Below are 43074 nucleotides of genomic sequence, written 5' to 3' on the forward strand. Positions count from 1 at the left end.
TTCCTGATATGGCACCAGCTCGTTTCCTTCCAATGGATCTGCATCTTCCCAGTCCACAAGGTCCGAATGATCCGGGATAAAACTTGCCATGACAGGGGACAGCATTTCCACTTCTATTTTGTCTTTCACAGGCATCACCTCACTTCCCTGTTCTGCCGTTTCTCCGGTGTCCTGGCAGCCATCTTTGCCATGTCTGCCCAGTCTGCCCCTTCAATCTCCGGCAGATTCTTGATGATCTGATAGCTTCCCTCATAGGCTTTTCGGATATGTTCACACGCCCACCGTCCGGCAAAGTCATTGTCGGTACACACTTCGATCTCGGTGATCTCCGGGTGCTGGGTAAGGAAATGTTCCAGTGCCTGCGGCTTTTTTATGCTCCGCTGGCTCTTTCCTTCTTTTGGTGCGCTGATCCCGCCAAGCTCCAAACGGTACTTATCCATTCTTCCCTGTTCCAGTGTCATGTGGGCCAGCACATCCACACAGGCTTCATAAACGGCAACCCGTCTGCATCCGTGCTTCGCCGGAACACAAAAAGCGTATGCCTTTTCGCTTCCGGCCTGTTCCATCTTAAAGGACTTTCCGCTGGCATCGTAAATCCCACGCAGGAAAGCATATCTTGCCACCTGGTTTTCATCCCGGCCTACGAACACGGCATTGTGGTACGGCAGGCTCTCATATAAGATTCCCAAATGAACACACCGCTGTAAGACCTCGCCGCTGATGCCCCGCTCTTTCAGATAGCGGAACACCCTGCGGCAGTCCGGGCTGGCCGGAGGCAGGACAAATGGCTTCTTGGGCTTTGCTTCCACGGGAGGAGGGATATAGGTGGGATACTCATCTTTCAGCATTTGCACTGCCTCCAGAAAAGAACACCCGTCTACATGAATCAGGAAATTTAAGGCACTGGTGCCCCCGATATCTCTGGATTTCCAGTGCCACTGGCTGGTCTGCTCGTTGATCTTAAAGCTGTCGTGGTCTGTCAGCTCCCATTCATTTCTGGCTGAAGATTTTTTCAGACGGTTTGGCTGGTATTTCTTCAGGTATTCAATGGCGGTGATCTCCCTTGCACGTTTAATTTCTTCTTCCGGAATCCACGGCATTACATCACGGTATCCCGGAGCTGCTCTGCCTTATCCGTTTTCTCCCACGGGAATTCCTTTCTTCCAAAATGCCCGAACACCGCACTCTGTCGGTAGATCGGCCGCTTCAGGTGCAGAGTGTCACTAATCTGGCTTGGGGTAAGTCCGAACACCAGAGGGATCGCGGCGGCGAGGCAGTCATCCGCACAGATTTTTCCCGTTCCAAAGGTATCCACCTGCACCATGACTGGCTGGGCAACCCCGATGGCATAGGCAAGGGACACCTGGCATCGGCTGGCAAGTCCGGCAGCCACCATGTTTTTGGCAATGTAACGAGCCATGTATGCCCCGGATCGGTCAACTTTGGAACAGTCCTTCCCGGAAAATGCACCGCCGCCATGCGGTACCAGGCCGCCGTAGGTATCCACCATCAGCTTCCTTCCGGTCAGGCCGGTGTCTGCATCCAGACCTCCACACACAAATCTGCCCGATGGGTTAATCAAGATCTTGGTATCCTCATCCGGCGGCAGCATACGGAGTGCCGGGCGTAACACTTTCTCCCGGATCTCATGCTCCAGCTTCCGAAGGGATTTTTCCTTTTCATGCTGGCAGGACACAACGACCGTATCCAGACGGACAGGTCTGTCATCCTCATATTCCACGGTCACCTGTGCCTTTCCGTCCGGCAGGATTCCCGTGATATATCCGCTTCTGCGGCTTGCAGACAGTTCCCTTACGATGCGGTTCGCCAGAACCACTGGCATCGGCATAAGCTGCGGCGTCTCATCGCAGGCGTATCCCACCATGATTCCCTGATCCCCGGCACCATTAGCAAGTCCGCTCTGAACAGAAACAGTCCCTGTCCTGCGTTCTTTGGAGCGTTCCACTGCCCCGGCGATATCCGGACTCTGTTTGTGGATGAGGGCATCCATATGGATTCCGCTTGCGTCATAGCCTGCACTCTCCAGCACCTTTCTGACGATTTCAAACACCTGTGGCTCATATCGGCTGGTAATCTCTCCTGCCACGATGATGTTCCCTTGGGTCGCCAGCACCTCGCAGGCCACCCTGGAATTTTCGTCCTCTTTCAGACACGCATCCAGAATGCTGTCTGCAATCAGGTCGCAGAGCTTATCCGGATGTCCTTCCGTTACGGATTCTGCTGTATAAAAACGTTTCATAATTGTTACCATCCTTTCCAACGAGTCAAAGCTCGTTATCACATAAGTAAATAGATCCAGCAGAAAGCACTCCTTTTGGAACACTTCCTGCCGGATCTGGGTTATGAGCTGTCTCACATTCTGCACTTTTCTGGTACTTTCAGACACTTTTTTCTACCTGAATACTACCAATACACTCCCTTACATACTCCCCCTGTTTTGAACATTTCCCAGCCCGTGCGGTCATGATTTGTCTCATTTTCTGCACTTTTGGGGTACTTACGAACACTTTTGGCTCCACACTGCCCCGGAAACCGGCACCGCCAGGACGATGTTCCTGGCACCGTTCCATTCATACGAACACGTGACGAGCGTCAAAACCTTATCGTATATACACTTCAGGTAATCATCCCCGGTTTCGAACACTTCTCTCTGCTTGGCTGCTTTTAAGTACTCCTGCACTGCCGCCGCATCCAGAAGTTTCTGCTGGAATGGGAACAGATCCCGGTCTGCTTTCAGAACCGTGACGATCCTGTATTCCTGAATGCCGTCCTCTGTCTGAAGATAAGCAAAACGATGAGCGTTATAATAATCTTCCCCTGCATATAAGTCCAGGTTTCCGAACATCGCCCCGCTGTTCATGTTGTGGCCATAAATGATGAGATTCCTGCTTTCAGACACTTTGCAGTCTGCCTGTAAAAACAGACTTCCGTTGATGTCATATTCTTTTTTGTAATTCCGCTTCAGATAAAATTCGCCATTCTCCTGTTCGGACTGAAGCACCGGATAGTCAATCCCGGTGTCCGGTATAGTCAGCCATCCCTGTACATCCGGGTACTGTTTTCGGAGAGAAACAAGTTCTACCGCAGCCACCGGGCATTTTCTTCCAGCCGGGTGGTCTTTCTTTTCAGAGCCTGAGGCTCCCGGAGCTTCCGGCTCCGGGAAATTCCCTTTCAGCTCTGCCACCAGCTTTTTATTCTCCATTGGGAGATATACCATGTGGTAAATCAGGAACCCGGCACTTAAGAAAAGTGCTACAAAGCATACCGTTTGAAAAAATTTTTTCACGATTTTCATCGTTCCTGTCCGGTTTTCCTCTGTTGCTTTGGCTGGCTTTTCTGCGTCTGTCCCGGCACAGGCGGTTTCCTGGCTGCTTTCAGGATCGGTCCCGTTGGGATGTGGTTCTGCCTGCATCCCTTTAAGATCCCAGTCAGATAAGACCGTCCTGGCGGATTAAAGTTCTGCATATAGTCTTTCGTCATGATATAGACAATCGCTTTGATCTCTTTCCCAGCTTTATCCTTGACGGTGATCTCCTGCTTGTCGTAAAAATCTGGGTAGCCCTCATAAAGATCCAGACTCTTTTCGCAGTCCCCGGTCAGTGACCAGAGGACGCCGTCCACATGGCTTCCCTCTTCCGGGAAGATGGTGGCAAGTCCGCTCCCTGCGGCTGCAAAGGTCAGCCGATACCCCTCCAGGCGGACGGTTTCTACCACCTCCGCCTTTGGGCACCGATATGCCATCTGGTCCAGATCCATGTTGCTTCCATAGGCAAAATATAATTGTTCCAGCTTATCTGCCCCCTTTTTTCTTCTTTCTCTTGGATGCCAGGCTCATGCCGATCAGACCGCCTGCGGAAAGAATCAGGCACAAGGCCGGAATCCAAAGGTTGGTATCATCGCCTGTTTTCGGGTTGCTTACAGACGGGGTATCCTCCGGCAGCTTCTCATTGGTCACTTTCTGGATGACTTCGATCACTGGCGTTTTGTCATCTACATAGGTAAATGTCACTTCATGCTTTGTTTCGTCCAGCTGGTATCCTTCCGGTGCTTTGGTTTCAACCAGATAATAAGTGGCTGCCTTGTCAAATTTGCCGTCCTTATAAGTTCCGATTGCAAGCAGTCCGCTGGCTGCATGGCCGTTTTCATCGGTGGTCAGTGTTTCTACCACTTTGCCATCAGCATCCCTCAGTTCAAATTCCGCTCCTTTCAGTGCGGCTCCAGTATCCTTGTCCGTTTTCTCAACAATCAGACGTCCCTTTGCGGTATCGTCTTTCATGGCCACCTTCTGGATCTCTGCGGTGTCTGACACCTCGAAGGTGATCTCTTCCGCTGCAATATAACCGTTTGGAGCCTGCTCTTCTTTCAGGGTGTATTTACCAATCGGAAGTTTTTCGATATAGTGCGGCTCTTTTCCGGAAGTCCAGCTCTCTACAACCTTTCCATTCTCATCCGTGATAGTCAGTTTGGCTCCTTCAATCTCCTGATCTCCGGTAATATCCGTTTTGCTGATTTCCACTTTGGTCACGTCATCTTCCATCGCCTGTTTCTGGATCTCTGCGGTATTTTCCACGGTGAATGTGATGCTTTCCGCAGTAACATATCCATCGGCCGGCTTAGTCTCTGTCAGGGTATAAGATTTTCCTACAACCAGTTCCTTGATGATGTGCGGCTCCTCGGTGGAAGTCCATTCCTCAACCACAGCTCCGGTTTCATCCGTCAGCTGTAATCTGGCTCCCGGCAGTTCCTCTCCTGTAGTCAGATCAGTTTTGGAAAGCTCCACGGTGGTCGGCTCATCTTCAAATACAAACTCATAGGATGCTTCTGCTTCTTTATCCCCCTGGTACTCAAAAACAAATTCCTGCTCTTCTCCGGTGGTGACAAATCCATCCGGTGCATACAGCTCCTTCACATAATAGGTTCCGTCGATCGGCAGGTCCGCAATAAAGGAAATCTTTCCATCTGCATCTGTTGTTTTTAACCCGATCAGGGTGTCAGCTTCCATCAGCACATTTCCAGATGCGGACAGGATGTCGTTTCTGGTATAAAGTCCAAAGATGCCGCCTTTTAATACACGGTCGGTATTCTTTTCTTTCTTCAGGACGTTCACTTTCACTTTCTGGCGGTTGTTCTGCCAGTCCTCATCGTATACAACAACTGGGGTATCCTGGTCACGGTAGGAAAGATCTACATATCGTGGTTCTTCATCCAGCACATAACCATATGCTGTACCCACCTCTTTGACATAGTATTTTCCAACCGGAAGGTCAGATACTTTTGCAATGCCGTCTGCATCCGTTGTCACGGTTGCTACCAGCTCGTCCTTGGAATAGTAATCCGGGCTTACGCCATCGGCTGCTTTGATATCCTCGGCAGCACGGATTTCAAAGGTAACGTCTGTCAGGCTTCCGGTGATGTACTCAAAGAAATGTTCCACAACACCTTTGACGTTGTCCAACAGAGTGATCTTGTCAAGAAATTCACCTTTCTTGTTTACGATCAGCAGTGCTTTCGGCACATCGTCCTTCATTTCCACTTTCTGTACTTCTGCGGTATCCTGAACGGTGAATTCCACATCCGTGGTCTTTAAATAGCCAAGCGGTGCAAGGGATTCACGGAGGATATAGGTTTTTCCAACAGTCAGGTATTTGATCACATGCGGCTCATCCTTTACGGAAGTCCAGCTGTCGATCACATTTCCATCTTTATCCAAAACAGAAAGGGATGCCCCGTTCAGCTCCACACCTGTAGTCAGATCGGATTTGGTTACCTCAATCGTAGTAGGCTGGTTCTTCTTTACAGATTTCAGCTTGATGGTCGGAATGTCCTGTCCCTGATAGGTGGCATCGAATTCCAGTACCCCGTCAGAGGATACAAAACCGTCCGGTGCAGAAATCTCTTTTACATAATAAGTTCCAAGCGGCAGGTCCAGGGTAAAGTGTGCCTGCCCTTTTTCATCACTTGTGATCTCCTGTAATAAGGTATCTGCTTTCACAACGACTTTGTTGCCTGATTTGATTTCCTTCTTATTGTAAAGTCCAAATACGGCTCCTTTTACCACGCTTCCGGTTTCTGCATCCTGCTTTTCTACCGTGATACTTACTTTCTGGCGTTCATTAGTAAATGTCACTTCTTCGTCCACAATCGGGGTATCCTGTCCGGCATAAGTAAAGGTTACCTCTTCCCCTTTTGCATTCCAAGTGTACCCTTCCGGTGCTTTTTTCTCTTCTACACGGTATGTTCCGAACGGAAGATTCTCGATTACGGCACTTCCGGTTTCATCGGTTGTCACTGTTGCCACCAGTGTGTCTTTGGCATATTCCAGATAACGGTTTCCATTCTCATCTTTCTGATGGTCTGCGGTATAGATATCTTCTGCGGCGTAAACCTCAAATACGGCTCCTGCAAGGCTGGCTTCCTCGTAGGTGAAATCCTTGTCAAAACCTTTGACTACTTCACCTTCCTTGCGGATGGTCAGTCTGCCTTTTGCCGGGTGGTTTTCGAAATCTACCTCGATGATCAGGTCACCGCTGACCGGATCTTCCTGGTATGCGGTATCGCTGTCTACCTTGATTTCTACCGTTTTTGTGCTGTGAGTGTATCCATCCGGTGCAGTCACCTCTTCGATGCGGTAATTTCCACAAGCAAGATTCTGCGGCAGGATCAGGTATCCATTTTCATCGGTAAAATAAGATTTATGTACCGTAGTGGATGGGTAAGTGGTTACCTGTTCCACATACTTTTTATTGTCCAAATCGTATACCTTGAACTCGGTATTCGGAACCAGGACAGATTTCTTTGTCTCATCGTCTTTTTTGATGATCTTTAATTTTGCTTCAAACTCTTTATCCAGAAGCACACGCCATACCTGCGGCTGATCCGGATGGTTCTCTGAGATTACAACTTTAAAATCATCAACTGGCGTGAAGTTGTGCGGTGTGGTGGTCTCTCTTACAATGTAGGTACCGTATGGGAGCGGAATGGAGCATGCATATCCACGCTCATCTGTGAACATTTCGGTCTGTCCGTCTGCGGTCAGCACGACTGGAGATGCAGAGGCAAAATCATAGGAGCCGTCCTTGTTGTTCTTCAGACTGCTCTCCAGATAAGCACTAAATCCCACGCCTTTTAACAGATAGGCATCTGTCTTTCCGTTGTTGGCTGCTTTGATGACCTGGAACGGCTGTTTGATCACATCTTCCAGAGAAGTTACGGTACGTTCTACCGTCTGAACCAGATCTCCCTCGTCATTGCACTCCAGATCATGTTCGTCCGGGTCTGCCAGATATCCGACAGGCGGCGTCAATTCTTTAACATAATACTTTCCGAGATAGAGGTCTGCGACTTCTGCATTTCCATCTGCATCCGTAGTCAGGGCTGCCACCTGGGTTCCTGCCGGATAAAGGACACCCGTCTGTCCATCCGGATGGACGATATCCTCACGGGCATACAGGCCATAAACGGCACCCTCAAAGGTTGCATCTCCCTGTGCAGTCTTTCCGGTTTCAGAATCCTCTTTTACTAGTTTGATCTTCGCATTGACACGTTCATTCTGGAATGTATGGCTGAAGGAAACGGTTGCTTCTTTGTCTGTGGTATATTGGAACGTAAAGGAATAAATATCTTCGCTGTTTCTTACATATCCAGCTGGTGCAGCTACCTCTTTCATGTAGTAGCTATTGGCGATTGGCAGGTCTGCCTGGTACATAGCTTTTCCGTCTGTTCCGGTCACTGCCTTTTCAATGAGGGTATCTTTCTTAACCACAACGCTTCCGTCCGCTGCTTTGATGTCATTTCCGGCATACAGACCATAGGTACCTCCCGGAAGATATTTCTTAGTTTCTTTATCCTGTTTATATATACTCACGCTTGCTTTCTGGCGGGCATTTTTGAATGTTACGCTTCCCATTACCTTCTCTACATTGCTTCCGGCATAGGAAAGTGTGATCTCCTGGCTTTCGCCTGTGCATACCAGATTTTGTGGTGCTTTCATTTCTTTTACTACATATTTTCCCAGATATAGATTATCCAGTGTGGCACTTCCATCGTCCCCGGTGGTAAGTCCGGCTTTGACCAGTGCATCTTTTTTATAGATTACCGTTCCGTCTGCGGATACAATGTCAGCCGCAGCATAAACGTTATAAACAGCACCCTTCTGCTTCTGCTCGGTATAAACAAAGGAAACGCCATTGTCTGTTACGTTTGCCCCAGTCAGCACTTCTCCTAACTTGTAAACAGTCAGACTTGCCATCTGCTCTGCATCGGTAACGGTCTGTTTTACGGTATCCCCGATCACCAGTTTTATGTCGTAGGCTTTGGTGTCCAGCAGGTATCCGTTTGGTACAGAGATCTCTTTCAGGTATACGGTATCCTGTGTTTTGGTGATCGTAACGCTGGAAGCTCCGTTGGCATCTGTGGCCGGCATCTTTGTGATCAGGTTCTTTCCGTCCTTGTCACTGTAAACGCCATAGACTGCACCTGCGATGGCTTTGTTGCTCTTGCGGTCTTTCTTTACGATCTCCAGTGTTGCCTGTTTTACCCATGATACTTTAAAATCTACATATTTCTCATCGGTCACGCCCTCACCAAATACCAGGGCAAGGTCCTGTGTCTCGCTTCCAGTGGTGATCTTATAAGCGGAGTAGTCTTTGATGATGCTTCCTTTCATAGTGGAAGACCATTCCCCTTTGACATCCACCGCCTGTGTCAGCGGTGCGGATAAATAAAATTTGGTACCGCCGCAGATTTCTACAGATGCACCTGCACTGCTGGTTTTTCCGGTTGTCACGTTATGCAGTCTGACACCGGACGGCAGCTTCATGGTGATGGTCTGCAGTTCGGATGCCTTGAAAGTGATCTCTTCTGTTCTCTGGCTGTTACCGCTGATATAGGCGGTCACATCTGCATTGGAAAAGCTCATGTCCACTTCCGGGATCTCCGGCTGGCTCATACAGTAATCATAGAGTTCTTTTGCAAGGGCCTGCCCGGTAGCATTTGTACCAGAAAAAGCGTCACCGCTGTTATTGGCATAGGACGCAGCCAGATGGGTAATAATAAACTGTTTTCCTGCCGAAAAGTCAGGATGTTTCTCAGAAAAGAATCCATTTTCACCAGATGCTTTGGTTCCATAATAGCAAACCTTGGCCAGTGCTTTACTGTCAGACAGTTTTGTAATCTTATAGACACCATCTCCTGGCCCTGCTTTGGATGGCTGCACACAGTAGGCCGTTGCAGACACATTTCCAAATTTAACGGTATATTTATAGGTTACATAGGAACCAAGACCGTAGTCTGCATAATAATAAGCAGTTCCTCTTGTCACATCTACGTCCTGGGTTGCTCTTGTACTGGTATTGACTGCGGTGAATGAAACGGTTTCCCCATCTTCCATTGCCATCAGGTCAATATTCTGTTCCCCTGCCTGCTCCAGAACATCGCCGAGTGTCAGCCCGGATTCTTCATCGGTTGTATTTTCCGTTTCGGATTCCTCTAATGCGGCATCAAACTCAGATTCGGAAAGTCCATCCTGAAATTCGGATTCTGTTTCTTCCGGTTCTTTTGTCTCCACTTCCTCTGTTTCAGATTCAGCTGTCTCCGGTTCAACAATTTCTGTCTCTACAGGCTCTGTCTCAGTTTCTTCCTGCGAGGCAGCTTCCTCATCATCAGAACTGGTATCCTCTTCGGTGACTGCCTGTTCTATCTGCGGTTCACTCTGAGAAGACGCTGTCACAGGCTCTTTTACGATCAGGTTTCTTCCGATCTGATAAACCGGATGGTTCTGGTTAACTGGCTCCACATAATAAACGGCATGGTAAGTGTCCGCATGGCCGGTGCTGAAGCTCTCCCCGGCGTCATTCTCTGCTTTCTGGAATGTTACCTTGACTTTGCTTTCATCCTTGATTTCCAGCTTCGTGCGGTCACTGGAAACATCAAATGCCTGTCCGACTTCCAGCTCCAAATCGGTGGCTTTTACCACTTCATTTTCATCCAGCAGATTCTTTACAGATTCATACGCTGGCGGTTCTGCCGCTTTTGGCTCTTCCGAAGCATAAACGGTCAGCGGTGAAATGACCGTGGATAAGATGGTTACTGCCGCCATCACCCCGGAAAGGATTCGCCTGAATCGATATTTACTCTTCATGTTTTCTACCTCTTTCTTCTTTTTCTTTATTTTGCATAAGAACAGCCGGATGTTTCCACCCGGCCTGTCTGTTCCTATTATTCTGTTATCTCGCATCGTCTGTCCGTCTTGGATTCTGCTGACAGGCATAGGTACTTTTGTCATACCGCCATGCCTTATCTCCGTCCAGATTGGCAAGCAGATGCTTCCGCACATTTTTGTATTCGTCCCCGATTAGTCCGAGGCGGAGCAAAAAGGTGCGGAAGGTAAATGCAGGGTTATCCCCGATCTCTGTCTTTTTGGCATGGGTACAGGACTGGTTGATTGCCTGTGCGGATATGGCAAGTGCCAGTGTAATGTTTGACCGGACTTTCCCTGCATGGAGCGTGCTTTCAAAACAACGCCATTCCAGTGTTCCCTTAGAAAAAACGGCGTGCAGGTTTAATGCATAATACCTTGTCCAGTTATAATGCTCGGAGCTTCCGTCATTTCCTTCATACCATGCCCTTTTGAATTTTTCCATGGTGATGGTGCTGTTCGGCATCCGGCGGATTTTCTCCAGTACCATAGGACGGACTTTCTGGCAATACTCATCTTCTCTTCTGGTCTGCACTTTCAAGGCTTTGAATAAGATATCCTCTTTGCAGTACATAATTGTCAGTGCATTCTTCAGACTCCTTGGTGTATGGTTGGCTGCGTCCACATGGACATGCATGCCACAGGATGAATTTACAAAAGCGCCTGCGTTTTTGACACACCGCACCACTTCCTGGAGTTTTCCCATTTCCGAATATTCCAGTTTTGGGGACACCATCTCCGTGGCATATTCGCTGTCAGCATTCAGACACCTCCCGTGAGATTTGTACTGACAACAGATACTGGAATCATAGGAAAACTTCCAGACCTTTCCATCCGGGTCTTTCACACACCATGAATTGTAAGAATGGATGGAATATGGCTCTGTTCCGAACATTCTTCCAACAGCGACAGCCGCATTGTAACGGCTGATTCCTGTCATCTCAATCTCTGTACCGAAATACTGGTCTTTTAAGTCGATCTGTGTCACCCACCCTTCACTTCTGGAACAGGTGAGCTGCTTCGAATCTCTTCATCCACGGCTTTCAGGTTTCTGCCTATTGCTTCAATAACATTGACGGTGACACCGTTCCCAGCCTGCTTATAAAGCTGGTTGTCGGATGTCTCTTTTTCCATCTTGGAGATCTGGTCGTCCCGGTATCCCTGCAGTCGCAGACACTCCCTTGGTGCCAGCCTGCGGATTCTGCCGTGGTAGATCACGCCATGACGGTCGGTTGCCGTAATGGTGAACATTGGCTCGTCCGGTTCTTTCATCCTTCTTCCATTCTGGCGGACTTTTTCCTTGGCTGGTGTCAGCACTGCCCTTGGCGGTTCTTCCACCAGCACCCCGGAGCTTTCACCCCTGTGGTTATGGATGCTGGAATCCTGTCTGGTATTCAGACATCTTGCAACCTCTGTCACCAGCGGCGGAGGGGAGATATCTACAAAATGCAGTGTCCCCTGCTGGTTTCCGGTCGTCAGAGTATGGGCAATCTCATGCCCAACTCTTCCCCTGCGGCTGTTGATGCCCGGATATCCTAGATCAATGCTGTCACCCTCATAAGCCATCTTGTACCCTTTTCGGGTATTTTCCTTGATCGGGATACCGACTTCGTATAATCCGGTCTTGCCGCCCATACCGCCAGCCCCGCTGGTCAGCGTGCAGCTCAGTCCTTCTTCTGCGTAGACTCTTTCTCCCTGTTTGCCAGCATGGACTTGTATAAGAGCTGTTCCATTTGCTTTTGGGAAAGGTAATATTTTTCCGGCACATCTTCCATCAAGATATCCGACAATATACACCCGTTTCCTTGACTGGGGGACTCCGAAATCCTTGCTGTTAAGCACCTTCCATTCGACATGATACCCCAGTTCAGATAGCGTACTGAGGATGGTGTGAAACGTCCGGCCTTTGTCATGCGAAAGCAGACCGGGTACGTTTTCAAGGAGAAAATACGCAGGTCGTTTGTCTGCAACCAGCCTGGCAACTTCGAAGAAAAGGGTTCCTCTTGCATCGGCAAATCCTTCCCTTCGTCCAGCGATGGAGAATGCCTGGCAAGGAAATCCCGCGCATAAAAGATCAAAGTCCGGCATTCGTTCTGTTTCAATATTTCTTGCGTCATTGCAGAACCACTCTCCTTCCGTATCAAACAGCACCCGGTAGTTGTGGTCTGCATACGCATCCGCTTCACAGTGTCCGACACAGGTGAAGCCTCCTGCCCTTTGCAGCCCTTCTCGGAATCCTCCGATTCCACTGAAAAGGTCAAAAAATCGAATTGTTCCGGCTATCAGCCTCCCTTCGCTGCGAAAAAAACAGTGCAGATTTCTCTGCACCGTCTTAGTCTCTTGGTTTCTGTTATTGATGTCTATTCTTCTGCATCCTCTGGCTCTGTTGCTTCTGGTTCCGTCTCTTCGGTTTCCAGTTCCTCTTCGTCTACTTCTGCTGACTCTGTTTCCTCTGGCTCCTCAGTTTCCGTCTCTGTCGGCTCTTCTTCCGGTTCCGTCTCTTCGGCTTCCGATTCTGTCGGTTCTTCCTCTGCTTCGGCTTCTTTCAACTCCGGCTCTTCTTCCGGTTCGGATTCTGCAGGCTCAGCTTCTTCCGGTTCCGTAGCTCCTGCTGATTCCGCTTTCCATTTGGCTTCCTCTTTTTCAAGTGCCTCTTCGATTAGTCCGATCAGGAAGTCTTTCTGTTTCATGCCGTTCTTGGCGAGGACTGCTTTCAGTCTGGAAAATAACTCCTCGTCTACCTGTACTGCTACTGTTCTTAAATTTGCCATGTCCGTCTTTTCTCCTTTTCTTGTCATGTGTTCTTCGATTACCATTTCAAGGTATTTTGGTATGCTGATTCCTAACTCTTCGACCTCCAGTTTTAGCTTTTCATGCAGCTCTACCGGGATCTTTCCGCATATGTTTTTTATCTCCATGCGTTTGTTCTCCTTTCTTTTTTCTATACACAACATACCCTAAAACGTGGCAGAAAGCTATTCACAATACCCAACGAATATGAGGATTCCAAAAGCCCCCAAAGGATGCAGATCTAATAACATTCAATAGGCATCACCCCTTTCAAAGATCCGTGATTTATACTAATTTAACTGTCTGAATTTTGGCTATTTTATCACCGGGAAAGACTTGACTTTTTCAGAATGCCTCCTCAAGTCCGGAGAGAAAATCCAGCATCTGGGACGGAATTTCTTCCTTCTTTGAAACACTTTCCCCGGAGCCTGAAATGGAAGCACCTGCCAGTTCTTCCCGGATGGCCTGCCGGATGCTTTTCTCCAGCCGGTTGTTTTCCTGATCTTTTAAAATTACCTGAACCAGATAGCTGCTCTTCTGTCCATCCGGAACACTTTTCAGGATCTCCCATGCCCTTTTATGGTCTGGATTCTCCAGGTTCAGGCGGAACGAGAAAACGGGTCTCTTTACTTCGCGCACATCTGCCCCACAATCCGCTCATAGCCGGAAGCGTTGGCGTGTACGTCTGTCAGGTAAATCTGCCGACACAGCCCGTCCTGTGGTGTCACGTGCCGTTTCAGGATGCTGGCTCCGCCGCCCATGATCACGGACGGAATCGCCTTCAGATCGAACCCGGCTTCCATGATTGCAGACAGTATTTTCTCCGTATAAAGCCTTCCCTGCTGGGCAATGATTTCTTTTGCCGCCGGGTCCATGCTGCAGCTCTGGCCGTTCAGAACACGTTCGATCTGAATGTCCGTTATAGACAGTCCGGTATTTCTGCGTACCTGCTCGGTGATCTCATTCACACACCGGATCACACCAAGCTCCAGGCTGCGGCAGGTTGCGGCGTTTGGAACACTGTTGTCCAGCCGCATCAGATCTACGGTCCAGCCACCAATGTCTACGAGAAGAACAGAAGGCTCATCCCGAACACATTCCGGGTGGAGAGCCAAGGCAGAGTATCCCTGTGGGAACAGTTTTACATCCTGAATCCGTATCTCATAGCTTTCATCCTCGTACCGGAAACGCACAGGCTGCTCTTTCCGAAACAGATACTCCCGGAAGCCTTTTTTCTCCCTGCCAAAACTTGCCAAAGGAAGGCCGGCTGCCAGAACCACATCTGCTTTCCGTTCTCCCCGGCGGTAACGGATCTCCTGGGCAATGGCAGCCATTGTCAAAAGGTAATAATTGTCATTGGAAGTCTTACTTCTCACCAGTGTCTGCCGCCCAGTTCCGCACACATAAAATTTCCCATTGTACTGCAGGACATTCTGCATGGTATACGGCTCGTAATCATACCCGGTCAGTCCTGTCGGGAAACACACATGGGGAGTTTTGATAGCATAATATCCATGATCGATTCCTATAATGATAAGTCACCACATCCTTTCTGGTTTTTCTTGTTCTTTTCCAGCAGGTGGTCTTTTTGTCTGGAAAAAGAGAAAAAGGGCAGAACCCCGAAGAGTCCTGCCCGTAATAAAAAATACAGCTATGTACATTTTGTAAATAAATACGCATAGCTGTATTCAATCATTTTTATTTGTTAATCAACGCTGCAAACTGGAAGTTGTAGTGTTGATTGTCTACAGTAATCTGCTTTCAAATGTATTCGTTTTAAATTATAGACACACTATACTTGTTGCAATCTTCTGCTGAAATACGCTGTCATGCTCCACAAATAACATAGTCGGCTTATACTCTAAAATCAATTCTTCAATTTGCATCCTTGTAATAACATCAATATAGTTTAAGGGTTCATCCCAAATATATAAATGTGCCTGTTCACAAAGACTTCTGGCTATCAGAACTTTTTTCTTCTGACCTTCACTAAAATTTTCAATATTTTTTTCAAACTGGCTTCGTTCAAATCCCATTTTGCGAAGTATTGCTTTCAGCAGACTTTCATCTACCGTATATTGCTCCGCATAAGCCGTAAGGCTTCCTTTCAAATCCGATGTATCCTGAGAAACATACGAAATTTTCAGGTTTGAATCAATATCCAGATTTCCTGAATATTGGATATTTTCTCCACAAATCAGCTTTAGTAGAGTAGATTTTCCACAACCGTTTTTTCCGGTTACAGCAATACGTTCACCCGGATGAAGCTGAAAATGAATATCACTGCATATTCCCACATCACCATGATATAAAGCAAGATGACTTGCTGTAATCAGCGTTCCTCTGCCATAAGAAAGCGGTGATATTTTCAACGAACTGGTTTGTTCAATATTTTTCAGCAGCCCTGATTTCATCTCTATCGCTGATTGCATTCGATTTTCCTGGCTCTTTGCCCGCTTCATCATTTTTGCTGCTTTATGTCCAACAAATCCTTTATCCAATTTAGAACCTGAGTTTCGTGTTCCATTTTTTGTTTTTTCCACTTTGTCAGACCAGTCCGCAGACCTTCTTGCAGCATCAGACAGCCGGATAATATCTTTTCGCAACTTCTCATTTTCGGCAAGTTCAAATTCATCCTGCATCCGTTTGTTGTCCCACCAAGTACTAAAATTCCCCTGTTGTACTTCAATATTATTCCGATTGATTGACAGTGTATGGTCGATACACTTATCAAGTAATTCTCGATCATGAGAAACAAGAATAAATCCTTTTTTCCTTTGCAGATATTCTCCTACCTTTTTTCTCGCTTCTGTATCCAAATGGTTCGTTGGCTCATCAATCAGCAGAAAACGTTCAGAACCAGTAAATAGTGCAGCAAGCAATACTTTTGTTCGTTCTCCATTTGAAAGAGTTTCAAATGGTCTGTATAACACTTCTGCATTCACATCCAATTTTGAAACTTCTTTTAACAATTCCCAATCCTCTGATTCAGGGCAAATCTCATGCATTACATCAATGGTATATTGAGACATATCTTTCACATGATATGGGAAATATTCAAATGTGACATTTGAACTGATGATTCCAGTATAATGATATTTTCCCAATAAAAGGTTAAGAAATGTTGTTTTCCCCCTTCCATTTCTTCCTATAAACCCAAGTTTCCAGTTTGTGTCAATCTGAAAATTCACATTTTCAAATACATTATCATAATGACCTTCGTAACCGAAAGTTAAATTGATTACCTTTATTTCTGACATAAAAATTCCTCCCTATTAAGTCAAGTCCTTTTTCCTTGAAAATCAAGGATTTTTTTGATATATCATCAATAAATATCTCAGAAGAAGGAGCCATAGGAATGGACATTTCTCTGTATCTGGTACGAAAATAGCGGATTTTGGGTACACGAAGTAAAACGTCTTTCTTTTCGTTCTACATGGCCTTGTGTATACCCATCCATCTACGGCAGCGAACCTCCCGTGTCTACCAGGATCATCAGCCCTCTGGAGCCGAGTCCTAACTTCTCTCGTCCCGCCTGTCCATAACCAGGGTGTCAGCTCAGCTCCTTTACAGGGTCATGCCCTCTGGAATATATTCCTGCCGACTACTGGCTCATTCTTTGTTTGTTTTATTACTGACTTTCTTCCTTCCTGCAACAGCACTTTCAGTGGACGTTTTCCTATTGCATTCCGATTTTTATACTTCCAGCTACCGTGGCTGGTCTCAGCATTCAAGCATTCTTTACTCAAATGCTCAAACCAACCACGATATACTGCTTCCTGATATTTTTATGCTGCCATTATTGTTTCCGGCCTTACGATATCACTCAGCATCTTCTGACCATCATAATCTACACCTTTTGTCAGTATCGTGTAGAAGATCCTGATCAGCTTGCACGCAATCGCTATGACTGACTGCATCTTCTTCAAAGGATTTTGCTTCCTCGTCCTGTAATAGTCATGGATTTCTCTAAACTCTTTATTCTTTCCTATCACAGATATCGCAGCTTCATACAATGCATATCTCAGGCGTTTTCTTCCCCTGTGGCTGATGCGGCTTTCTCCGTTGTGTTTGCCGGAACTGTCTGCAACAATGGCATAACCTGCCAGTTTCTGCAGCTGCTTTGGGTTATCAAAACGACGAATGTCACCCACCTCTGCAATAAAACAGCTTACGGTTTTTAAACCGATCCCGTTGATCTCCATCAGTTTATCAATGTATGGAATCTCAGAAAGTTTCGCTTCTATCTCCCGCATCAGATCATCCATTCTGTTTTTATATACTTCATAATCGTTCAGCAGGTTACGGATCTCTATTCTGGCACTTCCAGGTGCTTCTGTACTTCCGATGCTGTGCTCCGCAGCTGATACCAGGGTCCTTGCCCTCTTTAAGCCAGCGCCTTTCAGCTTTGCATTCCTCCATACCTGATTTACACCATCTACGCCAAGTTCTTTTATGTCACATGGCAACGGTGCCTTTTTGATCACCATCATCCCGCTTACAGCATCCGGGTTTTTATAAACGTCTTTTATTTCCGGAAAATAAATACTGAACCATCGGGCAATCCGGTTTTTGATCCTTGTAAGTTCTTCCTGCGTCTGAATACGAAGATTTGACAGATTTCTGATCTCTGCGTATATCCCTGTTGGGATATATGGATACGAAAATCTTCCTTCATTTACCAGTCCCGCAATTGTTTTTGGATCTTTACGGTCATTCTTATTCGGGTTGTTATCATCCAGTTCTTTGGACTTCTTTACATGATGCGGATTCACATGCACCGGCTTCATTCCCTGTTCCTGCAGGTACGCTCCAAGGTTCAGCCAGTAATGACCGGTAGGTTCCATACCCGGAATCACCACCTCTTTACCATGTTTGTCTGCCATGTCTTCCATCCATGCCTTAAATGCAGCAAACCCGGCTTCATCGTTGTTGAAAGCAATCGGCTTTTTTGAGTACTCATAATTCCGCCAGTCAAAGGCCCTTGCATAATGAGTTTCACTTCCAACATCAATACCAACGATTAAAGTTTTTTCCGTAATAGATGCAATTTTTGCGTTCTGTGTGTTATAATTCATTTCAGATACCTCTCTGTTCAATAAGATTTTTTACTAACCGTCCAAAGTCAGTAATCTTATTTTACACTGAGGTATTTTTTTCTCAACCTTCTTTCTCGGAATTCCTTATATTTGAATTATACAAGAAGCTCCTTTGTTGCGTATGTTCGTCTTCTCAAAGTTGGAATTATGATGGTTAAATTACTCTATGCAAAGTCCATCATCCAACTTTACATAGAGAAAAACATGTACGATTTCAATTTCATTGCTCATAGCAAGTGTTCCTCCTTGTCAAATTCCGAATTGCTAAATTCATTTTCATTGACAATGGTATCATATTTTTTATTGATAATCTAGTTCCTGTATCCATTCTCTGATTTCTATTGGTGCATTTTCGCAAAAATCCTGAATCCACATCTTATGGAGCCTGACTTCTGACTCTGTACTGTCTATGTTTCCAGCACATCCACCTGTTTCCTGAAGTGCTTCCAGGCAAGCCCATTCCTTTTTGAAGTTTCCGGCAAATTCCATCCATACTTTTATATGATATTCCTTAAAACCCAAATGATAAATCAAATAGGTCAACCTGTCAAAATCAGCTAACGGCATTTTTTCTTTTTTCAGCAATAACCTTTTATCATGCTCGCTGCATAGATATAAAAATGCAAGCTGTTCTATCTTTGCCTGCTCCATATATTTCTCCCTTCTCTTCTGCTTTGTCTCACTTTTACAACCGATTCTACCTTGTCCAATCGTTAAAATCAATACAGATGGTGCAAAAAGTGAGACAAGCCATCCTTTTACCAGAGAGGAAGAGATTTAAAATGCCAAAGCCAAGGACACAGTCTGGTGAAAAGAATCTGATCAGCCAACGGTTGATTGAGCTTCGCAGGACTCACAATATGTCTCAGCGTGATCTTGCCTATAAACTCCAGTTAGCTGGTTACGATATGGATAAAAATGTAATCACCAGAATCGAAACAAACAAGCGTTATGTCACTGATCTTGAATTAAAAGCCATTGCTGAAATCTTTCAGGTTTCATACATATTTCTCATTGATGGCAAAGACGAATAGAAGTGACAAATGGGGAAGTTCTTTTCGTGCTTCCCCATTTTATTCGTCCTTATTACAGATTCAGTAGTTCTAAGATTTTCTGCATACCGGCCTGATATAAAGATTCCGCATATAATATCCATCTTTCACTGACTTCAGTAACATATGCGTCTATCGTTTTTCGCTTTTCTTTTGATAATCCCATTGTCTGAACCTGTTCTTCATATTTTGATATTTTTTCCAGCATTTCCTGGTACGCTACATTTTCTTTCAGCTGTTCTTCTATCTCATCAATCCAGGTATCCATCAGCAACTCTAGCAGTTTCTGTGTGCTTTCCCAGTATTGCTTTTTTTATTTTCCCCAGCATAGCTCCATAAGAAATCATTTGAGCCTGTCCCATATAAAAATGGTACTCTTCTTCTATCATTTCCTTTTCGCTCTCCAGTTGGAAATATCGATGTACTGCCTTATGCTCTTCTTCCGTTAGGCTGATTGACTGATTCGTCTCCATAAATGTTTCTATCACTGGATACTTTTCTATAAATTCCAGTATTTTCTTTTGCATTCTCTGGTATTCCGCATTATGCTTTTTCAGATAGATACATACCTGTTCTCCTATCCGTATCCCCAGACATTGTTCGTTCCAGATGATATCTGGCTGTACTGTCATATTGTTTTCTCCCTTCTGTGTAGTTTTTCTGTTCCAAGCACAAGACTATACCACACTTCCGGGAGAAAGCTATTCAGCAGATCTACTGAAATGACCGGGCAGATACTGTGCAACCAGCCTATTGTTACCAAATATTAGAAAAGCAACAGGAATCTCGACTTTTTATCGTTGTTCCTGCTGCTCATAGCATTCTTTATATTTAGTTCAGATTCAAACTTTTTACCCAGTCCTGAACCTCTTCTTCTGATGCATTAGAAGAAAATCTCTTTCCTTCCTGCCAGTCTCCGGTTCCTGCCATTTCCTCTAAAAGTTTTCCGCTGTCTCCAATTCCAGAGGAAGCTGATGTACATACAGGAATTATCGTTTTTCCTGTAAAATCATTACTTTTAACAAACTGGTTTACTGGCCACGCTGAAACTGACCACCAGATGGGGTAACAGAGGACAAGCTCCGTGTACTCACCGAAATTATCAACTGTCGTAGAAACCAGATCTACATCTCTCAGGCTCTCATCGTCATGCTCTCTTGATACTCGGCTGTCGTCATTTGTCCAGTCAAGATCCTCATCTGTATAAGGCTCTACAGGCTCCAGCTCAAATAAATCTCCACCTGTTGTATCTGCAATATAATTTGCGACTGCTTTTGTACTTCCTGTTGCGGAGTAATATACAACCAGTACTTTACCTGTTTTTTCTGTGCCATCCTGTGCAGGTGTTCCTGTTGCTTCCGCTTCTGTCACTGCTGCTGTTGTTTCTGCTTCATCAGAATTTTCTGTTGCTGAACTCTCCTGTTCAGTCTCTGTATTCTGTGCGGTTTCACTGCTCTGATTATCTGATTTATTCGATCCGCATCCTGTCAGTAAAACTCCTGCTAATATACAAACGGCAAGTAACATCCAACTTATGTGTTTCCTCATTTTCAGCATCTCCTTTTCTACGTTATTCTCTATATAAACGTGATACACATTTTTCTGCATTATCTGTGTATACCGTAGTTTTCAACCTCATAATTATAACTTGATACACGCTATACACTACTATAAACTATACTCCATTTTAGTGCTATCATAACACTTGATGGACAGTCATTCACACACCTGTCCATGTTACACACATTAAGATCAGCTATTCCCATGGCTGGGCATTATCTACAGATTATAATGAATGTACACTTCGTACATTGTTTGATAAGGCAGATAAATATATGTATGAGAATAAACAGCAGAGTAAGCTGGGACGACGTGATTAACTCATCCGGATTAATTCATTAATATCTATGTCCGAAAAATTTTACAATTGAAACAGAGAATTTATGTGATTCAGTTAAATTTTCAAAATTACAAAGGAGTACATACCTATGTCTAATTCAAAATGTGAAACAGCAGTAGAAAAGAAACACTGTGGTTATAACTGCGCACAGGCAGTTGCCTGTTCTTTCTGTGAAGAAGCTCACATGGATGAAGATACCCTCTTCAGTCTCACCCAGGGCTTCGGAGCAGGACTTGGAACTATGGACGGTACCTGCGGCGCAATTTCAGGTGCTGCAGTTGTTGCAGGTTTAATCAATCAGAACAGAATGGAAACCTCCAGAGATGTCCGTTTTGTCATGAATCAGTTTAAGCAACAGAATGGTTCTGTTATCTGTAAAGATCTCAAGGGCGTTGAAACCGGTAAAATGTTACGCTCCTGTGATGACTGTGTCAGAGATGCAGTGAAATTTCTTGAGAATGTATTAAACGAGGAAAAATAAAATACTCTGCCTCAGATATAATCGGAAAGATTATTTCATTATAGGCCAATATAATACTAAAACGCTGTACTGCAGATTCCCCAAATCTACAAGTACAGCGTTTTTAATATTAAAGCAGTTCCGCAAACAGTCTCAGGAACATCTGTCCCAGTCTGAGTGTTGCACTGCGTCCCTCTTTATACTGATCAGTTACTTCTCTGCACTCTGATATTGTATGTTCCAGGTCATGTCTGATGTCCAGTACCACATCACAACCCGCCATGAAACATCCATTTTCAAAATGATGATAAAGACTTCGATAATCCATATTAATGGTTCCGCAGGTAGCCATGCAGTCATCCACCACACACATCTTTGCATGACAGAATCCAGGTGTCCACTCAAAGATACGAACTCCATTGATCACCAATCCATTATAGAAGGACCTTGTTACACTGTAGATTAGTTTTTTGTCTGGAATTCCAGGGGTAATGATCCTTACATCCACGCCACGTTTCGCTGCCAGTGAAAGTGCATGAGCCATCTCATCCGTAATAATCAGGTACGGTGTCATAAACCAGCAATATTTCTCAGCTTTGTTGATCATACTGATATACACTTCTTCACCAACCTGTTCCCCATCCAGAGGACTGTCTGCATAAGGCTGAATATAGCCGTTCTGCTTTGCCTGATATGGATGCGGCTGAAGATACTGTTCCATGTCAATTTCATCCGGATGTGCATTGCTGACAGCATTCCACATTTCCAGAAAGGCCACTGTCAGAGAGCGTACTGCATCACCTTCCATGCGCACCCCTGTATCTTTCCACATTCCATAAGGGTGTGTAATGTTAAAATATTCATTTGCCAGATTATAGCCCCCTGTGTATCCCACTTTTCCATCGATTACCGTAATCTTACGGTGATCTCTGTTATTCAGAAACATATTAAAGCCCGGCGAAAATGGATTGAATACACGGCATTTAATACCAACACTTTCCAGCTTTCGTGCAAAATCCATGTTTACAAAACCAATAGAACCCATATCATCATAGAAAACCCGCACCTCAACGCCCGCCTTCACACGATCTTCCAAAATTTTCTGAATTCTGTGCCATGCCTCTTCATCTTCAATCGCATGATACTCCATGAAGATAAATTTCTCGGCGTTCTTCATATCTTCAAGCTGTGCATTCAGTCCTTTGATGGCCTCGTCATAATAGATCATATCTGTATTCTGATAAACCGGATATCCGGCATAACTGGATAAATAAGAAGAAATACCTCCCGCTTTGGGAATTTTATCCTGAAGTTTCTTCTGAATTTCACTATTTTTTGGAAGCAGTGGCAATAATTTTGCATCAATCTTTTCATATCTTGACCGCATTTTCCAGGTTCCGCCATTAAGACCTATCAGCAGAAATAATGTCACACCCATAATTGGAAATGCCAGTATCAAAATGATCCACGGTGTTTTCATAGTTGAAGTCTGATGACTGCCATAAATCTTCAATACCAGAACAATTGCAAAAATACGGGTAAACAGATCGATCACTCCCGCATATGCATTTAACCGCTTGAAAACTACCAACATAAATCCAACCTGAAAAAGAATTGCCAGTACAGAAAAAGCCATGCGCTTCACGCCGTTTTCTGTCTTTTTCTTGCTTTCCAACGTGCTGTTGCTCATACACTTTCCTCCTGTTGTTTTTTATTTTCTGTAATTATTTTAACTTTACGAAAAAGTATATCATATCTCCATTTTTAATCAAACAGATAATATATTTTAAACACTATGACAAAGTTATGTATGGCTCCTGTACAAAGAGTTCCTGGATTTTTTTGTTTAGGGCTTCGAATTTTTCCTTGTCAGTACCAAAAATAGAATCCGTAACGCTTAGCATCCATGCCTCTTCCGGATATATTCTATGAAAACTTATGTAGGGACCTTTTCTTACATCATTTATATAGAAACAAAAATCACAATTGCTCCTGTTCATTTTTCCTTCCTGCCAGATCTTCAGGATTCGTTCAGAAACTTCTTCTATATCGTAATTTTCCTCATCCATATAAAATTTAATAAATAAATTATTATTGAAACCTTTGTTAATCTGAACTTTTGCATCCGGATCTATTTGCTCAATACTCTCCTTTACTATCGTTGCATCATGCGGATAAAATTCCCATGCTGACCTGCTTTCTTCTTTTTCAGAAACCACCTGTTCTTTACTGCTATACTGACTATATTTTAGATTGTAGTCCGTATTCATTTTTCCTTCCTGTCCAAGAATATTAAAAAGTTCTGCCAGTATTTTCATGTCTTTAGAAAATTTCCCTGACTTACTCATCAACGCATTGTCAAACGTAAGCTCATAATACTTCTTATCGTATTCCTCTTCTCCTCCTGTTCCTGCAGGCATTTCCTTCAGTTTCAGTTTTGCTATATCATAACTATACGCTGCTTTCAGGTAAACATTTCCATCATCTTCAAGAACAGACGTCATAAATTCTTTCATATTTTTATTAGTACTTTCAAAACATAACGTCCATTTATCATCCTCTGCTTTAATCTCACAATTCGAAAAATATAACTGCTTTCCCCAACGGTCAGTCAATCTAATCTGGGATGTTTCTCCCACTTCTCCAAGTATATCCGCTACAAATTCTGACATGTCTTTCTGCCGTACTTTTATCGCAAAGATATTTTTATTATCTTTCTCTGTTCCTATCGCATACGGAATTTCCAGACACTCCAAGCGTTCTGCCAGATCTCCCAGATTATGATAATAATCTCCCTCATCCATTTTTTTCTTATAAGCACCGTACTTCAATTTTACGGAAGGTTCTTCTACCTGGTCTTCACTCATCCAGTTTGTAAAAAGATCAGAACTTCTGTTTATCCAGTCCGTAGGAATCTCTTCTTTCATTTTGAACTCATTTTTCAAATTCTCATCCATCAGTACAGGAAAAACCAGTTCCATCCAGGGAGATTCTAAAATATATACTTTATGCCAATCACCACCATCTACTTCTGCTGTATAAAAATCATTTACATCTTCCAGAAATCCCCCCATATCTACTCTTTCGTATCCTGACACATTTAATTGGGGAATCATCGTATTTTTCAGTTTTTCTGCCATCTCATCTGATAGAATTACCTCAACCTTTTTTAATTCTTTGGCAGAACCATTTTCCTGCGCATCCTTTTCCTCCTCCGAAAGTTCTATTTCTTTAATGGATTGGATTTCTTTTTGAGGAATCTCTATGTCCCCTTCCTGTCGCACCCAGGTTCCGTTGTCATTCGCAATCGTGCCAATCCGCAGTTTCAGAGGTTTTGTCAGATATGTTTCCAGTTTATTTCCTGTTTCTTTATAAAGTCCATAGGGAATTACTACTCTAATCTTACCATCATCATCTTCAACCCAGTACTTATGATCCTGTGACAATTTTTTTACTCTGTTTTTGATAATTTCCACAGAATCTTTATAATCTATCTGCTTCATTTCATCAGGCGGAATCAGCATAATCGTTTCTGTCTCCACTCCCAGAAATCGAATCTGTTCCTCATATTTTTTGTATACTCCAAACAGCACTGCCACTGCCAGAATTCCCATAAGAAGCCACCCGCCAATAAGATACAGTGAATTTCCTTTCTGCTTTATATTGTCCTTCTTCCAGTTGTCCAAAGCTTCATATAATTCTTCCGGTGTGTGAAATCCACATTCCGAATCTGTATTCATTCCTTTTTCCACAATTTTATGGAATTCTGCACTTCCTTTCGGGTCGCATGTTTCCAGTGGCTCTGTCTCATCAAAGAGAACACGTACGAATATGTCCTGAGGTTTTTTCCCGGAAAGGCACTCATAAAAAATTTCACACACAGAATAAGTATACTCAACATCATCCGCCTCATAATCCACGATCTTTGGTACAAGACATAATTCCCCATTCTCATTTCTGTATAACATTTTTGTGGAAACAGTCAGATTTCGTATTCCTGCATTTTGAAGTTTCTGAAGATTTCTCAAAACTGGCAGAAACATCTCTGTCAGTTCTTCTTCAGATATCCTCTTTTTTTGTCCGACATACTGTTCCAGGCTGATACCTTCCGGATAATCATAGATAATATAGGCTTTATCCCCATATTCAAACTGATCTGATACATGACAAAGCCCTGGCAGATCTGAAAAGTCTCCCAACTGGCGGGCTCTGAAAAGGATCTCCTCTATTTCTTCTTTCTGAAGATCCACCTCCTGGATCAGGATTTTTTTCTGTACACGCTTATGCCATCCTTCATAACGTGCTGTATCAGATCCTGCTTCCAATATTCTTTTAATTTCATATCGATCATCCAGCAGACTTCCGATTGATACTTTGTTAATTGCCATCTTTATACACCTTTTCTACTGCCATATTGCACCGTAAACAAAACTGTCTTCTGTTACATATTTTTGTAAAACACTGCTTTTTTTAAGCAATTCCATTATTTTTTGCTGTTCCTGATCTCCAGAATCTGTATATGTATATGAAAGTTTCCATTCCTTCTTATCGTCTTTCCAATCCTGATATCCCTGATATATGGTAATGTTTTCTCCAATCATTCGATTTCCGGGAAATATTTTCAAATAGGTATTTCCTTTTAACCAATCTGTCTCTTCCCATAATGCTTCTATATCATTCACTGTCTGTTCTCCATATTCCTCACCATAGGTATTCCTGTTAAGACAAATTCTTATTTCATGTCCATAAACATCATCAGTTGATTCTTCTGCATCTGCCTCTTCATTGATTCCATTCAGTATCGATTTTATTTTTTTCAGGAAACCTGTTTCCATTTTATAATTCTCATTTTCTTCCTGCGGCTCTTTTTCCGGTTCATTCTCCCTGGCAAAATATCGTACATTTGATAACTGATATTCTGAAAGAGGAGATTTCGACTGATCCTGTACACAAACTATAAATTTAAGTAATGGTATATCCTCCTTTTCAAAAATGTGGGAATCGTTCTGCAAACTTATATTTAATTTCAAGTCTTCTCCAGGCTCAACATCTTCAGAATTTACTGTTGCTAGTTCATAATCCCAGGCTCTTAATACAATTCCATCTTTAACCGACTCTTCCCAATCCCTTAATTGGCTTCTTTCAGACTCACCTTCATAATCCGGATTTAATTTATAACTCAATGTTATATCATTTGAATCTTCAAGCTGCACTTCCCAGTCCCAGCCATTGAAAGCATTATCCGTATCATCTTCCGAAGAAAGTTTAAGATTAGAACTTGTCAGATTTTCCGGAAGTTTTTCAAGAATAAACTTGCTTACATCTTTTTGAGCTATTTTTACAGCAAATTTGTTTCGCCCTTCTGGAAATGTACCAAATGCATATGGAATCTCTAATGTATCCAGTCTTTTCTTCAGATCATAGATTGTTTCCAGCCAGTTACCGTCACCTTTCTTTTTCATTGTATCTGCAGTATCATCGCTCGTATATTCAGCAAATACAAACGGTCCCTTAATGTCGTCTGCTTTATGCTGAAAAGTTCCCCACATATCACTTTGTTCTTCCCAGTCTGCTGATATCTCATCCAGTACCTGATACGTTTCGCTTAGCCGACCCTGCCACAAAAATCTCCATTTATCATCATCTGAATAAAGTGGTTTGTAATAAGTCGTCCAATCTCCATCCGGGTCTGTACCATAAGTATGATTCACAAATTCCGGATAACAGGGATCTGTTGTCAGCCACATATAACTTCGATTGGTTCCTTTACCGGATTGTGCGAGGCTCTGCAATTTCTCTTTGATTCTCTTGGCCGCTTTTTCTGAAATCTTTACTTCCACATAAGCGTCTGCTTCTTCCGGATCAATTCCAATTTTGTCTGGAAGATAATAATCTATAGGAATTTTTCCTTCTTTCTTTTCAGCCAAAAGAATTTCATCTTCATCTAATGTTGCTCTTGACAAATTAAATGAACCATTTCCTTTCGGTTCTATTACTGTAATTGTTTTTTTCTGGGCTGCCGCCACTAATGTCATAACATAATCATTAATATATTCTTCCAGACTCTGCTCTTGTTCTTCATCATCTGTTTTCTCTTTTTCCTCAAAAAACTCCACCGGAATCTCCAGCTTCAATCCATCTTCTTTTTCCGTAAGAATATAATTCTCTTCTCCTACCGCAATATCCAGTCTGCTTTTCATAGTTTTGATATCTTTCTGGTAGTCCTGTGCCCCTACATTGTCGTAGGGTGCCAGAAGGAGTGTAGTTGTTTCTTTTCCGTGAAATTTGAAAAATGCCTGATGGGTTTTGTAGTAGTTCCAGCCAAAGAAAGCACTAGCTCCCAGGACACAGCAGGCACAGCTGATTCCCAGAAAAAATATATTTTTCTTTCCTGTTCTTTTTTTCTTCTTTGGTTCCAGGATTGGTTTCAGTTCTGCAAGCATTTCTTCGATGGACTGATATCTGCTTTCTCTTTGCAGACTCAGGCCTTTTTTCAGGATGCGTTCCAGTCTTGCATCTATTGTGATACCTCGCTGAGAAGGCATGAGAAGTATTCCATTCATGGCTCTTACAGTAGCGCTGATGGGTTTCTCTCCGGTAATTCCGCGGTAAATAACTGCGCACAGTGCATATACATCCGTCCATGGTCCCTGTTCGCTGTCTGAATACTGTTCCAGTGGTGCATATCCTTCTTTCAGTTCAATGGTATAGGTTTTATTATCAGCATAGGCTCTGGCAGACCCGAAATCCAGCAATTTTACACTGGTTTCTCCGTTCTCTGTGCGTACCAGTTTAATATTGTCCGGGCTGATATCACGGTGGATGACGCCGTTTTTATGAACCTTATCCAGGGTTTCCATAAGCGGAAAAAGAAGGCGAAACATTTCCTGCGGTGCTACCTGTCCGCTCTGCTGCAGATATTGCGCCAGAGTAATCCCACTTACATATTCCATTACAATATAGGCGGTATTATTTGTTTCAAAATAATCCAGTACATGAACAATTCCCTGTTCTGTAGTGAAATCTCCCAGTCTTCTGGCTTCTCTTAAAAATTTTGATTTTATATCACGAAAGCGTTCACCGGCTGTTTCATCTATAACTGCAACCTTTGTCCCCTGACGCTCCATGTAATCTCTGTCCCAGAACTCTTTTACTGCTACGTGACGGTTTACTTTTTCATTAATTGCTTCATAGGTGATACCGAAGCCTCCCATTCCAAGGACACGCAGGATTCGATATCTGCCGTCCAATATAGTATTCTCGGGCAGATAGCAGTTTTGACTGCTGCCCGGTCTGTTACTGTTCTCTCCCATACTTTTTCTCTTTCCCATTATTGTGAATACTTTTTCTTTTATTCCTACTTCTTATCCTCAGGTATTACTTATTCATTATGAATCCATTATACAATTTCCATGTGAATTTTTGAATGAAAAATTGCAGCTTTTTATAAACTGTAAATGTGCACCCAAAAAAGCTCCTGCATAGAAGGCTTTTTAATGTTATTGGAACCTTATTCTATGACATTAAAAAGGCAGCTGCACGATAATAAGTGCAGCTGCCTAAGGGCAAACAATCCATTCCTATATTAAAATCTTTATTCTGTTACAAGCTCAATTGCTTCTCTTGTCATTTCTTTGATCTTGTCAAATTCTCCGGCATTGATCAGGGCATCTTTTACCATCCAGGTTCCGCCGCATGCGAGAACTTTATCGAAAGAAAGGTACTCTTTTACATTCTGCGGATTTACCCCGCCGGTCGGCATGAACTGCATCATGTGATATGGTGCAGAGAGTGCTTTGATCGCAGGAAGTCCTCCGTTTACTTCTGCCGGGAAGAATTTCACTACATCAAGTCCCAGTTCTAATGCCTGTTCGATCTCACTTGCAGTTGCTACACCCGGAAGAATTGGGATATTTTTTTCCTGGCAGTATTTTACTGTTTTGGAATTCAGTCCAGGACTTACGATAAATTTGGCGCCTGCTTCAATTGCTGCATCAACCTGCGCTGTTGTAAGTACTGTTCCGGCACCTACCAGCATATCCGGATATGCTTCCAGCATTTTTTTGATAGATTCTACAGCTGCATCTGTACGGAAAGTAACTTCTGCGCATGGGATTCCACCCTCTACCAGTGCTTTGGCAAGAGGTACTGCATCTTTTGCATCGTTGAGTTTTACTACAGGTACAATTTTCATTGCATGGATCTTTTCTTTCATTTCTTCCATTAATTTATTAGCCATTTTTTATTCCTTCTTTCTTAATTGAAGAATAATCAAGTGGATAAAATCATCCGCTTCATTACTTATTCATAACCTGCTATTCAATCTATAGCAATCCTAGCAAATAATGCATCTTAATCCAGTCCAGCAGAGCGTAAAATCCTGCGTCAGATATCTTTGCCGTGCGTCAACAGGTAAAAAACTAATCACTTATCAGATTCAATTAAGCAGATAAATTCTCTGACTTACTGAGTATCTGCCGGGAACACAATTCCCTGCTGTCTTCTTGCCTCGTCTATGATCTTCATTTCTATTCTGCTGTTTTCCAGATATTTATGATTAACAGTTCCGGCTTCTGCAAGTTCAGCAAACTTCCTTATCTCATGTACCATAGGCGGCTCTGTTTCCGGAAGTTCGATGACTTCTTCACTTCCATCACGTGAGATGATCGTAAGTTTGACAGGTTCTGTCATCTGCTCAATAAGCATGGTTCCGTTTTCTCCCTGAATCTGCGCTGGAATGTTCAGATCACTGATTTTTGAGTAAGTTACTTCTGCCAACATTCCGGCATACTCAGCAAGGATTGTTCCTTCACCGTCTACACCATTGGAAAGCTTCAGTCCTGCACTCTGGATTCTCTCTGGCATACCGAAAAATGCTCCCAGCATGTGGACTCCATAGACACCAATATCCATCAGTGAACCGTTTGACAGGTTCGGGTTGAATGCATTTTCAATAATTCCATTCTTATAGTTGTCATATCTGCTGGAATATTTACAGTATGAAAAACTTGCACGCCGGATAGTTCCAAGCTTATGCAGATTCTCCTGAATCGCCTGAAATCCAGGCATATAAATCTGACGTACCGCTTCCAGGAAAACAACCTGCGCTTTCTCTGCCGCTGCCAGCACTTCTTCTAATTCTCTGCTGTTAGACGCAACTGCCTTTTCGCAGAGAACATGTTTCCCATGTTCCATCATCAGAATACTCTGCTTTGCGTGACATGCATTCGGGCTGGCTACATAAACTGCGTCCACTTCTTCACATTCTGCCAGAGTCTCTAATGTGTCAAATGCATATTTTGCACCATGAACCTGTGCATATTCCTTTGCACGCTCCATAGTTCTGGAATAGACTGCCACAAGTTTAAATTCCCCGCAGCATTCTCCAGCTTTAAGAAAACGGTCTGTAATAAAATTCGTGCCGATCACGCCAAATCTAATCATCTCATACCTCTGCTTTCCCGAGCGTTCCTTTTACCAGTGTGCTTTTGTTGCTGTTTCGTTTGCTGTATGGTCTCTTCTGCTGAGAAGCAGGCAGAGCGCATCCAGAGTAATATGAAGACTCTGGTCAAAAAGGGAACTTAAGAGCTGGATGGAACCTCTTGCTTCCCCTGTATCTCCTTTTACAGTTCCAGGGATCACAAGCACTGTTTTTGCAGCTTCCGCAAGCGGGGATTCCGGTTTGCTTGTCACTGCGATCACAGTAAGTCCTGCGTCTTTTGCTTTCTTTGCATCATTTACCACGCTGGCACTCTTTCCGGAACCGGATACTCCTATAAATACATCTCCGGCCTGCATTGCCGGTGTGATAGTTTCTCCAACAAAATATACTGTATATCCGATATGCATCAGACGCATGGCAAATCCTCTTGCAGAAAAACCGGAACGGCCCTCTCCTGCAACAAATACTCTCCTGCTCTTGTCAAGTTCTGCCATAACCGCCTGTAACTCTTCGTCTTTTACTTTATCAATGACATCTTCGATTTCCTGCATAATATCCTGTAATACTTCTACCATTATTTCTGCCTCCTGATTTCCTGTGCAAATGCCTCTGCTGCTTCTCTGATATCTGCTGCTTTGCTGATTGCACCGCCGACGATTACTGTATCGATTCCATAACGTTTCATCAGGTCGATATTCTCCAGTTTCACGCCACCTGCTACTGCAATCTTTTCTACACCCGTCAGTTTCATACACATATGTTTTACAAGTTCTTCAAGTCCAACACCCTGATCATCAGAGGGCAGATGTACACAGAAGATTGCTTCCGGAAATTCTTTCTTCAGAATTTCAAGCTTGTCATCAGATACTTCCAGCAGATCGATCATGTACTCTTTCTGGAATTCTTCCGCTACTTTCTGGCATGCTTTTAATGTGGAAACAGAAGAATATCCCATAATCGTAGGGATATCTCCACCTGCTTCATAGGTCTTTCTGAATTCATATTCACCTTCATCGCAGGTCTTAATGTCTGCCAGAATACACTGCTCCGGATATTTCTCTTTCAGAACTTTTACACTGCCTGAAAGTCCGTAATCCTTGATCAGGGATGTGCCAACCTCAATGATATCCGCACATCCATGAGTCTGGTCTATGATTTCTGCCGCACGATCTACTGTCACACGGTCTATCGCTACCTGCAGTCTCATTTTATTTTGCCCCTTTCATATAAGCATCCAGTTCTTCTTTTGTCGGAAGTCCCTCATTATCACTTGCAACAGATACCTGAATAGACCCGATAGCATTTCCTCTGTCTACCATTTCCGGCATCTGCAGACCTTGAAGCCATGCGCTCAGGATTCCAACTGCAAATCCGTCACCTGCTCCCACTGTATCTACAACTTCTTTTACTTTATATCCGGGATAAAAAGCTTTTCCATCTTCCCAGTCTGCGTAAGCACCGGCACCGCCAGCTTTAATGATTACGGCTTTTGCTCCGTTCTTACGGTAGAATTCTGCGATTTCCTCCGGTTTATCACTTCCCATAAGGATTTTTCCCTCAGCTGTTCCCGGAAGTACAATATCTGCCCTGGATGCAATGTCATTGATCGTTTCTATCATCACTTCCTGACTCTCCCAGAGAGTTGGCCTGAGGTTTGGATCAAAACTGACCAGCATGTTTTTTTCTCTCGCACGTTCGATCAGACGGTAAGTTGCTTCACGGCAGCTTTTGGAAAGTGCCGGTGGGATTCCTGTAATGTGCAGGACTCTTGCTCCTTCCAGATCCACCTTCTCAATATCTTCTACAGAAAGACAGGATGCTGCGCTGTTTCTTCTATAATAGAATACTTCAGGATCACCCTCCATTACTTTGCCTTTCAGCTGATAACCTGTGAAATGATCTTCGTCCTTTGAAATCTGGACATCAAGACCTTCTGATTTCAGTTTATTCTCAATATAAGTTCCAAATGGATCTGTTCCAAGCTTGGTTACATATGCAACAGAATGTCCCAGGCGTTTCAGTCCGATTGCTACATTTACCTCTGCACCGGCAAGCATTCTTGTAAATTCTTCTACTTCATGTAATGGTCCGCAGGTTTTGGCTACGAACATTGCCATTGGCTCTCCAAATAATATAACTTCTGACATAATTTCCTTTCCGGCTGGATTATGTCGTCTCCCTCACCACCAGTTCCGGAAGAACGATCAAAGAAGCAAGTTCTTTCTTTTTCTCCAGAACATCCAGAAGCATTCTTACTGTCAGCTCACTGAGCACTTCACCTTTATTGTTTACTGTGGTAAGTGCAGGGCTGCATACATAGGAATATTCCGAATTATTGCATCCGATCAGGGAAATCTCTTCCGGGATTTTCACCCCGTCTTTTTTCCACTGATTCAGAGCTCCGACTGCTGTCAGATCTTCTCCGAATACAACTCCGTCATATCCTTTCTCACGTAAAACTTCTGCAATCTGTGCTCCGCCCTCCAGTCCATAGGAAGTGTGGTAAACATCTTTTTCAGGATCCTCATATCCAAGCCTTTTCATTTCTCTGAGAAAGCCTTTCCGCTTTCTGTCAGCGGCATTAGTATCCTTATCGATCACATAAGCAAGTTTTCTGCGTCCTCTTTCATATAAATGTTCGGTGGCAAGTTCCATTCCGTATGCTTCATCAACCAGAACTGCATGGATATTGTCCCTGTCAATCTTTCCGTTTGCCATAACAATCGGAATGTCACTTAAAAGATTCAGTGTCTCTTCATCACAAAGTCTGTTGAAGATCGATCCCACCAGAATGATTCCATATACATGACGGTTTGCAAGCATACATAAATATTTCCTGCAGTCCTCTTCTTTCTCACCGGTATTACATACCAGAACCATGTATCCCTCATCAGATAACCTCTGTTCCATAATATAGGAAGTCAACGCATAATGGGGAACACGAACATCCACAACAACAATTGCAACTGTTTTCATAGATCCCGAAACAAGACCTCTTGCAATGTCACTTGGATGATATTCATTTCTGTCAAGTACATCCTGAATCTTTTTTCTTGTCTTCTCACTGACGTATCCCTTTTTGTTGATCACACGGGATACTGTGGTTATTGAAACTCCCGCCTCCCTGGCAATGTCATATATATTCATATTTTTCCCTTGTCTTTGTCTCCTAATCGTTTCTGATGTTACTGTTTCCTTTGTATCCAATAACTTTCTCTCATCTAATTCTATAGATATTATACACGATGCGGCACTTTTTTCAAGATTTCAGGGAATCCGGACTTTTCTTTACCTGCTTTTTAAACGATTTAGTCTACTTTTACCTTTACTACGATTTTCTTTACTTTACATGGTGCTTTTCCTATACATCTCGGCTGATGACCATCATCCGGAGATACTACTGCAAAATCACCTTTTTTCAGATGGATTCTTCCGTTTACTTCCGGAAACTGGTAGAATTCCAGATCTCTGGTTTCATCATATCCTGTATCCTTTTTCAGCTCTTCGAGAGGAATAAATCCGAAGTATTCTTCGCCCTCTGCCATATACTGAATATCAAAATATTTCTTATGAGATTCAAATCTGCATTCGTTTTCCGGTTTTGTCACATATTCCTGAACTTCTGCAAAAATGTTCTCTCCATCTATCTCAACTTTTCCCTCTGAAAGAACGGAGAAATCAGTATCTCTCAGAAATGCAAATGCTTTCCTGAAACGTTCTCCAAGGTAATTGTATTTCTCTGCATGATCAATTGTTGTTGTTAACATTCTTCTTCCCTTTCTCTGATCCCTGCTGCTTCAAGGATTTCCTCATATAAAGCAATGGCTGCTTCTTCGTTGTAACAATACATGAGAAGCACATCCAGCACATATGGGGAGCAGCTGATCCCTGTCATACGCTTTGCAAACGCCATTGCTGCCATCTCACTTAAACATAAGATTTTTGATTTATTGGAAAACGGGCGTCTCCACAATTCAATCTTCTCTGTCTGGGTAAAAATCTGCTTCCTTTTTCTGTATTCAATTCCATGAAAAAGTTCATGTGCCATTAATACATCTTTCAGATCTGCTGCCGGAAAGAAACTCTGAAGCTTTTCTTTATTTATCAGTTTTTCTGCTTTTTCAATACAGTCCATAATTTGTTTTTGTGCATGATTTAAGTTTTTGGTTTTTAATTTCGTCAGTTTTTATGAAAGCGGTAACATATTTTTTGCAGAATTTCCATATATAAATTTGTTGTGGTTGATGCAATAAAAAATCCAAACTATTTTACACTTACCTTTTATACTTTTCAGATTCAGAAAAAGAGTTAAGCCTATATATTGTAATATACATAGACTTAACTCTTTTCAATCATAGATTTCCCAGTTCCCTATTAACTTTATATCAGTAATTTTCTTTTACTATCTGTTCGCAGTCATCTGTTGTTCCTGAACTTTTTTTATTTCCTCCAGAGGCAAATTCAGCATCTTCGAAACCTCTTCCGGAGTTTTTCCACTCATAAGAGCGCCAAGAATCATTCCTTGTTGTATTCCTCTTTCGTAAATCATATCTCCAAATCCTGTCATTTTACTCGCCTCCTTTTGAAATGGTTCTGACCATTCTATATGTGAATATCTTTTTATTCTCTTTATATCGCCAGTAAAAAGCCCTTTCAGATAATCAAATATTCCTTTCTCATTTGTATCTCTTCCCTGTCGGATTATAACTACTGTCAAGAGATCATAATCCTCTTCTGGTTCATCTGCCATCCCTATGATATCCTTCTTAGAAAAAGAATATTCCGTCAACGTATTCTGCAGTTTCTTTGGCACATCCTCCGCACAGATCCATATGGAATAACATTTTTCCAGCTTTGAATAATCTGTAGTCTGCGTAATAGTACTCAACTGAGATGAAAGGTCTCGAGCTACATAATATACTGCACGTTTTAATATAGGATATGACGGATTACTTGGGTGGTAACTTTTCTGCGCTTCCATATCAATATGTAAATTCACTCTTATCCTCTCTGTAGATAACTTTGGATTTATTATTTTAAACCGAATATCAAATCGTACCAGCTTCTCCACCAGAGACGACAATTCACTGTCTTCCTTTGTTAATCTCAAATCCCTTTCTATATTTGGTATATCACTTACGAAATCATCTTTTGTAATAGAAGAAATATCTAAACACTGTAGAATTTCTTCCTGTGAGCACGTTTTAAACTCCGACACTGTCATCTGCAGGATGGGAACAATAATCTCTTTATTGCTCATAAGCTGTTTCATTCCTGCATCATACTCTGCGCCAGTCACTCCAGACGTATATACGTCCATCTTCGTCTCATCACGCATGATTTCTCCTCTCCGGGGAACTGGGACTGTTTTTTCTTTTGTATATGGATATATTAACATGAAAACCTGAACCTTACAATTCTTCTATAACATTCTCTTGCAAAATCGCCCTTTCCAATTTATGATATATCTATCTGGAACAATAATGGAGGAAGTAATTACCTGTAAATAGTTACGATAAATCTATACGAGGAGAATGTCTATGAAAGTTTTAGTTTACCGCAAATGCAGCACCTGCATGAAAGCTCTGAAATGGCTGGATGAACACAATATCAGTTATGAAGAACGGGCTATTAAAGAAGAAAATCCTACCTATGAAGAATTAAAAGAATGGTACACCAAAAGTGGTCTTCCACTGAAGAAATTCTTTAATACAAGTGGGATGCTCTATAAGGAAATGGGATTGAAAGATAAGTTAAAAGATATGTCTGAAGATGAACAGCTGAAGCTTCTTGCCACAGACGGAATGCTGGTGAAACGACCGCTGGTAATCGGGGATGACTTTGTACTTACCGGATTTAAAGAAAAAGAATGGATCGAGGCTATGCACGTATAATGTGTATAGCCCAACACCAAGTTTATCTACAATCTGATGGCGGGAAATCCCGCCATTTTTTATCTCTGTTCTGTTTCGTATATTTTTTTTATTTTTTCCGCTACCTGCTGCAGTTTCTGAGCACGATAACCGAAGATTCTCAATGCCAGATCTCCGGTTGTGAGACGGGTAACTCCGCCATCTATTTCTGAATCTTCGTCAAGGATCTGCCAGATTTTTTCCTGAAGTTCCAGATTGATTGTTGAATCTGCCGTTTTGACAGTTCCGGATTCCTGACTGCAACTTTCACCATCTCTGCTGCAGATCTTAGAAAGAAACAGGTTTGCCATATGTGTGTAGCCCTCGTACATTCCGATTCCTTCCATGGGCATTTTGTCCGGTTCGTAGCGGGTGTTATCGCGATAGATGAGTTTGTCCCCTCTGTACAGCAGGACTTTTGAGGAGAATCTGCGGTACTGAAAACGTTCGTCATGAGCGTTTCGACCACAGGAGATGATCTCCAGCAGGAATAAACGGGAGGTTGCGTCTTCCAGATGGATAGTCATTTTGCTGTCAAAGGCTGACTGTGCGAAAGGAATCACCGGCTGTGGATAGTAATATAATATGGCGTTTTTGTCTACCTGCACTTCAATGGTTCGGGCGGCTGAGCCTTCGTCCATTTTGTGGATTTTCTCAAAGGACTGGGACAGGACTTCCAGATCTGCACCTTCCTTTACATGGTAGAAAAATTCCTGGGAATCACCTGCCATAATTCCTGCGGAAGCACAGAGCGGCATGATCTGGATCCCACCGTTTTCTTTTTCGAAAGGCATCATGATCTTGTATGGTGCTGTAAAAGACAGATCTTCCAGAATAGTCCTTCCGTCTTTTAAGGCTGCGCAGGCGCTGATGCGGGATATTTTTCCGAATTTGTTATCCATAGGCATTTTCCTTTACATTCCTTCCAGGAGTACGTTTTTCTTGATCCACTCTACCACTTTATCTACGTTCTCATCTCCGCGGATATTTGTAAACTGGAATGGTCTGTCACCACGCATTTTTTTGGAGTCTCTTTCCATTACTTCCAAACTTGCACCTACATATGGAGCCAGGTCTATCTTATTAATTACAAGAAGATCAGAACGTGTGATTCCAGGACCGCCTTTACGCGGAATCTTATCTCCTTCTGCTACATCAATGACGAAGATGGTTGCATCTACCAGCTCCGGACTGAATGTTGCAGACAGGTTATCTCCGCCGCTTTCGATGAAAAGAAGTTCAATATCAGGGAAGCGTTCCATCATCTCATCTACTGCTTCCAGATTCATGGAAGCATCTTCACGGATGGCTGTGTGAGGGCATCCGCCTGTCTCTACACCAATAATTCTTTCTACAGGAAGAACGCTGTTCTTTACAAGGAACTGGGCATCTTCTTTTGTGTAGATATCATTTGTGATGACACCAATACTGTAATCCTTTGCCATCTTTCTTGACAGTGCTTCAATAAGTGCTGTTTTTCCGGAACCTACAGGTCCGGCAACTCCGATTTTTACGTATGACATAACCGATTTCCTCTTTTCTACTTTACTTGTTGATAGCTTCTTATAATCTGTTTACTGACTTTCCACATATTATTTTTGAAGATTTCATATTATACACATGATTCTGTTTCTATCCACGCTTGAGCCTGGAATAAACTAATACCAAATTCAAGCTAAGACATATATAGCCTGGAATACAGCTTCTCGTGCTGGATTCCTCTGATATCAAATCCAGGCGCAGAGAGACATAAGTCCTCCTCACTTCTGTTCATGACATCCTTTAATATCTCATCAAATTCCCCATAGCATCCACTCAGAAGCTGCTGCCCGGATGTCTGGCTGAGGGGGATTGTTTTTACGCAGTTGGTGACGATTGCAGATGTCTGGGCGTATAGATAATGTGTCAGCGCCTCTTCCAGAGGAATCTGCATTTCCGCACAAAAAACTCCGTAAATACAGCAATGATTTACTGCTTTTCCCTTTCTTGCATCCAGATATTCTCTGAAAATCCCTGTTTCACTGATAGAAAGCCCCAGCTTTTCAATGGTCTTTGCAAAACGGGAACCCATTTTTCTGGCAGCTTCTCTCTGTTCCATAGGAATTCTGGATGCTTCCAGAAGTTCTTCCAGGTACAGAAGTTCCTGCAGGTCTTTTTTCTCTGCAGCTTCGTATGCAAGTCTGGCTGCCAGAAGTTCTGTATACGCAAGATTCCATTTGATTTTGTGAGTGATGTACTCTCTGGCTGTGTCTACATTGTGGACAATTCCACGCTGAATATAAGTCTCAAGTCCCTGGGAGTGGGAATATCCTCCGATAGGGAACAGCGCATCATTTACCTGTAGAAGATAGAACTGTTTTTCTGACATGAAGAACCTCCGTTGTTATTAATGATGATGATTATGAATACTTGCAGAAATTCTCCTGTCAAAGTCCAGCTTCAGCACTTCTTTCTCCGCCTGAACTCCATGGATTTTCTGAAGCATAACAAGCATTGGCTCATTATAAATCGTGATAAACGTATCATTCTCTCCCCAGAAAAGCGGTGCATGTCTGTTTCCGATTTCGTAGCAGACTTTTGCAGACATTTTCTCATGTCCCGGAGTCAGAGAAACACGGATAACTTCGCATGGCGGTGTATTTACCACTACAAGCTTCTCATCATCTGCGTAGATCACATCATCCTGATACAGACCTCTGGCGAGAATGGAATCGTCCATGCGGATTCCCACTTCTGTTCCTTTGTCTGTTATTTTTTTATGTATTTTCTTAAATGCTTCGTGCCATTCAATATCTACATATTCTATTGTTTTTCCTGTAGTATCAAAATCATGAAGCTTTCCCAAAACCTGTTCACACAGCATTATTTTCGACCTCCTGAATCTTACCAAATCTGAAGCAACATCATAACTCCAGGAACCCATGCAGTTACGATTCCTTCAAATACCTGAAGATATGGAACGAATTTTCCCAGTTTTTTTCCGCAGATATCTTCTACGAAAGCAGTTCCCCAGAGAATTGCCCACAGATACCAGATTGCTGCCCAGCGCAGATCCGGTGTGATTCCCAGTGCAGTGCTTCCTGTAAATCCCTCGATTGTACCGAAGATCACCGCATTGATGGCTACAAAAGTAGAAAACCATGCAAATGGGATAGGGCTTGCTTTCAGGAATTTACTCAGGGCTACGAAAAGATAGGTAAAGCAGAACAGCAGTCCTGTTCCTGCTGCATAATAATTGCCCTGCACCAGATTGACAAAGTTAATAAATAAAGAAAGACCACCTGTAAAGATGTTCATAATGGCGGTTGATTTTCCGTCTACATTGTATAAAGAACACATACCGTTGTTGATCAGTACGATTCCTACGAATAAAAGACAAACTCCTAACATAATATTCTCTCCTCTCCTGCTTCTTCAGTATATTTTTCTGTTTATATTTCGTAAGTGGAAATACTTTTATTCAACACGCATAACAAGATGAATAAATCCAGCTTATTTTCATATAAAAATCAGAATTTTATACTGACAGGACTGTCATTATATTGTTTGGTAAGTTCTCACAAAACTCCATAAATAACAGTCCTGCGAATATCATTTTTATGATCAGATAACCAGATTGTAACTATTCAGAGTTTTTAGAACAGACTGTAAAGCTGTGTCAGCGGAAGTTTCTCTGCCGGTTTGGAAGTGATCTCTTCGCCATCAACAGTAACCTTATAAGTCTCCGGATCTACGGTCAGTTCCGGTGTTCTGTCATTAAATACCATATCTTTTTTGCTGATATTTCTGCAGCCCTTTACAGGTACTACAGTTTTCTCAAGACCGTATTTCTCTTTTACATTCTCATCCATGGCAGCCTGGGATACAAAGGTCAGGCAAGCTTCATTCTTAGCTTTTCCATGAGCTGCAAACATTGGCTGATAGAGAACCGGCTGTGTTGTCGGAATGGATGCATTTGCATCGCCCATCTTAGATGCAATGATCATACCGCCTTTGATGATGATATCCGGTTTTGCACCAAAGAATACTGGATTCCAGAGAACGAGGTCTGCAAATTTACCTTCTTCCACAGAGCCCACATACTGGGAAATACCGTGTGTGATCGCCGGGTTGATGGTATATTTGGAGATATAACGTTTTACACGGAAGTTGTCATTATCGTGTCCTGCATCTTCCGGAAGTGCGCCTCTCTCATCTTTCATCTTACTTGCTGTCTGCCAGGTACGTGTGATAACCTCACCTACACGTCCCATAGCCTGAGAGTCAGAGCTCATCATACTGAAGATACCCATATCATGAAGAACATCCTCTGCTGCGATTGTCTCAGGACGGATTCGGGAATCTGCAAATGCAACATCTTCCGGAATTCTCTTGTCAAGGTGATGGCAGACCATAAGCATATCCAGATGCTCATCCAGAGTGTTTACTGTATATGGCATTGTTGGGTTTGTGGAGGATGGCAGTACGTTCGGAGCTGCTGCTGCGCGGATGATATCCGGTGCATGTCCGCCGCCTGCACCCTCTGTATGATAAGTATGAATGGTTCTGCCGCCGATGGCTGCAAGTGTATCTTCTACACATCCACCTTCATTTAATGTATCTGTGTGGATGGCAACCTGTACATCATATTCATCTGCCACATTCAGACAGTGATTGATAACTGCAGGTGTTGCACCCCAGTCTTCATGAATCTTCAGTCCCATAGCTCCGGCCTTGACCTGCTCAATGAGAGGAGCTTCGTCTGAGCAGTTGCCTTTTCCAAGGAACCCTAAGTTCATCGGGTATTCCTCGGCTGCCTTTAACATCATTCTCAAGTTCCATGGGCCAGGTGTACAGGTAGTTGCATTTGTACCGTCTGCAGGGCCTGTACCTCCACCAATCATAGTAGTTACACCACTGTATAATGCACAGTCGATCTGCTGCGGGCTGATGAAATGGATATGGGTATCAATTCCACCTGCAGTTACGATCATTCCCTCTCCTGCAAGTGCTTCTGTAGATGCACCCACTGTCATTCCAGGTGTCACACCATCCATGATGTCCGGATTTCCGGCTTTACCGATTCCTGCGATTTTGCCGTCTTTGATACCGATATCTGCTTTTACGATTCCTGTAGAGTCTACGATCAATGCATTGGTAATTACCAGATCCAGATCTCCGTCTTTGCTGCAGGTTTTTACAGACTGTCCCATACCGTCACGGATTGTCTTGCCGCCGCCGAACTTTACTTCGTCTCCATAGGTTGTATAATCTTTTTCTACCTCGATCACAAGGCTTGTATCTGCCAGACGTACCTTATCTCCTGTAGTCGGGCCATACATTGCCGCATATTTGCTTCCGGAAATTTTTGTACTCATTATTGTCCCTCCTTACAGAAATCCTTTTAATTTCGCAGTTTCCATGGATGCTGCTTTTGTATCGTCAGTTGCCTGGGCGCGGGTGAGATCATTCAGTCCGAATACTCTCTGTCTGCCGCCCATTTCTGTAAGCTGAACCTCTTTTTCTTCACCCGGCTCAAATCTTACAGATGTTCCTGAAGGAATGTCCAGATGATATCCATAGGCTTTTTCCCTGTCAAAAGAAAGGCATTTATTTACTTCAAAGAAATGAAAATGAGAACCGACCTGAACCGGTCTGTCGCCTTTGTTTGCCACTGTTACTGTCACTGTTTTCTTGCCTTCATTAAGTGTGATCTCACGATCTGCGGCCATAATTTCACCGATCTTCATGCTCATTCTCCTCCTTACTGAATTGGATTATGTACTGTCACAAGCTTGGTTCCATCCGGGAATGTTGCCTCTACCTGAACTTCACCGATCATATCAGCAACACCGTCCATTACGTCATCCTTTGTAAGAATCTTGGTTCCAAGCTGCATCAGCTCTACTACTGTTTTACCATCTCTTGCAAGCTCCAGGAGTTCAGAACTGATATACGCAAGTGCCTCCACGTAATTCAGTTTCAGACCTCTTTCCTTTCTCTCTTTTGCAAGATTTCCTGCCATATGAAGCATTAATTTTTCCTGTTCTTTGGGATTCAGCCTCATGATATTCCTCCTCTCGAATTGTGCGGATTATAATATGCAAAAATCTGTTACTGTTCACTCCGTTCTCAGTAACGTAGCCAAAATTCATTCCAGATTGCCTGCGGCAATGGAATTTTGGCTTGTATGTCTCGGGATTTTGGCATATTCATGCCAAAAC

At 43.2% G+C, this 43074-nt stretch carries 39 protein-coding genes; 3 read left to right on the forward strand and 36 right to left on the reverse strand.

Going from position 1 to position 43074, the window contains the following annotated elements; translation table 11 throughout:
- Nucleotides 1-134: 134 nt before the first annotated feature.
- From ACTNES_RS05850 to ACTNES_RS05910, 13 genes are all read right to left on the reverse strand, one after another.
- A complete protein-coding gene (locus tag ACTNES_RS05850; RefSeq protein WP_441038836.1) occupies nt 135-1100 on the reverse strand; it encodes a DUF3991 domain-containing protein in 966 nt (321 codons plus the stop codon).
- Nucleotides 1100-2260 (reverse strand): methionine adenosyltransferase, encoded by a 1161-nt coding sequence (metK, locus tag ACTNES_RS05855; protein ID WP_441038838.1) that lies wholly within the window; start codon nt 2258-2260, stop codon nt 1100-1102. Before metK ends, ACTNES_RS05850 begins: the two co-directional genes overlap by 1 nt.
- 258 nt (nt 2261-2518) lie before the next feature.
- Nucleotides 2519-3316, reverse strand: coding sequence for a class B sortase (locus tag ACTNES_RS05860; protein WP_441038840.1), 798 nt, complete (start codon nt 3314-3316; stop codon nt 2519-2521).
- Nucleotides 3313-3810: a gamma-glutamylcyclotransferase family protein gene (locus tag ACTNES_RS05865; RefSeq protein WP_441038871.1), complete on the reverse strand. Its 498-nt coding sequence runs from the start codon at nt 3808-3810 to the stop codon at nt 3313-3315. Before ACTNES_RS05865 ends, ACTNES_RS05860 begins: the two co-directional genes overlap by 4 nt.
- A gap of 1 nt (nt 3811) precedes the next feature.
- On the reverse strand, nt 3812-10159 hold the full coding sequence (locus ACTNES_RS05870; RefSeq protein ID WP_441038872.1) for a SpaA isopeptide-forming pilin-related protein: 6348 nt from the start codon (nt 10157-10159) through the stop codon (nt 3812-3814).
- Nucleotides 10160-10244: 85 nt separating this feature from the next.
- Entirely contained in the window at nt 10245-11195 is a 951-nt protein-coding gene (locus ACTNES_RS05875; protein ID WP_334304839.1) for an amidoligase family protein, read from the reverse strand.
- A 5-nt stretch (nt 11196-11200) separates the two neighbouring features.
- Nucleotides 11201-12502 (reverse strand): DNA (cytosine-5-)-methyltransferase, encoded by a 1302-nt coding sequence (gene dcm / locus ACTNES_RS05880; RefSeq protein ID WP_288788339.1) that lies wholly within the window; start codon nt 12500-12502, stop codon nt 11201-11203.
- 74 nt (nt 12503-12576) lie between these two features.
- Nucleotides 12577-13134 (reverse strand): hypothetical protein, encoded by a 558-nt coding sequence (locus ACTNES_RS05885; protein WP_288788321.1) that lies wholly within the window; start codon nt 13132-13134, stop codon nt 12577-12579.
- Nucleotides 13135-13351: 217 nt separating this feature from the next.
- Nucleotides 13352-13645, reverse strand: coding sequence for a plasmid segregation centromere-binding protein ParR (locus tag ACTNES_RS05890; protein WP_288788323.1), 294 nt, complete (start codon nt 13643-13645; stop codon nt 13352-13354).
- Entirely contained in the window at nt 13633-14541 is a 909-nt protein-coding gene (locus ACTNES_RS05895) for a ParM/StbA family protein (RefSeq protein ID WP_288788341.1), read from the reverse strand. The genes ACTNES_RS05890 and ACTNES_RS05895 overlap by 13 nt, the downstream gene beginning before the upstream one ends.
- Before the next feature lie 246 nt (nt 14542-14787).
- Nucleotides 14788-16266, reverse strand: coding sequence for an Lsa family ABC-F type ribosomal protection protein (locus ACTNES_RS05900; RefSeq protein ID WP_288788329.1), 1479 nt, complete (start codon nt 16264-16266; stop codon nt 14788-14790).
- 528 nt (nt 16267-16794) lie between these two features.
- The gene (locus ACTNES_RS05905) at nt 16795-18084 is read right to left on the reverse strand and encodes an IS110 family transposase (RefSeq protein WP_441038843.1); all 1290 of its coding nucleotides are present in this window, start codon (nt 18082-18084) and stop codon (nt 16795-16797) included.
- Between the two features lie 321 nt (nt 18085-18405).
- A complete protein-coding gene (locus ACTNES_RS05910) occupies nt 18406-18756 on the reverse strand; it encodes a hypothetical protein (protein ID WP_288788331.1) in 351 nt (116 codons plus the stop codon).
- Between the two features lie 131 nt (nt 18757-18887).
- Between ACTNES_RS05910 and ACTNES_RS05915 the strand changes: the two genes are divergently transcribed.
- Nucleotides 18888-19139: a helix-turn-helix domain-containing protein gene (locus tag ACTNES_RS05915; RefSeq protein WP_019162211.1), complete on the forward strand. Its 252-nt coding sequence runs from the start codon at nt 18888-18890 to the stop codon at nt 19137-19139.
- A 52-nt stretch (nt 19140-19191) separates the two neighbouring features.
- Here the strand turns inward: ACTNES_RS05915 and ACTNES_RS05920 are convergent, their stop codons facing one another.
- The 3 genes from ACTNES_RS05920 to ACTNES_RS05930 form a co-directional block, all read right to left on the reverse strand.
- On the reverse strand, nt 19192-19425 hold the full coding sequence (locus ACTNES_RS05920) for a hypothetical protein (RefSeq protein WP_288788334.1): 234 nt from the start codon (nt 19423-19425) through the stop codon (nt 19192-19194).
- Nucleotides 19409-19789: a DUF6664 family protein gene (locus ACTNES_RS05925; RefSeq protein ID WP_441038846.1), complete on the reverse strand. Its 381-nt coding sequence runs from the start codon at nt 19787-19789 to the stop codon at nt 19409-19411. Before ACTNES_RS05925 ends, ACTNES_RS05920 begins: the two co-directional genes overlap by 17 nt.
- Nucleotides 19790-19988: 199 nt before the next feature.
- Complete coding sequence (locus tag ACTNES_RS05930) at nt 19989-20705, reverse strand: flavodoxin (protein ID WP_288788338.1); 717 nt, start codon at nt 20703-20705, stop codon at nt 19989-19991.
- 440 nt (nt 20706-21145) lie between these two features.
- On the opposite strand from ACTNES_RS05930, the gene ACTNES_RS05935 reads away from it, so the two are divergent.
- Complete coding sequence (locus ACTNES_RS05935) at nt 21146-21538, forward strand: C-GCAxxG-C-C family protein (RefSeq protein ID WP_441038848.1); 393 nt, start codon at nt 21146-21148, stop codon at nt 21536-21538.
- A gap of 109 nt (nt 21539-21647) precedes the next feature.
- Here ACTNES_RS05935 and cls read toward each other — a convergent pair whose 3' ends face one another.
- The 12 genes from cls to ACTNES_RS05995 all read right to left on the reverse strand — a co-directional run bounded on the left by cls (nt 21648) and on the right by ACTNES_RS05995 (nt 36297).
- On the reverse strand, nt 21648-23207 hold the full coding sequence (gene cls / locus ACTNES_RS05940) for a cardiolipin synthase (protein ID WP_441038850.1): 1560 nt from the start codon (nt 23205-23207) through the stop codon (nt 21648-21650).
- 103 nt (nt 23208-23310) lie between these two features.
- Complete coding sequence (locus ACTNES_RS05945; protein ID WP_441038852.1) at nt 23311-25905, reverse strand: hypothetical protein; 2595 nt, start codon at nt 25903-25905, stop codon at nt 23311-23313.
- A 15-nt stretch (nt 25906-25920) separates the two neighbouring features.
- Complete coding sequence (locus ACTNES_RS05950) at nt 25921-28830, reverse strand: serine/threonine protein kinase (RefSeq protein ID WP_441038854.1); 2910 nt, start codon at nt 28828-28830, stop codon at nt 25921-25923.
- Between the two features lie 281 nt (nt 28831-29111).
- Nucleotides 29112-29756 (reverse strand): bifunctional 4-hydroxy-2-oxoglutarate aldolase/2-dehydro-3-deoxy-phosphogluconate aldolase, encoded by a 645-nt coding sequence (locus ACTNES_RS05955; protein WP_291816837.1) that lies wholly within the window; start codon nt 29754-29756, stop codon nt 29112-29114.
- A gap of 224 nt (nt 29757-29980) precedes the next feature.
- Entirely contained in the window at nt 29981-30961 is a 981-nt protein-coding gene (locus ACTNES_RS05960; RefSeq protein ID WP_441038856.1) for a Gfo/Idh/MocA family protein, read from the reverse strand.
- 30 nt (nt 30962-30991) lie between these two features.
- Nucleotides 30992-31534, reverse strand: coding sequence for a 6-phospho-3-hexuloisomerase (gene hxlB / locus ACTNES_RS05965; RefSeq protein ID WP_216458629.1), 543 nt, complete (start codon nt 31532-31534; stop codon nt 30992-30994).
- A complete protein-coding gene (locus ACTNES_RS05970; RefSeq protein WP_441038858.1) occupies nt 31534-32166 on the reverse strand; it encodes an orotidine 5'-phosphate decarboxylase / HUMPS family protein in 633 nt (210 codons plus the stop codon). Before ACTNES_RS05970 ends, hxlB begins: the two co-directional genes overlap by 1 nt.
- A gap of 1 nt (nt 32167) precedes the next feature.
- The gene (locus ACTNES_RS05975; RefSeq protein ID WP_441038860.1) at nt 32168-33106 is read right to left on the reverse strand and encodes a sugar kinase; all 939 of its coding nucleotides are present in this window, start codon (nt 33104-33106) and stop codon (nt 32168-32170) included.
- Between the two features lie 19 nt (nt 33107-33125).
- Nucleotides 33126-34166 carry a LacI family DNA-binding transcriptional regulator gene (locus ACTNES_RS05980; protein ID WP_441038862.1) on the reverse strand — a complete coding sequence of 347 codons (1041 nt, stop codon included), beginning with the start codon at nt 34164-34166 and terminating at the stop codon, nt 33126-33128.
- A 101-nt stretch (nt 34167-34267) separates the two neighbouring features.
- On the reverse strand, nt 34268-34726 hold the full coding sequence (locus ACTNES_RS05985) for a YhcH/YjgK/YiaL family protein (RefSeq protein WP_119241324.1): 459 nt from the start codon (nt 34724-34726) through the stop codon (nt 34268-34270).
- Nucleotides 34720-35094, reverse strand: coding sequence for a hypothetical protein (locus tag ACTNES_RS05990; protein WP_291816826.1), 375 nt, complete (start codon nt 35092-35094; stop codon nt 34720-34722). The genes ACTNES_RS05985 and ACTNES_RS05990 overlap by 7 nt, the downstream gene beginning before the upstream one ends.
- Nucleotides 35095-35361: 267 nt before the next feature.
- The gene (locus ACTNES_RS05995) at nt 35362-36297 is read right to left on the reverse strand and encodes a hypothetical protein (protein ID WP_441038864.1); all 936 of its coding nucleotides are present in this window, start codon (nt 36295-36297) and stop codon (nt 35362-35364) included.
- A gap of 196 nt (nt 36298-36493) precedes the next feature.
- Between ACTNES_RS05995 and ACTNES_RS06000 the strand changes: the two genes are divergently transcribed.
- The gene (locus tag ACTNES_RS06000; protein ID WP_195565305.1) at nt 36494-36853 is read left to right on the forward strand and encodes an arsenate reductase family protein; all 360 of its coding nucleotides are present in this window, start codon (nt 36494-36496) and stop codon (nt 36851-36853) included.
- A gap of 59 nt (nt 36854-36912) precedes the next feature.
- Here the strand turns inward: ACTNES_RS06000 and ACTNES_RS06005 are convergent, their stop codons facing one another.
- The 8 genes from ACTNES_RS06005 to ureA form a co-directional block, all read right to left on the reverse strand.
- Nucleotides 36913-37773: an urease accessory protein UreD gene (locus ACTNES_RS06005; RefSeq protein ID WP_441038866.1), complete on the reverse strand. Its 861-nt coding sequence runs from the start codon at nt 37771-37773 to the stop codon at nt 36913-36915.
- A 12-nt stretch (nt 37774-37785) separates the two neighbouring features.
- Nucleotides 37786-38394: an urease accessory protein UreG gene (gene ureG, locus ACTNES_RS06010; protein WP_441038868.1), complete on the reverse strand. Its 609-nt coding sequence runs from the start codon at nt 38392-38394 to the stop codon at nt 37786-37788.
- A 152-nt stretch (nt 38395-38546) separates the two neighbouring features.
- Entirely contained in the window at nt 38547-39239 is a 693-nt protein-coding gene (locus ACTNES_RS06015) for an urease accessory protein UreF (RefSeq protein WP_008705090.1), read from the reverse strand.
- A gap of 18 nt (nt 39240-39257) precedes the next feature.
- On the reverse strand, nt 39258-39734 hold the full coding sequence (locus ACTNES_RS06020) for an urease accessory protein UreE (RefSeq protein WP_019163037.1): 477 nt from the start codon (nt 39732-39734) through the stop codon (nt 39258-39260).
- 20 nt (nt 39735-39754) lie between these two features.
- The gene (locus ACTNES_RS06025) at nt 39755-40261 is read right to left on the reverse strand and encodes an AmiS/UreI family transporter (protein WP_008705095.1); all 507 of its coding nucleotides are present in this window, start codon (nt 40259-40261) and stop codon (nt 39755-39757) included.
- Between the two features lie 245 nt (nt 40262-40506).
- Nucleotides 40507-42228, reverse strand: a complete 1722-nt coding sequence (gene ureC / locus ACTNES_RS06030; RefSeq protein ID WP_118136090.1) for an urease subunit beta — start codon at nt 42226-42228, stop codon at nt 40507-40509.
- A 12-nt stretch (nt 42229-42240) separates the two neighbouring features.
- On the reverse strand, nt 42241-42600 hold the full coding sequence (ureB, locus tag ACTNES_RS06035) for an urease subunit beta (protein ID WP_019163039.1): 360 nt from the start codon (nt 42598-42600) through the stop codon (nt 42241-42243).
- 14 nt (nt 42601-42614) lie between these two features.
- On the reverse strand, nt 42615-42917 hold the full coding sequence (gene ureA / locus ACTNES_RS06040) for an urease subunit gamma (RefSeq protein ID WP_008705098.1): 303 nt from the start codon (nt 42915-42917) through the stop codon (nt 42615-42617).
- Between the last annotated feature and the right edge of the window lie 157 nt (nt 42918-43074).

The organism is Blautia sp. HCP3S3_D9 (assembly GCF_052063845.1).
Lineage (GTDB): Bacteria > Bacillota > Clostridia > Lachnospirales > Lachnospiraceae > Blautia_A.

Bases quoted from the DNA above. Each gene is read 5' to 3' on its own strand.
- ureB (WP_019163039.1), bottom strand. From the start codon at position 42,600: ATGAAGATCGGTGAAATTATGGCCGCAGATCGTGAGATCACACTTAAT.
- ACTNES_RS05925 (WP_441038846.1), bottom strand. From the start codon at position 19,789: ATGACAGTACAGCCAGATATCATCTGGAACGAACAATGTCTGGGGATA.
- ACTNES_RS05900 (WP_288788329.1), bottom strand. From the start codon at position 16,266: ATGTCAGAAATAAAGGTAATCAATTTAACTTTCGGTTACGAAGGTCAT.
- ureA (WP_008705098.1), bottom strand. From the start codon at position 42,917: ATGAGGCTGAATCCCAAAGAACAGGAAAAATTAATGCTTCATATGGCA.
- ACTNES_RS06000 (WP_195565305.1), top strand. From the start codon at position 36,494: ATGTCTATGAAAGTTTTAGTTTACCGCAAATGCAGCACCTGCATGAAA.
- hxlB (WP_216458629.1), bottom strand. From the start codon at position 31,534: ATGGTAGAAGTATTACAGGATATTATGCAGGAAATCGAAGATGTCATT.
- ACTNES_RS05870 (WP_441038872.1), bottom strand. From the start codon at position 10,159: ATGAAGAGTAAATATCGATTCAGGCGAATCCTTTCCGGGGTGATGGCG.
- ACTNES_RS05960 (WP_441038856.1), bottom strand. From the start codon at position 30,961: ATGATTAGATTTGGCGTGATCGGCACGAATTTTATTACAGACCGTTTT.
- ACTNES_RS05970 (WP_441038858.1), bottom strand. From the start codon at position 32,166: ATGAGACTGCAGGTAGCGATAGACCGTGTGACAGTAGATCGTGCGGCA.
- ACTNES_RS05850 (WP_441038836.1), bottom strand. From the start codon at position 1,100: ATGCCGTGGATTCCGGAAGAAGAAATTAAACGTGCAAGGGAGATCACC.
- ACTNES_RS05975 (WP_441038860.1), bottom strand. From the start codon at position 33,106: ATGTCAGAAGTTATATTATTTGGAGAGCCAATGGCAATGTTCGTAGCC.
- ACTNES_RS05915 (WP_019162211.1), top strand. From the start codon at position 18,888: ATGCCAAAGCCAAGGACACAGTCTGGTGAAAAGAATCTGATCAGCCAA.
- cls (WP_441038850.1), bottom strand. From the start codon at position 23,207: ATGAGCAACAGCACGTTGGAAAGCAAGAAAAAGACAGAAAACGGCGTG.
- ACTNES_RS05935 (WP_441038848.1), top strand. From the start codon at position 21,146: ATGTCTAATTCAAAATGTGAAACAGCAGTAGAAAAGAAACACTGTGGT.
- ACTNES_RS05860 (WP_441038840.1), bottom strand. From the start codon at position 3,316: ATGAAAATCGTGAAAAAATTTTTTCAAACGGTATGCTTTGTAGCACTT.
- ACTNES_RS05990 (WP_291816826.1), bottom strand. From the start codon at position 35,094: ATGGACTGTATTGAAAAAGCAGAAAAACTGATAAATAAAGAAAAGCTT.
- ACTNES_RS06015 (WP_008705090.1), bottom strand. From the start codon at position 39,239: ATGTCAGAAAAACAGTTCTATCTTCTACAGGTAAATGATGCGCTGTTC.
- ACTNES_RS05995 (WP_441038864.1), bottom strand. From the start codon at position 36,297: ATGCGTGATGAGACGAAGATGGACGTATATACGTCTGGAGTGACTGGC.
- metK (WP_441038838.1), bottom strand. From the start codon at position 2,260: ATGAAACGTTTTTATACAGCAGAATCCGTAACGGAAGGACATCCGGAT.
- ACTNES_RS06005 (WP_441038866.1), bottom strand. From the start codon at position 37,773: ATGGATAACAAATTCGGAAAAATATCCCGCATCAGCGCCTGCGCAGCC.
- ACTNES_RS05910 (WP_288788331.1), bottom strand. From the start codon at position 18,756: ATGGAGCAGGCAAAGATAGAACAGCTTGCATTTTTATATCTATGCAGC.
- ACTNES_RS06025 (WP_008705095.1), bottom strand. From the start codon at position 40,261: ATGTTAGGAGTTTGTCTTTTATTCGTAGGAATCGTACTGATCAACAAC.
- ACTNES_RS05905 (WP_441038843.1), bottom strand. From the start codon at position 18,084: ATGAATTATAACACACAGAACGCAAAAATTGCATCTATTACGGAAAAA.
- ACTNES_RS05985 (WP_119241324.1), bottom strand. From the start codon at position 34,726: ATGTTAACAACAACAATTGATCATGCAGAGAAATACAATTACCTTGGA.
- ACTNES_RS05885 (WP_288788321.1), bottom strand. From the start codon at position 13,134: ATGGAGATAAAAAACATATGCGGAAAGATCCCGGTAGAGCTGCATGAA.
- ACTNES_RS06020 (WP_019163037.1), bottom strand. From the start codon at position 39,734: ATGCTGTGTGAACAGGTTTTGGGAAAGCTTCATGATTTTGATACTACA.
- ACTNES_RS05930 (WP_288788338.1), bottom strand. From the start codon at position 20,705: ATGAGGAAACACATAAGTTGGATGTTACTTGCCGTTTGTATATTAGCA.
- ureC (WP_118136090.1), bottom strand. From the start codon at position 42,228: ATGAGTACAAAAATTTCCGGAAGCAAATATGCGGCAATGTATGGCCCG.
- ACTNES_RS05920 (WP_288788334.1), bottom strand. From the start codon at position 19,425: ATGGATACCTGGATTGATGAGATAGAAGAACAGCTGAAAGAAAATGTA.
- ureG (WP_441038868.1), bottom strand. From the start codon at position 38,394: ATGTCATACGTAAAAATCGGAGTTGCCGGACCTGTAGGTTCCGGAAAA.
- ACTNES_RS05955 (WP_291816837.1), bottom strand. From the start codon at position 29,756: ATGGCTAATAAATTAATGGAAGAAATGAAAGAAAAGATCCATGCAATG.
- ACTNES_RS05950 (WP_441038854.1), bottom strand. From the start codon at position 28,830: ATGGGAGAGAACAGTAACAGACCGGGCAGCAGTCAAAACTGCTATCTG.
- ACTNES_RS05945 (WP_441038852.1), bottom strand. From the start codon at position 25,905: ATGGCAATTAACAAAGTATCAATCGGAAGTCTGCTGGATGATCGATAT.